We start from the raw sequence: 57,671 nt of genomic DNA on the forward strand, positions 1-57,671 counted from the left end.
GTCTGAAAAACATTATCTTAATGCAACCAAATTCTTCACACTTTTTTGGGGAATTGTTGCTATACTTTTTGCTTGTGTAGGTACTTTATTTGAGAATTTAATTCAGTTGGTTAACATAATTGGTTCTATTTTTTATGGTACGGTTCTGGGAATCTTTTTGGTTGGATTTTATCTGCGAAGCGTTCAGGCAAAACCAATGTTCTATAGTGCAATTATTAGCCAGTTTACTATTTTCGTCATTTATTACTTTATGATATACATTTACCCTAGTGGTGAGGAAAAATTAGGTTACTTATGGTTGAATTTTATTGGTGCAATCCTAACGATCTTATTATCATTATTTATGCAAATTTCTTTTTTTAAAAGAAAAAATAATGAGTTGAGCGAGTTATAGTTCTATTTACTTTTTATAATATCACTGAATATGCTGAATTTTAATTTTACTCCGTTTCCGGTTATAGAAACAGATCGTTTGATTTTAAGACGAATTACAAACGACGATGTAAATGAAGTTTTTGAATTACGTTCTAATCCGGAAACAATGAAATACATTCCCAGACCTTTAGTAAAATCTAGTGAAGACGCGCTCGAACATATTGCAATGATTGAAGAAAAAATAGTAACAAATACCGGCATTAATTGGGGAATTACTTTAAAAACCAACTCTAAACTCCTTGGTATTATTGGTTATTACAGAATGCAGCCTGAAAATTACCGAGCCGAAATAGGTTATATATTACTTCCTGATTTTCACGGAAAAGGAATTATTACAGAGGCAGTACAACGATTAATTACTTTTGGGTTTAACGATTTAAAACTACACTCAATTGAAGCCGTAATTGATCCTGAGAATTTTGCGTCTGAAAAGGTTTTACAAAAATGCAATTTCGTCAAAGAAGCTCATTTTAAAGAATCTGACTTTTATGAAGGAAAATTTCTGGATAAGGTAATTTATTCACTATTGAATAATTAAAATTTCATTAATAATGAATGCTTAAAAAAAATATAATTATCATTATTAAATTCCATTATATTTACAGGCAAAACAAGATAATTTTACTGTTTTCAACTTTTAAGCATGAAAAAAATACTTTTTATAATTGTTTTTATATTTTCTGGTAGCGTACAAAGTCAAACATATGTAAAATTTAATGTTTTTACAGCACTTGCTCTTGTTCCAAATGTAGGAGTAGAAACCAGTATTGGAGAAAAAACTACTTTTAGCTTTGATATAATGGCTTCCTTTTGGGAATCAGTTGATGGCAAAAAACCAATGAAGTTTATTACTTATACACCTGAAATACGGTACCATTTTAAAGAAAAATATAATGGTTTATATGCTGGAGGCCATATGGGATTTGATAGTTATGAACTTCAAAAATGGGATTATTGGAATGATTTCCCAAATCGCTATGAGAAAGGAATGGGCTACAGAATTGGAGCCACAATTGGTTACAATAAAAAACTAAATAATAAATTTTTATTAGATATTTTTATTAGAGGAGGCTGGCATCACGGCTTTTATAAAGGTCATTATAATGATGGAACGCCCGGAAGTTATGAAAACATAAAAAATTGGAATAAAAGTGGTGAATGGCTTCCATACGGAGGGGGAATTATGATTTCCTACAAAATAAATTAATTTTCAGGAAACTTAGATAGTGATTTCACATACAATTCTTCTACCTTTTTTCTAGCCCAATCTGTCTTTCTTAAAAAAGTCAAACTTGATTTTATACTGGGGTTTTCAGTAAAGCATTTTATCGAAATTAATTCACTCAAAGTATCAAACCCATAATAATCAACTAATTTTTCTACTATCGTTTGAAGTGTAATTCCGTGTAAAGGATCTTTTGATTTTTGATTTTCCATTCTGCAAATTTATATCATTTCTACAAAAACAATTGCTCTTTCATATATTTGTTCTTAAATTTGTCATCTATGTTAAAAACTGTCAATATACTGAATAAAAGAGCCAGGTTTGATTATGAAATAATCGACACCTACACTGCCGGAATTGTTTTGGCCGGAACTGAAATTAAATCCATTCGATTAGGAAAGGCAAATATTACCGAAAGCTTTTGTGAATTTAGTAATAATGAGCTTTTTGCCATTAATACCTATATCGAAGAATATGCCTTTGGAAATCAATTCAATCATAAATCAAGAAGTGAGAGAAAATTGCTATTGAACAGGAAAGAGTTAAAAAATCTTCAAAAAAGTGTTCAGGCAAAAGGATTGACTATAGTACCGCTAAAATTATTTACAAATGAAAAAGGACTTGCCAAACTACAAATTGGTCTTTGTAAAGGAAAGAAAAATTACGATAAACGTGAATCCCTGAAAGAACAGGACACGAAACGTGATTTGGACCGAATTAAAAAAGCTTTCAATTAGTCTTTTTTCTATAATAAAGCAATATGATGAGTATTGCTTTTTTTTTTATAAATGACTGGAGGTTAATTTTAATATTCAAGACTCAAAAAAGCTTTTCCAAGATTTTTAATAATATCCGAGGCAATAAAAGATTGATAGCCTGTTTGGGGTAAAGCAATATCAGCCGTCAATCCGTGAAGAAAAACACCCAATTGTGCTGCCTCAAGGGGCTGATAACTTTGAGCAATCAAACTAGTAATAATTCCGGTTAGTACATCTCCGCTTCCCGCCGTTGCCAAAGCAGCATTTCCGGTGGTATTTTGATAGACCGTAGTTTCATTTATAATAAAAGTTGGTGCTCCTTTCATCACTATAATAACGTTATATTGTTCTGAAAAAGCGATTGTTTTTTGAAATTTATGAGATTCGGAGTCCCATTTACCTATTAAACGCTCTAACTCCTTTTGATGTGGCGTTAAAATTGTTTTCTCAGGAATCAGTTCAAGCCAGGACTGGTTTTCTGACAAAATGTTCAAAGCATCAGCGTCAAGAACCAAGGGTAATTTATTCACTCTCAAAAATTCAAACAAACCCTTTTGTGTAGCCAGATCCTTCCCTATTCCGGGTCCGATTCCAATTGCTTGCGGAATAAAAGGCAAATTTATCTGAGTGATGAAATTTGTATTTTCATCAGTGAGAACCATAACTTCAGGATTTGAAATCTGCAGAATTTGATAACCACACTTTGGTATAAAAGTCGTCACAAGTCCACAGCCGGATTTGATACACGATTTCGAAGCCAGAACTGCTGCCCCTATTTTACCATAACTTCCGGCAATGATAACTCCATGTCCCTGAAGTCCTTTGTGTGTTAATGAATTTACAGTTTTGTAAAATTTAAGAATTTCTTCTTTTGTGATTAAATAGGATTTTTTCATTTAGGCAATTTAATATTTAAAGTTACATAAAAACTGAATACAAGTTATTATAAGCATAGAGCCGTAGCCCTGGTAGTAGTGACATCCTTTTTGTTTTTTCTTCAAAACAAAAAGATATAGCGAATAACAGGGCACGAGCTAAAAGCGAACTAAAGAAGTAAACAGCTCCTAATCATTGCGAAATTTATAATTTAGACGCCTTATTTTAGATATTTTTTAAATAAATTTGCATCTCAATTTTTATAAAACAATAAAATGAAAAATACTGCGCTTACGCACATACATGAAGGTTTAGGAGCAAAAATGCTGCCTTTTGCAGGTTACAATATGCCAATTACGTACGAAGGTGTTAATGCTGAACACGAAACGGTTCGTAACAGTGTGGGCGTTTTTGACGTTTCGCACATGGGAGAGTTTTTATTAACAGGCCCGAACGCTTTGGCTCTAATTCAGAAAGTGACTTCAAATGATGCTGCTACACTTACAATTGGGAGAGCACAATACTCCTGTTTACCTAATAATGAAGGCGGAATTGTAGACGATTTGATTGTTTATAAAATGAAAGAAGAACAATACTTATTAGTAGTTAATGCTTCAAATATTGAGAAAGACTGGAACTGGATTTCATCTCATAATGATTTAGGGGTTGACATGAAAAATCTTTCAGATGATTATTCATTATTGGCAATTCAGGGACCAAAAGCGGTAGAAGCTATGCAATCTTTGTCTTCAATAGATTTGTCAGCAATTGAATATTATCATTTTGAAGTGGCTGATTTTGCAGGAATTGAACATGTAATCATATCTGCTACCGGCTACACAGGTTCCGGAGGATTTGAAATTTACTGTAAAAATATTGAAGCTGAACAGGTTTGGAATAAAGTTTTTGAAGCCGGAGCTTCTTTTGGTATCAAACCAATTGGACTTGCTGCCCGTGATACTTTACGTCTTGAAATGGGATTTTGTTTGTACGGAAACGATATTAATGATACAACATCTCCTCTTGAAGCAGGCTTAGGATGGATTACAAAATTCAATAAAGATTTTACAAACTCAGAAAGCCTGAAAAAGCAAAAAGAAGAAGGCGTTTCTAAAAAACTGGTAGCTTTTGAAATGCAGGAACGCGCTGTTCCAAGACATGATTACGAAATTGTAGATGCTACCGGTGCTGTAATTGGTAGTGTTACCTCCGGAACTATGTCACCATCAATGAATAAAGGAATTGGTTTGGGATATGTGACTGTAAATCATAGTGCAATTGACAGCGAGATTTTTATCCGAATCAGAAAAAATGATGTTGCTGCTAAAGTTGTAAAATTACCTTTTTATAAGAAATAATTAAGTCTTATCCATAACTTAAAATGCATTACTTAATTGTAGTGCATTTTTTTGTTTTAAATTTATCTATAAAATGATTTTAGCCTATTTTTGTAAATCCTTTTTTACTAAAATACATAGTTTTGATATTAGGAATATTTAGAAAAAATGTAACAGTTTATAAAAAAATTAAACGTAAATTTAATCTAAGATTCACAAATATGAAAAAAGCATTATCGATATTTCTGCTTACAACGAACATTCTATTTAGTCAAAATAGCGATCAAACGTGCGAAATACTTACCAAAATAAATGCACTAATTCAAAGTGAACACATTAGACCAAAGCCTGTGGATGATAGTTTATCAGTATATGTTTTTGACAATCTAATGGATGAATTAGACCCTTCCAGAAATATTTTTTTGAAATCAGAATATGACGAGCTCTCCAAAAAATACAGATTAAATTTAGATGATTTAGTCTTAAAAGGAGATTGTAATTTTTTATATGATATCAATGCTAAATACACAAATGGACTTTTACGAACGAAAACTGTTTTAGAGAAAATTCAAGCCGTACCAATTGATTACAATAAAAAAGATACTATCCGGTTTTACAAAAAAGCATTTACGTTTTATCTAAAAAAAGAGGATCTGGAAAAAGTCTGGCAAAAAAAACTCCGCTATCAAATTTTGGATAACATCACTGAAACAAGTAATGATCTCGATTCTATCAAATTAAATTTTAAATCGATTGAATTACAATCAAGAACCACTGTTTTATCAAACGAAATTTGCAGAATCAACACTCTCTTAGAAAGAAAAGACACACAACAGGAAAACCTTTATAACTTTTTCTGTACTTATTTTGATCCTCACACTGCCTACTTTAGTGATGATTCAAAATCCAGTTTTGTAGCCTCACTTTCAAAAGAACATTTTTCTTTGGGAATGAGCTTAAAACTGAATGAAAAAAATGAAATCATTATTGAAGAATTGGACCCAAATGGACCGGCTTTTCAAACAGGACAGATTAAAAAGGGAGATCAGATAGTTTCAATTTCCAATCAAAAAGACACTTTACAAATTTCATGTTCCTCATTAGAATCAGTTTCTACTATGATTTCATCTGAATCAAATAAAAATATTACACTTACTTTAAAGCGAAATTCAGGCAAAAGTTTTGAGGTTTATATCGAGAAACAAATCATGAAAGACGAGGATAATTCTGTTTATAGTTTCGTTATAGGCAAAAACAGTAAAATTGGTTATCTTAAAATTCCGAGTTTTTACGCAGATCTGAATCAAAATGAAAGAAAAGGATGTGCTGATGACGTTGCCCGCGAAATTATAAAACTTGAAAGAGATAATATAAAAGGTCTTGTAATCGATTTAATTAATAATGGTGGAGGTTCTATGGAAGAAGCCATAAGATTGTCCGGAATGTTTATTGATTACGGGCCAATTTCAATAGTTATAGATAATAAACAGAACAGATCCGTAATTGATGATCCTTACAAAGGTCTTATATACAAAGGTCCTATCGTAGTTTTAGTAAACAGCAACACAGCCTCTGCCAGCGAATTCTTTGCTTCAATATTGCAGGACTACAACCGCGCTTTATTGTTAGGAAGCAATACACTAGGAAAAGCCACAATGCAAACCATTATTCCACTTGATGAAAATACGACTACAGATTTTTTAAAAATCAGCATTAATAAATTTTACAGGATTACGGGAAAAAGCCATCAAAATATAGGAGTTACACCAGATGTCGTACTTCCGGAATTTTATGAAAATGTTTACCAAAAAGAAAGTAATTTTCCAACTGCAATTAAAAACGACAGTATTATCCCGTCATTAAAATACAGACCGTATGTAAAAAGAGCTTTAATTGATAAAATTGCGAAAAACAGCTCAGCAAGACTGGCCGATAATTTTTATTTTAAACAAATCAAAGAAATCAATTCAAAAATTGACAAAATGATAAATGTTCCAAAATCAGAAGTCCCAATGACACTCGATTCGGTTTTTGAACAAAAAACCATTAGAAATAAATTATGGACAGAAATTAATACTTTTAAGGATGATAACAATCCGTTGGATGTTTATAATTCAACAGTCAATCAGTTTTTATTAGGTGTTTATCCTGCCGAAAAAACAATCAATCAATACCAAATTGACAATCTCAAGACAAATCCTTACTTAAACGAAGCTGTAAATATTATTAATGAATTTAATACTTCAAAATAAATTCAGCCTTCCGCTACAAAACACAATTTTAATCTGTTTTACCATTTAAATAAGAAAAATAACTCAACCCAAACTTTTGGCCTTTTCTTTACGATATAACATAATTTAAAAAAGAATAGAGTTTTGATTTTGGAAAAATAAGGAATAACTGTATTTTTGCATCTCAAAATAAAAAATCAGTAATGGGAAGAGCGTTCGAATTTAGAAAAGGAAGAAAAATGAAACGTTGGTCAGCAATGGCCAAAACATTTACCCGAATTGGTAAAGATATTGTTATGGCTGTTAAAGAAGGTGGTCCAAATCCGGATGCCAACTCCAGATTAAGAGCTGTAATACAAAATGCAAAAGCAGCTAACATGCCTAAGGACAATGTGGAGCGCGCTATAAAAAATGCAAGTAATAAAGATACTGCCAACTATAAAGAAATTTTGTTTGAGGGATATGCGCCTCACGGAATTGCAATTTTAATTGAAACTGCATCTGACAATAACAATAGAACAGTTGCCAACATTCGTAGCTATTTTAACAAATGCAACGGTACAATGGGAACTCAGGGATCGGTTGAATTCATGTTTGATCACACTTGTAATTTCCGTATTGCAAAAGGTGAAATTGATGCCGAAGAATTAGAATTAGAATTAATCGATTTTGGAGCCGAAGAAGTTTTTGAAGATGAAGACGGAATCTTAATATACGCTCCTTTTGGCAGCTTTGGCGCTTTACAAAAAGAATTGGAAAATAGAGGTTTGGAAATATTATCTTCAGGTTTTGAGCGTATCCCACAAATCACAAAAGAATTAACTGAAGCCCAAATTGCTGACGTTGAAAAACTAATTGAAAAAATCGAAGAAGATGATGACGTAATGAACGTTTATCATACTATGAAAGAAGAGTAATATTTTAAAAAGCTCTGGAAATCCAGAGCTTTTTACTATTTATTAAATCCATTCTGAGTCTTCTTTGTAACCATCAGGAAGATAGGTAAGATACTGTACCATTCTTGGCAATGAACCACGATTGGGAGTAGCACAATGAGGGAGGGCTTTATGCCAAATAATAAAATCCCCTGCATTTCCTGTTATAGCAACTGGTTTTAGTGTTTCTTCAGCTACACGTCTTGGATTGTCCGTTGGCCTTAAATCCCCAAGCCACTGCTCTATTTTTCTATGAAATCCAGGTACACAATGAAATGCGCCTTCATTTTCATCACAATCTGTAAGATATAAAAGACCTTGTAATCCAAATGGTATCGGCAGCTTTAAACTAACATCCCAATGAAGCGCACTTCCTAAAAATTTAAAGTGTTTAGATTCAGGAGGGTTAAAACTTACTTTATCAATAGTTTTATAAATATTTGTTGTTTTATAAAGCTGTTCATAAGCCTTTTGTATCCGTAAAGATGATCTGTTTTTATTTAAAGTGGGATGATTAAAAAAATTAAGCATAAGTCCTTTTTGCTCCGGATGCCTTCTATACCATGTTTCTCTGTCCTCAGGATTCATCTGCAGAAAGTTCCAAATGGCTTTTTGAGTTTCCATACAATCAGATATTGGAATTGCTTTCTTTACTATTACATATCCATTTTCATCCCAAAAATCAAGATCTTCTTTTGAAAGAACATCCTCAGAATCAACTAATTTTATATTTTTTATTTCTTTTTTATTTTCTAGTACCCAATTTTTAAAAGACTCAAAATCAGGTTTCCTGAAATACAAATATTGAAGCGTATCTTCCATACTGATACCTAACCTATATAACATTTCTATTTCTTCGTTCCATGTAGAATTGTCAGTGGCAGATTCTGTATCTAATGTACGTTTCCAAAGTGTTTCAAAAAGAGTCCATTCCATAATTTTCGATAAAATTGTTAGAAAGCTAAAATAATAAAATTCAATAACTATTCTTACTAAAAATATCTATTAACTTTTTGAAATTTGAAAAATTATCTATAACTAAATTGCTATACCACTAAAACCCCCAGCACTGATAGAAATGGAAATCATTTTTTGAGAAAACTTATTTTTCTTGTTTTTGCAGAGCGACCAGAGGAAGATCCTACCAGAATTTAGAAAAAAAAAGGTTTAGAGAAAAATATTGTAATGGATAGCAGGAATAGCTTCTTAAAAAAAACATAATTCTTAGACCTTAAATCGTAAATCATAACTACCTTTGCACTGTCAAAAAATTCATATTATGAACATACAACATATTCCACAAATTAAACACACTGAAAGTGGAAACTTCTTTTTGTTGGCAGGTCCCTGCGCTATAGAAGGAGAAGAAATGGCTCTCAGAATTGCCGAAAAATTAGTTGGTATTACCGACAAACTTCAAATTCCTTATGTCTTTAAAGGATCGTTTAAAAAAGCCAATCGTTCCAGAATTGACAGTTTCTCCGGAATTGGTGACGAAAAAGCATTAAAAATTTTACGAAAAGTTTCTGAAACTTTTCATATTCCAACCGTAACAGATATTCATACGAATGAAGACGCTGATATGGCTGCACAATATGTAGATGTTTTGCAGATCCCTGCCTTTTTGGTTCGTCAAACCGATCTTGTTGTCGCTGCAGCAAATACAGGAAAAGTAGTTAACCTTAAAAAAGGACAATTTATGAGTCCTGAAAGCATGAAGCATGCTGTACAAAAGGTACTGGATTGTAATAATGAAAATGTTATGGTTACAGACCGTGGTACTATGTTTGGTTATCAGGATATGATTGTTGATTATAGAGGAATACCTACTATGCAGCAATATGCAACCACAGTTTTGGATGTAACACATTCATTGCAACAGCCAAATCAAACTGCTGGTGTTACGGGAGGCAGACCTGATATGATTGAAACTGTTGCCAAAGCGGGTATTGCTGTGGGTGTTGACGGTATTTTTATCGAAACTCATTTTGATCCTGCAAATGCTAAAAGTGATGGTGCCAATATGCTTCATTTAGACTATTTTGAAGGATTAATGACCAAATTAGTTGCCATTAGAAAAACAGTAAATTCATTTTAAATTTTATACAATAGTTCGTTGAAAAATAATTTTTTATTCTTGCCTTTCTTTTTAATGTGTTTTGCTGTAAATACATTTGCTCAGGATGAAATCGCAATACAAGATAAATACACAGCACATAACAAAGGAAAGTTCTTTTTTTCATGGGGCGGTAACAGAGAAAGTTACTCTAAATCTGATGTAACCTTCAGAGGAAAAGATTATGAATTCACGGTTCATGATATGTCTGCACATGATAAACCAAAAGGATGGCATGTTGATTATGTTAATCCATCCCGAATGACTATCCCTCAAACTAATTTGAGATTGGGTTATTTTTTTAGTGATCATTACAGTGTAACCATTGGAGTTGATCACATGAAATATGTAATGAACCAAAATCAAATAGCAAATGTCACCGGTTATATTAATAATACTGGTTCTCAGTATGACAACACTACTTATAACAACACACCTGTAGACTTTACTGATGAAACGTTCTTAACTTATGAACATACGGATGGTTTGAATTATGTAAACACAGAAGTTTCTAGATTTGATGATATTTCAAAATTGTTTCATCTGCCAAATACAGACAAAGTTCAAATCAATCTAACTGAAGGCCTGGGTGGTGGAATTTTATACCCTAAAACAAATACAATGCTTTTAGGAAAAGAACGTCACGATGATTTTCATGTTTCCGGTTATGGAGTTTCTGCAAAAGCAGGTATTAATATTACCTTTTTCAAACATTTTTATATACAGGGAGAACTTAAAGGCGGTTATATTAATATGCAGGATATCAAAACTACGGCAAGTAATGACGATAGTGCTTTTCAGGACTTTTTCTTCTTTCAGCGAATCATTGCTTTTGGAGGTATATTCAGAATTTAAAAAGGCATAAACAATAATAAAAAAGCAGAATTCAATTAATTTGGATTCTGCTTTTTTTTATTTGTTATTCAGAATACATTTTTAGCAAATTAGTTACTGTATTCCAATTTCTGATTGTTGCCGTTACGTTTAGCTTTTTCTCAATGTATTTTTGGTCAAATCTTGTTTTTCCGGCCCCAACTGCATATTTGATAAATATTCTGTTACCATCAATGCTGGCTTCGTCTGGTTTAAACTGACTTATTTTTAAATCATTTATATTTTCACTTTTTAAAGCAATAGAGACAAATGCAACGTATAGCTTTTTTGTATCAACATCTTTTTCTTTCAAATATGGACTATTTTTAAAACACAGCTCCAAATCTTCTTTGGTAATAACCACCACGGGTACTTCATGTCCAAACACCTTAAAAATTTCCTGTTTGATCATGAATCCTACTTTCGAAGCACTTTCTTCTTCTGTATCAACAAACACATTTCCGGATTGCAGATAAGTTCTAACTTTGGTAAAACCTATATTTTCGAGCATTGTCTTTAATGCTTCCATTTTTATCATATTATGACCTGAAACGTTGATTCCTCGTAAAAGTGCTAAGTGAGTTGTCATTAATTTTATCTTTTTTAATACTTCAAAGATATTGTTTTCTAAAACTTAAATCAGATTTAGAAATTTTAAATTTTTGCATCATTTAGCAGATACATGCTCTTTAGCATATTTTTTCTTTTCTGAACGTGAAAATTCTTGTGTTATAATGGCTTCATTTGCAGAGGTTATATATTCTTTTTTAGATTCAATTGTATTTTCACCATCTTGTGTAACAAAATTAGGCATCAAATATTTATAATTGCTTTTATATCCTTTTAATGTCTGATTTCGGTTTTCTTTCAAAGCGATATCAGATAAATAGTAAATTGAAAAATCAAGTCGGTAGGATTTTAAATCATACTTTTCGGTTATTCCTAATTCTGTTTGTGGATAAATTGTTTCTCCTAACTTTACAAAAATTCCATTCTTTTTAAAGCCCTTATATTCTGCAAAAGTCCCATCTGCATGTTCTACAACTACTGAATTTCTCATGCTGGTATAATGAGCATTGGTCGATGAATTATCATCATATTCATTTTTTACCCGTACTACAATTCCTTTTCTCATACTACAGATCGTATCTGGTTTTTCTGAATGAACTAAATAAGACTTCCAATTTAAAGCTTTCTCCTGTCCCAAATATTTTTCTCCTATATTTCCGGCTTCATAAATTTTTACTTTTTTTCCGTTTTTAAAAGGAAGTGTATAACGAAACAAAGTATCAATCTTCGGATTAAGTTCTCCCATGACAGTATAATATCTCATAGAATATCTAATTCCTCTACTTTTATCGAGTGGTCTTAATCTATACAAGTTACCGGAATAACCCCTAACTTCTGTTTTATAATTGCTTATATCGCAGTTCTCTACATTGGCAAATTCTAAACTTATTGTATATGTCCCAGGTTTGTCTTTTGTATATGATAAGTCAATACTTCTGTCATCGTTTGTTTTAGATGTAATAGACACAATTGGAGTTTGCGCTATCATTTTATAATTTATCCCCATTACTATAAGGAATATAAAAAAAACTGGTTTTGATTTCATTTTCTCTGCAGTTACTAAAATTTGGTTATTTGATAGCTTAATATTTACAGTACAAGATTACTATATATTTTTTTTATAAAAAGAAAATTCTTATTTATTTTTATAAAAATAATTATTGAGTTCAAATCTTCCTGTTTTAAAATTCCTAATTAAAATCTATCTTCGCTTAAGGAAAGAAAAATATATAACACAAAGAAAACTGACAAAATATATCAACTGTTTTCTTCATTCTATCAATTGAAAATTCTAAAATCTAACCGTATAAAAAACAATGTCCAATAATCTCCTTGATACCCCAATCGAATACTTAAAAGGCGTTGGCCCAAGCCGTGGTCAGTTACTTCGTAAGGAATTAGGAATTCATAAATATGGAGATTTAGTTAATTTTTTTCCAAACAGATACATTGACAGGACACGTTATTACAAAATAAATGAGCTTCAAAATACTGGCACTGAAGTTCAGATTATTGGAAAAATCATCAATATAAAAACGGTAGAATTTGCAAAAAACAAAAAACGCCTGGTAGCGACTTTTGTGGATGACACTGGACAAATTGAACTTAATTGGTTTCAGGGACACAAATGGATTAGAGAGAGTTTAAAACTAAATGAAGTGTGTGTTATTTTTGGAAAATGTTCTTTGTATGGAAGCCAGTTTAGCATGGCACATCCGGAAATTGAATTATTTGCTGAGCACGAAAAAAGCCTTCGTTCAGCTATGCAACCGGTTTATCCTTCAACGGAAACCTTGTCAAACCGAGGTATTTCAAACAGGACTATTAACAAACTGATGGAACAGCTTTTCATCGAAACGCAAGTTTTATTTACTGAAACTTTTCCCTCTTACTTAATTGAAGAATTAAAATTAATTTCTAAAAAAGCAGCCTTATTCAATATCCATTTCCCTAAAAGTACAGATGCTTTGGCGAAAGCACAGTTTCGCTTAAAATTTGAGGAATTATTTTTCATCCAGTTACAATTAATAACCAAAAATCTAATTCGGAAGCACAAGATAAAAGGACATCCCTTTACAAAAGTTGGTACTTATTTTAATGAATTTTATCAAAATCATTTACCTTTTGAACTCACAAATGCACAAAAAAGAGTTGTAAAAGAAATTCGTTCCGATATGGGCAGTAATGCTCAAATGAATAGACTTTTACAAGGAGATGTTGGTTCAGGAAAAACTATTGTTGCGTTTATGAGTATGCTTTTGGCAATTGATAATGACTTTCAGGCCTGTTTGATGGCTCCTACTGAAATTCTTGCCAATCAGCATTTCATTGGTTTATCTGAATTAGCTAAAACATTAAACATTAATATTAAAATACTAACCGGCTCAACTAAAACTTCAGCCAGAAAAATTATTCATGAAGAGCTTGAAAATGGCAGTTTACACATTTTAATTGGCACTCATGCTTTGCTGGAAGATAAGGTAAAATTTCACAATTTAGGATTAGCGGTTATTGATGAGCAGCATCGTTTTGGTGTTGAGCAACGATCAAAATTATGGAAGAAAAATGAAATTCCGCCACACGTTTTGGTTATGACTGCCACTCCTATTCCCCGAACTTTAGCGATGAGTCTGTATGGCGACTTAGACATCTCTGTAATTGATGAATTGCCTCCGGGAAGAAAACCAATCCAGACGGTTCATCGATTTGACAGTAACAGATTAAAAGTATGGAAATTTCTTCGTGACGAAATTGCAAAAGGAAGACAAATTTATATCGTGTATCCACTGATTCAGGAATCAGAAAAAATGGATTACAAAGATCTGATGGATGGTTACGAAAGTATTTCACGCGATTTTCCGCTTCCTCAGTATTCAATTTCTATTTTGCACGGTAAAATGAAGCCAGCCGATAAAGATGCCGAAATGAAACGCTTTTCTGAAGGAAAAACCAATATCATGGTAGCAACAACGGTAATAGAAGTTGGTGTAAATGTTCCAAATGCAAGTGTTATGATTATCGAAAGTGCCGAACGCTTTGGATTATCACAACTACACCAATTACGAGGGCGTGTAGGGCGTGGAGCCGAACAAAGTTATTGTATTTTGATGACAAGCCATAAATTAAGTTCCGATAGCAAAACCCGAATGGAAACTATGGTACAAACCAATGATGGATTCGAAATTGCCGAAGTTGATCTTAAACTTCGTGGGCCGGGCGATTTAATGGGAACTCAGCAAAGCGGTGTATTAAATCTTCAAATTGCCGATATTGTTCGCGATCGCGATATTTTGTCATTGGCCAGAAATTATGCAATGAAAATTTTAAAAGAAGATGCTCCGTTACAAAAACCTGAACATGCTACTTTAAAAGCAGTTTTCATTGAACTTACAAAGAAAAAAAGCATCTGGAACTATATTAGTTGATAATCCAGTATTATTAAAGTTGATTAATTTATATAAGAATCCAAAAGCGGACAGTTGTATTTTTTAAAATTTGCCGTATTTGAATAAATTGAATAAAAATCCTCCAGCTCCTGCCCTGCTTCAAAAGGAACAACTTCCTGATCTGAATAAACATGATCAGCATGATAACTATAATAATTACATTCGAAAATCATTAAGCTTACCATTGCCTTTTCATTATTATTTTTAGACATTTTCAAGGCCTTTTCATAATATAGTTTTGCCATTGTCAAATTATAATAATTACCATTTTGGTATTTTTTTTCAACATCAGTATTATCTCCATAAATATAATCAATGTAGGATTCTCCGGAAGTCCAATCATAAGCAGTCATCATCCAGGAATTTCCCAGATAAGAAACGTTAAAATAGGCATGTGCTAATAGCAGATTACTGGCAGCTGTGTTTTGTTTCTTTAAGCGAATAAGTTTTGCTATAAATTCTGCTTTATTGAAACGATAATTAAATTTACGTTCTTCCGTTTTTTGAAGTATTTTAGGCACAAATGGATTTTCATTCAGGTAATTCGTAAATGAATAATTCTTTTCCCAAAAATCTTTCGGCATTCCGGAAAAAGTTTCGTAAGCTAATTCCAAATTATTATTTCTAAAAGCAAGGGTTCCTTTTAAATCTTTATAATAGTTAATATTAGGTGATATCGTCCCTGAACAAATGTATTTCTCAAAAGGCGTTTTATTTTCCTTTTGTTGTAAAGTAATCAGCTTATCGATATCTTCAACTGTCGCATGGCGATCAAAATAACCAATATAGGTATAGAAATAAGGAATGTTATATCTCGAATATTCACCTTCATTTTTAATATCAGATTTCATAAATAATAAACCCGCAATTACTCTGTTTCCTTGCCTGAAAAATTCATTACTGGCAATTCTATATAAACTATACAGATTTTTAAATAAGCCTTTATCACTTTCTATCAGATTTTCTACAGCATTAAAATTCTCAAAAAGCTGGTTCTGAACTTTTTCATTATTAAGGTCATTCTGTTTTAGTGCAATTAAAGCCAGCTGAATATTCTTTTGCATTTGTATTGTAGCATTAGCTCTATCAGAAATCATATTGGTATATTTCTTCCCTAAATCAACTTCGTCATCAATAAAACACAGTTGTGCTATTGCAGTTGTGATATAATCCTTTTGCTCTCCGGATGTATTATCCAGAATACTAATCAAAAAATCTTTCAATTCTCTTAAATATAAAATATCCTTACTGTAATTTTCTTGTTTTGCTTTGGCAAAATCTTCATACCATATTTCACCATTTAACACTACAGAAGGGCTGCCATTGGTAAATTGTGGTGTAAAAATCCAATCTTCTAGTTTATTGATTTCCCTCCCAATTAAAAAACTCAAATACAAACTATTGGGGCTTAATGCATGAACTTCTTTTATAGCTTTTAAATCCGGGGCCGGGTTTCGCAAACTTTCAATAGCCAGAATCACACTTCTTTCTTCATCACTTTTAGCTAAGACTAAAGTTTCTGTGGTCAGTTTCCAATTATAATGTTGTAAAACAGCAAATGATTTTTCTTCACAAGCTGCAAAAACCTTACTCAGTAAATAGTTTTGCAAAGTCAAATCATCAATACATAAAGCTTTATAATATAATGCCCAGGGTGCTAATATTGTTTTTTTATTTTCAGCAAAAAAGGTATCGTACAAACGGATTACCTCTTTTGGTTCCTGAGCGTAAAAACTATATCGTAAAATTAAAAAAGCATAACGCTGTTTTAAAAAAGCATCTTTGGAGGAAGCAATTTTTTGTTCGAAATTCTCTAAATCAGAAGATTTTTTTCCATTACTGTCATAATCAATATTATCCCAGGATTCCCATTTTTCAACTGGACTACTATCATATTCCATTTTTTTTGCGAATAAAATATAATCTAAAAAAGCTTTATTTTGGGGCATCAATAAAGTTTCAATAAAAGTATTCCTTGCAAATACATCTTTTAAAGCCTTGTTCTCATATGCATTTTGAAAAACTTCTGCATCTGTCTGATACAAAACAAAATAGACATCATTTTTATTTATCTGATTACCTAGTTTTTTCTTCCACTCTAAACAATTCAATTCCTGATCTGCATTAGAAATTGTGTTGGTAGAATAATAAGAATCAGCAGAATAATAAAAAGGAGTCAATTTAAAAAAACCTTCACGTTGCGCTTTAAACAATGCCAATCTGCTTGTCTCAGGTGAAACACTCCATCCACAAGCAAAAGAAACCTGAAAACTTAATACTAAAATTAAAATTCTAAAAACGCGCATAGTAATTAGATATTTCTTGAGTTCCATAATCATTTATGTATTTTTTATCGAATGAAAAAAAAGTTATCCGGGTTTGTCCATCAATCTGAATCTTATCTTTAATGACAGAAATCATTTTGTCCAATTCATCATTTGAAATCTTTTCAATTCTGATTTCATCTCCATTTCGTAAATAAGTTTGCCCAACCAACACATCGTCCTGAAGTATAAATTTATTCGATGAAGATTTTTTTAATTTAATTGTGTCATTCAATAATTGATCATAATCGGATAAAATGCCTTTAAAAGCATTACCTCTGAAAAGCACAGCCCAACTGTAAAGCGGTAAAGCTATATCTAACCTGAGTTTGTATTGGTTGTGAGTCATATATTGCTCGAGCTCAGCACTTGTACCAATAGAATTTTCTGTTTTAAAATCATCCGGTTTTGCCAAATTATAACACATTAATAAACCTTTATCAACCGGTGGTATGCCTGATTTTTCAGCATACTTATACTGCCAAAGCCGAATTGTAGCAGCAATTTTAGAAGTTGGAAATCCTTTTTTTATTTTTTGAAGTAAATAGAAATAATTTTCTTTTGATTTTTCTGACCAGTCACAATCTATCAAAATTTCTTTAAAATTAACTTTCAGTTTTGATAGCTCAGCAGATTTTACAGAATCATAATTCAGTGTTTTAAAATCTTTCTTTTTATGATAATTTTCCGGATAAACAATTTTATATGCGATTGATTCAGCCTTGGTTTGATTCATTTTATTACCAACTTGCAGAACTCGCCTGAATATCTGGATTGCAAGACTATCCAGTTGTTTCCTGTCAGATTGGATAACGACTTCATTTGTTATAAAAACACTTGGTGTAATATCCAGATTACTCTCATTCAGTCTAATATCATTAATCGTCGCAACAGGTAAAGGTTCTTTTGAATATGGATTCCACTCAACATCAAAAAAACGAACATACATGTGTTTTACATTCAAATCTTTTATCAAAGAATCATCTTCTTTGTCGAAAGACAAATCGGTTTTCCAATAACAAAATGATCTGATAACTTCGTGTTCTTTCTTACAACTTCCTGAACATAACACCACAAAAAGTAAAACAAAAATAATATTCTTCATATGATTAATCGGCTAAAAACGCTGATCAAAATTAACACTAATATTTGTAAGGATATCGATTATTTATAAACAACTTCTAATTTCGATTATTACCTTTGCAAAAAAAATTATTTATGTCAAATATATATTTAGGATATCATTTTACAATAGAGCCTAAGGAATTAGGATCAGAAATTTTAATAGCTGAATTAGGCGAAAAAGCATTCGAAAGTTTTACAGAAACAGAGAATGGAATATCAGCTTTTGTAAAAAAAGATTTATGGGATGAGAATATTTTAGATGACATTTATATTTTAAAATCTGAAGAGTTTAAAATCGAATATACTGTTGAAGAAATTGATCAGATTAACTGGAATGAAGAATGGGAAAAGAATTTTGAAGCAATCGATGTTGATGGAAAATGTCATGTTCGTGCTCCTTTTCATCAGAAAACCGATGCAGAATTTGATATTGTAATTGAACCAAAAATGAGTTTTGGAACAGGTCATCATGAAACAACACATATGATGATTCAGCATTTACTTGAAATTGATGTTGAAGGTTTAAAAACATTAGACATGGGTTGCGGAACAGCGATCTTAGCTATTTTGGCTGAAATGAAAGGTGCTCAGCCAATTGATGCCATTGATATTGATAACTGGTGTTATTTGAATTCGATAGAGAATGCAGAACGCAATAATTGCACTCACATCACCGTTTACGAAGGTGATGCAGCTTTATTAAAAGGCAAAAAATATGATTTAATAATAGCAAACATCAATCGAAACATTTTGTTAAACGATATGCAGTTTTATGTTGACTGCCTTAACCCCAAAGGCATTATACTTTTGAGCGGTTTTTATGAAGAAGATATTCCTTTTATTGATTCTTCTTGTACCGAAAAGGGTTTAACATATGTAAAAAAGTTTCAAAAAAACAACTGGGTTTCATTAAAATACGTAAATTAATTAATCGAAATTACTAAAGTACAAAACGTAAAAATATGAGTACTAAAGAAAAAGTAAGAGAAAAAAATCGCGAAAAAGAAGCCATAGGTTTCAATAACGAAATTATTGTTTATAATGATGATGTAAACACTTTTGATCATGTGATTGAGACTTTAATGCGTGTTTGCAGCCATACAGCCGAACAAGCTGAACAATGTTCACTGATTGTACATTATAATGGAAAATGTACCGTAAAAACAGGACCTATCGATAAATTAAAACCACAATGTACACAGCTTTTGGAAGCTGGACTTAGTGCCGAAATTGTTTAAAATGAAATAATATAAAAAACATTCTACCACATTCACAGAATTCAGGGTAGAGTGTTTTTTTTTATTCATAATTTTATGGCATAATATCTGATCATAACTGATGTCACAAATTGATTTTAAAAATCAAAATTAAGAATAGATTAATTTCAATAAAATCTAAAATTTAGTTTTAATTCATAAATCTCTGGTGAAAAAATCTTTTACATTTGTATTAAAATAATATTAAGTCCATGAAAAAAATACCCATTCTTATTGTTTTATTAATTGCCGTTACTTCATGCGTAAGTACTAAATCGACATTAAAAAATGTAGATGATAACGCTCCCGATTTAGTTTTAAGCAAAAATAATACGTTTGTCATTAAAGAATTCAGCAAAGACAAAAAGTATGGCTATAACCCGGACTATCCTATTAATATTTTCTACAGAAACACTAAAGATGAGACGCTGAATGAGATTCGTTTTTTAAACGCTTTAGCAGGTCCAAACGGCGAAAAAATAACATATACAAGGTTAGAGACCTGTTGCCCGTTTCCAACCAAACGAAGTGATATGGGAGCTGGATTTTTAAATGTCTACGAGTTAAAGTGGGAAGGACAGAAAAAACCAATTACACTATATCTGAATATTTATGAAAAAGGTATTTTGATGGTTCCAATGGGATTGAGCCTGAAAAAAGAGTAATACAACTTAATTTTAAAGATGTAAAATTATTTGATTGAAAGAAAAAAGCCAAATCTTTAAAAATTAAGATTTGGCTTTTTTAGTTTTTATAATGTATTACGAAATTCTTTCATTCATAATATCTTCAACAACTTCCGGATTTAACAAAGTAGAGGTATCTCCAAAATTAGAAAAATCCCCTTCAGCTATTTTTCGTAAAATTCTACGCATAATTTTACCTGAACGAGTTTTTGGCAATCCTGATACAAACTGTATTTTATCTAATTTAGCAATTGGACCAATATGATCAGCAATATATTGATTAATCTCCTTCGCTAAATTTTCTTTGTTTCTAACTTCACCTGTTTCTTTTAAAATTACATAACCATATAAGGCATTGCCTTTTATTTCATGAGGAAAGCCTACAATTGCAGATTCAGCAACTGCCGGATGCTCATTTATGGCATCTTCAATAGGTGCCGTTCCTAAATTATGCCCTGACACAATTACAACATCGTCTACTCTACCTGTAATTCTATAGTATCCAACTTCGTCTCTTAAAGCACCGTCACCTGTAAAATATTTACCCGGAAAAGCTGAGAAATATGTTTTTTTATAACGGTCGTGATCATTCCAGATTGTTCTGGCTATACCAGGCCATGGAAACTTAATACATAAACTACCTACTACCTGATTACCTTCAATTTCATTACGCTTATCATCCATTAAAACCGGTTGAATACCTGGCAATGGCAAAGTTGCATAAGTTGGTTTGGTTGGTGTTACAAAAGCAATTGGCGAAATCATAATTCCACCTGTTTCTGTTTGCCACCATGTATCAACAACAGGACATCTTTTATCTCCAACGTGGTCATTAAACCAGTGCCAAGCTTCTTCATTAATTGGTTCTCCAACAGAACCGATAACTTTAAGTGATTTTAAAGGATATTTCTGGATATAATCTAAACTTTCCTTAGCTAATGAACGAATTGCAGTTGGTGCTGTATAAAACTGCGTGATTTTATGTTTTTCGATAATATCCCAAAAACGACTAAAGTCAGGATAAGATGGAACTCCTTCAAATATTACGGTTGTACCTCCATTCAATAATGGTCCATATAATATATAAGAATGTCCGGTAATCCAGCCGATATCTGCAGTACACCAGAAAATATCATTTTCTTCATAACTAAAAACATTCTTAAAAGTATAAGCTGTATAAACCATATATCCAGCTGTGGTATGAACCATTCCTTTTGGTTTTCCTGTAGAACCTGATGTATATAAAATAAATAATGGATCTTCTGCATCCATTATTTCTGCTACATTATAATCAAGAGCAGCATCTAATAATGGTTGTAACCAAATATCTCTGCCTTCCTGCATTTTTATTTCAGTTTCTGTTCTTTTCACAACCAAAACTTTAGAAACTGACGGACAGCTTTCTAATGCTTCATCAACAATGCCTTTAAGATCGATTGTTTTATTTCCTCTGTAACCTCCGTCAGAAGTGATTACCATTTTACATTCACAATCATTGATTCTTGCAGAAACTGCTGAAGCAGAAAATCCGGCAAAAATAACCGAATGTATAGCACCTATTCTTGCACAAGCCAACACAGCTACGGCAAGTTCAGGAATCATTGGTAAATAAATACAAACTCTGTCTCCTTTTGCTACTCCTTGCTCACGCAATACATTTGCCATTTTGGAAACCCTTTCATATAGTTCATTATATGTAATATGTATTGCATTCTCAGAAGGATTATTTGGTTCAAAAATAATTGCCGTTTTTTCTCCTCTTTTACTTAAATGTCTGTCAATACAATTTTTTGTAATATTAACTTTGGCCTCAGTAAACCATTTTACCTCTGCATCAGCCATGTTAAAATCAACAACTTTTTCCCATTGCTGGTACCAAGTAAAATTTTCCTCTGCAATTTTACCCCAAAATTTTCTTGGCTCTCTTATTGACTTATTGTAATGTTTAAAATATTGTTCTAAATTTTCTATTTTATAATAACTCATAGTTGTTGTAATTTTTTTATAAATGTATTAAATAACAATGTATTCTTAAAATTATTTAATTTATAAATTTTATCAAAAAAATACTGATCACTAAAAAAAACATTAATTTTATTGTGTTTTCCCTAAATTTTAAACTTTTAATCAAATATTAACAATAAAAAAAGGCATGATATTTCTAAATACCATGCCTTTTTAATTCTAACAATTTCAATAACAATTAATTTTACCAGATCTTACTATTTTCTTTTTACTTTGAAAATAAAAGCAACATTAATCATAACAGAAACTTCTACAGTATATCTATTACAAAATATACCGAAATAATTAGGGATTACTTCACTTAACCTGAATAATTCAAAGTTAAGTGAATGTAAACTGCGCCATATCTTTTATTATCTTAATAAGTGCTTACTAATTCAAAATATTATATAAAACCAAGATACAGTGCAAAATCCCAACACACAACGTGGTGCGTAATATATTATCCTATTTTTTTCATTGCAGTCATAGATTCTCTCAACCAAGCTCCCACTTCTTCGATAGGATGTTGACGAATTTCTTTGTTTACTGCGATCAGAACAGCATTATCTACTCCATTTGAAGTTGAAAATGGTTTACCAATAATATTAGTTTCTACTTTTTTCATGAATTCAGTCAATAAAGGCTTACATGCATGATCAAATAAATAGCAACCATATTCTGCAGTATCAGAAATTACACGGTTCATTTCGAATAGTTTCTTTCTTGCGATAGTATTAGCAATCAAAGGTAATTCGTGTAATGACTCATAATAAGCAGATTCTTCGATAATACCAGCTTCTGTCATAGTTTCGAAAGCTAATTCTACACCTGCTTTAACCATTGCAATCATTAATACTCCATTATCGAAATATTCCTGCTCTGAAATTGGAGCTTCTTGTGGAGCTGTTTTTTCGAAATTAGTTTCACCGGTTGCAGCTCTCCATTTCAATAAGTTAACATCATCATTTGCCCAGTCAATCATCATAGTTCTTGAAAACTCTCCAGAAATAATATCATCCTGATGTTTTTGGAACAACGGACGCATAATATCTTTTAATTCATCTGCAAGCTCATAAGCTTCAATTTTAGCAGGATTAGAAAGACGATCCATCATATTTGTGATACCTCCGTGTTTCAATGCTTCAGTGATAGTTTCCCATCCGTATTGAATTAGTTTAGAAGCATATGTAGCGTCGATTCCTTTTTCAACCATCTTATCAAAACATAAAATAGAACCTGTTTGCAATAATCCACAAAGGATAGTTTGCTCACCCATTAAATCTGATTTTACTTCAGCCACGAATGATGATTTTAGAACTCCTGCTCTGTGTCCTCCGGTAGCAACAGCATAAGCTTTAGCCTGATCTAAACCTAAACCGTTTGGATCGTTTTCAGGGTGAACAGCGATAAGTGTTGGTACACCAAAACCTCTTTTATATTCTTCACGCACTTCAGAACCCGGGCACTTAGGAGCACACATAATTACTGTGATATCTTTACGAATCTGCATTCCTTCTTCTACGATATTAAAACCATGAGAATAAGCCAAAGTCGAACCGTTTTTCATTAATGGCATAATGGCAGTAACTACAGCGGTATGTTGCTTATCCGGAGTTAAGTTACAAACCAAATCAGCAGTTGGAATTAATTCTTCATAAGTACCTACTTTAAAACCATTTTCAGTAGCATTTTTAAAAGAAGCTCTTTTTTCAGCAATTGCATCTGCACGCAAAGCATAAGAAATATCCAGACCTGAATCTCTCATATTTAAACCCTGGTTCAAACCTTGCGCTCCGCAACCTACGATTACGACTTTTTTTCCTGCTAATGCATCTATCCCGTTTGCAAATTCAGATTGATCCATAAATTCGCAAACCCCTAATTGTTCTAATTGTAATCTAAGTGGTAATGTGTTGAAATAATTGGCCATTTTTTTAATATTTAATAAGTATGATGTTTAATTTGAAAATTGATAAACTATTTTAATTCTTCTAATAATAATGATGAAATCTCCATCTTTTCTTTTGATACAGAAATTCTTCCTGAACGCACGAATTGCATAATTCCGTAAGGTTTAAACTTCGCATATAATTCTTCTATTTCTGAGCGTCTTCCTGATTTTGAAATCACAAAGAAATCACGTGAAACAGTTACAATCGTTGACTGACTGTCTTTGATTATATTCTGAATTTGTTTTTCATCAAACAGCAAGCTTGAAGCTATTTTAAATAATGCATTTTCCAGATAAATTGTCTCTTCATCTGTATGATAAAATGCTTTTATAACTTCAATTTGTTTTTCGATTTGTCCAACAATATTCTTAACCCATTTCTCTGTTGTTTCAACTACAATAATAAATCTTGAAACATTTTCTATTTCTGATTCGGAAACGTTTAAACTTAATATATTAATGTGCCGTTTTAAGAATATTCCTGATATTCTATTTAATAAGCCTACGTTATTTTCTGAGTATACCGATATGGTAAATGTTTTTTCTTCCATAATTTTTAACTTAATCTCATATCAGAAACCGAAGCTCCTGTTGGAATCATTGGAAATACGTTATTTTCTTTTTCTACCATAACTTCTAAGAAATAAGAATCTTTTGAAGCCAGCATCTCAGCGACTGCAGCATCTAAATCCTCTCTTTTCGTTACCTTTCTTGATTTGATATAATACCCTTCTGCAATAGCACAAAAATTTGGATTTACCATAACCGTAGAAGCGTATCTGTAATCAAAAAACAATTCCTGCCATTGGCGAACCATTCCTAGAAATTCATTGTTTAGTACTACAATTTTCACAGGAACCTTCGTTTGATGAATGGTACCTAATTCTTGTATATTCATTTGAAAACCTCCGTCTCCAATTATAGCTACAACCTCCCTGTCTGGTCTTCCCATTTTGGCACCAATAGCTGCAGGTAAAGCAAACCCCATAGTTCCCAAACCTCCTGAAGTAACATTACTTTTTGTGGAATTGAATTTAGCATAACGACAGGCAAACATTTGATGCTGTCCTACATCCGATACCATTATTGCGTCACCTTTAGAGTGTTTATTAATCATTTCAATCGTTTCTCCCATCGAAATTCCTTTTCCATTCGTTGGTGTCAACTCTTCATCTATAACTGCTTCTAATTCAATTTTATATTTTTCTTTGAATTTATTATGCCATGAATCATGCGATTTTTTGTCAATTAATGGAATCAAAGCTGTTAATGCTTCTTTTAAATCAGCCAAAACAGCTACTTCTGTTTTTACATTTTTATCGATTTCAGCAGGATCAATTTCGAAGTGGATTACTTTGGCTTGTTTAGCATAAGTCGCTAAATTTCCTGTAACACGGTCATCAAAACGCATTCCCAATGCAATTAAAACATCACATTCATTGGTTAAAAGATTAGGCCCATAATTACCATGCATTCCTACCATACCTACATTTAAAGGATGATCTGTTGGCAAAGCTGAAAGTCCCAGAATTGTCCAGGCCGCAGGAATTCCTGATTTTTCAACTAATCTTTTCAATTGCTCTTCTGCCTGACTTAATATAACACCCTGACCAAAAATAATGTATGGTTTTTTGGCATTATTAATTATATCCGCTGCTGCTTCAACCTTTTTAATATTCAATACTGGTTTTGGATGATAACTTCTGATTCCAGTACATTTTTCATAACTAAAATCAAACTCATCGAATTGAGCATTTTTAGTAATATCAATCAAAACTGGCCCGGGACGCCCTGATCTTGCAATATAAAATGCTTTTGCAATAATTTCCGGAATTTCGTGAGCTTCTGTAATTTGGTAATTCCATTTGGTTACCGGAGTTGAGATTCCAATAATATCTGTTTCCTGAAAAGCATCAGAACCCAATAAATGTTTTCCAACCTGACCTGTAATACACACTAATGGCGTAGAATCGATTTGAGCATCTGCAATTCCTGTAACTAAATTTGTAGCTCCAGGTCCTGAGGTTGCAATTGCTACACCTACTTTACCGGTGGCTCTTGCAAAACCTTGTGCTGCATGTGCTGCACCTTGTTCGTGACGTACCAAAACATGGTGCAATTGATCCTGAAATTTATATAATTCATCGTAAACCGGCATAATGGCACCACCTGGGTAACCATAAACTAAGTCTACTCCTTCTGCTAATAAACATCTAATAACGGCTTCTGCCCCTGATATTTTCATTTTATTTTATTTTTTTCACCTCTCAATCCTTATTTCAGATTTAGACGTAGTTTTTATTAAATTATTTGTCGGTAACACATCCTTCAGAGGCACTGGAGACCGAACGCATATATTTAAGTAAAACTCCTTGTTTAATTCCATTTTCAGGTCTCTTCCAATTAGCTTTTCGTTTTGCCAATTCTTCATCAGAAACTTTCATATTAATGGTATTATTTATTGCATCAATTGTAATAACATCATCATTTTCGATTAATGCAATTCCACCACCTTCATAAGCTTCCGGGGTAACGTGACCTACTACAAAACCGTGCGAACCTCCGGAGAAACGTCCGTCAGTAATCAAAGCAACAGTGCTTCCTAAACCAGCTCCCATAATAGCAGAGGTTGGTTTAAGCATTTCAGACATACCAGGACCTCCTTTTGGACCACAATAACGAATAATTACCACGTTTCCAGGTTTAACTTCACCAGCCTGTATTCCTCTGATTACATCTTTTTCACCTTCAAAAACAACTGCTGTACCTTCAAAAAACTCACCTTCTTTGCCGCTAATTTTAGCTACACAACCTTCTGTTGCTATGTTTCCGTATAAAATCTGAATATTCCCTGTTGATTTTAATGCTTTTGCTATTTCAAAAACTACTTGTTGACCATCATGTAAGTCAGGAACAGAAGCTAAATTCTCTGCTATTGTTTTCCCTGTTACAGTTAAACAATCACCATGTAAGAAACCTTCCTTTAATAAATATTTCATTACTCCCGGAACACCACCAACATTGTGTAAATCTTCCATTAAGTATTTACCACTTGGTTTCAAGTCAGCCAACAACGGTGTTTTATCACTTATATCCTGAAAATCTTTTAAAGTCAATTCGATACCTACAGAATGAGCCATTGCAATTAAGTGCATAACTGCATTTGTAGAACCACCTAAAACAGCTACCATTGTAATTGCATTTTCAAATGCTTTACGAGTCATGATATCTCTTGGTTTGATATCTTTTTCTAATAATATTCTGATAGCTTTACCTGCATCAACACATTCTTGTTTCTTTTCAGGACTTAAAGCAGGATTAGAAGAACTATAAGGTAAACTCATTCCTAACGCTTCAATTGCAGATGACATTGTATTTGCTGTGTACATTCCACCACAAGCACCTGCGCCCGGACAAGCATTTTGAATTACACCTTTGAAATCTTCGGGAGTAATTTTGTTACTTATTTTTTTTCCTAAAGCTTCAAAAGCAGAAACAATATTTAAATCCTCACCTTTCCATTTTCCCGGATGGATTGATCCTCCGTAAACCATAATAGAAGGGCGATTTACTCTACCCATAGCCATTAAAGCTCCCGGCATATTTTTATCACAACCCGGAACAGCAATCATACCATCGTACCATTGTGCACCCATTACAGTTTCAATAGAATCAGCAATAACATCGCGAGAAACTAAAGAAAAACGCATCCCGTCATTACCATTAGAAATACCATCACTAACACCAATAGTATTAAAAATCAAACCGACCAAATCAGCATCCCAGACCCCTTTCTTAATATCTTTAGCCAGGTCATTTAAGTGCATGTTACACGGGTTTCCGTCGTAGCCCATACTCACAATTCCTACCTGCGCTTTTTTAAGATCCTCTTCTGTCAAACCAATTCCGTAGAACATTGCTTGTGAAGCTGGTTGAGTTTCATCTTGCGTGATTGTTTTGCTGTACTTGTTTAATTCCATTGTATTATTTGTATTTCTAATTTTATTCCTAAAAAAAACCTCCCAACTAAGTGGGAGGTTATAATATATATTTTTCAATTATATTTATACCATTCCCGATGCAGATGTGCTATACACATTGACAACAATGACAGAAGTAATAATAATTGAGATTTGCATCATTTATTTTTTTGATGCCACAAAAGTACAAAAACTAATAGGACAAAAAAAAATAAAATCTCAACATTTCAAACACTTCTTGTTAATTATTGCAACATTTAACAAAAAATATTAAACAATCGTAGATTGTCCGATATGAACGTTATCATTATTAAAATAGAGCAAATCATCTTTACTGAAAATAAAGTTTGACACAAACTCCCCTACTTCATTAGTTCCAAATTTTGAATCTGCTTTTAAATCTATTGTAACTACCTTAAATTCAATTGCCTTTTCAACTGCTTTATAAATTACATTTGCTTCTTTAAACAGTCCAAAATGCTCTAACAACATTGCTGCCGACAAAATAGAAGCTATTGGATTGGCAATATTTTTCCCTTTTGCCTGAGGATACGAACCGTGAATTGGCTCAAAAAGCGCATTTTTTTCACCTAAAGAAGCCGAAGCTAACAAACCTATTGATCCTGTAATCACACTTGCTTCATCAGACAAAATATCTCCAAATAAATTTTCTGTCAAAATCACATCAAATTGTTTTGGATTTAAAATCAGTTGCATTACCGCATTATCCACAAACAAAAAGTCCAGTGTAACATCTTTATATTCTTCACCAACTTTCTGAACAACTTTTCTCCACAACCTTGAGGTTTCCAAAACGTTTGCTTTATCCACCATTGTTAACTTTTTACGACGGTTTTGCGCTGCTTTAAAAGCAAGATGTACAATTCTGGCAATTTCTTCTTCCGAATATTCACATAAATCCGAAGCATGTGTTCCTTCTTCATTTAATGTTTTTGCTCCAAAATAAGCACCACCTGTTAATTCTCTGAAAATAGTAAAATCAGCTCCTTCTATAATTTCTCTTTTTAAAGGAGATGCGTCAATTAATGACTTATAAGGTTTAATTGGTCGGATGTTTGCAAACAACCCTAATTCTTTGTGTAGCTTTAACAACCCTTGCTCAGGACGAACTTTAGCATTTGGATTATTATCATATTTTGGATCACCAATAGCTCCAAACAAAACAGCATCAGTATTTAAACAGAGATTCAGTGTTTGTTCAGGAAGCGGTTTTCCTGTTTTATCAATAGCAATTGCTCCCATGAGAGCTTCTTCGAAAACAAATTCATGATTATACACTTCGCCAATTGCATACAACGCTTTTTTGGCTTGTGCAATTACCTCCGGTCCTATTCCGTCTCCTGGTAAAACTGCTATTTTCAAATTCATAATGCCTCGTTCTTTATGTATTTAAAATCTGTTTTTTCTAAATTAACTTCTAATTAAATCTCCCTGAATCTTGGAAGCTTCAATAATCTGATGAATATCTTCGTCTAAAACTTCTTTTTTAATATCTGCAAATTTTAAGAATTCAACATATACGATATCCAATTGCACTTTCGTAAGTTCATAACCTACTTTTTTAGCTCGGTATGCTAAAGCAGCTCTTCCGCTTCTTGCAGTCAAAATAATGGAAGACTCATTAACACCTACATCCAAAGGATCCATAATTTCGTAAGTAGCTCTGTTTTTGATCACACCATCCTGATGAATTCCAGAACTGTGAGCAAAAGCATTTGCCCCCACAATTGCCTTATTTGGCTGTACTATCATTCCCATACTATCAGAAACCAAACGACTCATTTCGTTCAATTCTCTTGTATTGATATTTGTATCTAAATTTAAGTAAGGATGTTGTTTAAAAATCATCACTACCTCTTCAAGTGCTGTATTTCCTGCTCTCTCGCCAATACCATTAATAGTACATTCTATTTGTCGTGCTCCATTTATAGCTCCTGAAATTGAATTTGCAGTAGCCATTCCTAAATCATTATGACAGTGACAGGAAAGAATTACATTTTCTATTCCTTTAACGTTTTCTTTTAAATATTTTATTTTTGCTCCGTATTCTTCAGGCAAACAATATCCTGTTGTATCCGGAATATTTAAAACGGTTGCACCTGATTTTATTACTTCTTCGCACACTTTAGCTAAAAAAGCATTATCAGTTCTACCAGCATCTTCTGCGTAGAATTCAACATCTTCAACATATGATTTTGCGTGTGCTACAGCATACTTTGCTCTGGCAATAATATCTTCCGGAGTAGTATTTAATTTATGGAGGATATGAGATTGTGAAGTTCCGATTCCGGTATGGATTCTAGGTTTCTTAGCATGCTTTAAGGCAGCTGCAGCAACATCAATGTCATTTTTTACGGCTCTTGTTAATCCGCAGACGGTTGCATTTTCTACAATTTTACAAATCTCAGAGACCGATAAAAAATCGCCCGGACTTGACACAGGAAAACCTGCTTCAATGATATCAACTCCCATTTTGTCTAGTCTTTCTGCAATAACCAATTTTTGATTGGTATCTAACTTACATCCTGGAACCTGTTCACCATCACGCAAAGTGGTGTCAAAAATTTGAACTTTCTCTCTATTCATATTCATTTATTTAATGTAATTTCACATCTTGAAACAAATATATATTGTACTTCTTCAGTATGAAATTCATTTTAATGAAATTATACTGTTCATAACGCAATTTATAATGAGTTAAACAATTAAAAATCAATAAGTTACATTATTATATTTTACAATGGCTAACCATCAAAAAGATTTCTTATTTGTACTGATTAAATCCCTTTCTAAATCCGAAAAAAGACAGTTTAAAATTTTTGCAAGCCGTTTAGAAACGAGTTCGAATACTAAATTCATTGAGTTATTTAATATTTTGGATAAGTCTGAAACTTACGATGAAAAGCTTATTCTTAAAAACGGCATTATCAAAAAAGTTCAGTTATCTAATTTAAAATCATACTTATATAAACAGATTTTAGTTAGTATTCGCTTGAATATTCCGAGCCAGAATATTCGTTATCAATTGCGGGAACAAATTGATTTTGCTGTTATTCTATACAATAAAGGATTATACAAACAGAGCTTGAAAATCCTGGATAAAACTAAAATCACTGCACTTGAAAACGATGAAAAATTAATGGCTTATGAAATTGTTGAATTCGAAAAATTAATCGAATCCCAATATATTACACGAAGTATTCAGGGCCGTGCCGATGAATTGGTCATTCAGGCAAAGGAATTGAATTATCGAAATACAATCTCCAGTAAGTTATCTAATTTATCATTACAGCTTTATGGAATTATGTTGAAGACCGGTTATGTAAAAAGCGATGAGGAGTATAAATATATTGATGATTATTTCAATAAGCACATTTCTAAACTTGACGAAAGCAAGTTTGGTTTCCGTGAAAAATATTGGTTTTACAATGCCAATTTATGGAGAAGTTTTCTTGTTCAGGATTTTCTTGCCAGCTATAAATACGCATATAAATGGGTCAGGTTGTTTTATGATAATCCAAATATGATTTACCAAAATCCGGTATTTTTTCTTAAGGGAAATCATTACTTTTTAGAATCGCTTTATATGCTGAAATATAAATCGAATTTTAAGAAATACCTAACGCTTTTAGAAGAGACAATTAATGATGATAAATTTCCTGCAAATGATAACATCGCATCACTATCATTTCTGTATGTATATAATAATAAATTAAACTATCATATTCTTGAAGGTACATTTGCCGAAAGCGAATATTTGATTCCTGAAATTTTAGAGAAAATAAAAATTCACAACGAACATCTTGATGAACATCACGAAATGTTATTTTATTACAAAATTGCATCTATCTATTTTGGAAATGAAAAATACAACGATTCGATTTACTATTTAGATAAAATCATCAATAATAAAAACCTGACAATGCGTGAAGATTTGATGTGTTTTGCAAGACTCCTGTCCTTAATAGCACATTACGAGTTAGGCAAGGATTACTATCTGGAGAATCACCTCAAAAGTACCTATAAGTTTTTACTGAAAATGAATGACCTGCATGAAGTTCAGAAGGAAATTATTAAATTCATGAGAAACCTTAATAATTTCTATCCAGCCGATATTAAAAGGGAATTTATCAAAATGCGGGAACGTTTTATTGAATTAGAAAAAAACACGTATGAAAAAAGAGCTTTTCTGTATTTGGATATAATATCATGGCTGGAAAGCAAAATTGAAAACAGAAAAATTGCTGATATTATTAAAGAAAAGGCAAAACTTAGCAGCCGTTAACAGTTTTAAAAATCTTAACTTATATCCAACAAAGTAATAACAAAACCTTAACAGCAAAGGAAAGATATATGTCGGACATTTGTAATGTAATAAACTGGTTATTTATTATTTTGGTTTTGGTTAGTTAAATGATGCCGGCGTCTTCGAGATGCCGGCATTCTTTTTTTATATCTATATGGTTTATTTTGTTTCAGGTTTCAAGTTTGAGGTTGCTTTACTTTGCACTATTTAACCACAAAGCATGCAAAGCTGTGTGATATAAACTTTGCGCGCTTTGCTGTTAAATTTACACTCCAACAACTTGAAACTTGAAACAAAGAAAAACTTTAAACTAATTTTTCAATCTTTCGTGAAGCAATTTAAAATATGGAAAAGCCTTTAATAACCGGCTTCCGTGCCAGGAAAACATCTCACCATCAACAAAAATAGTTTTGGCATGATGAGTGAAGCGCCCTATTTCAAAAGCATCTTCTTCTTTGAAAGGATATGGTTCTGAGGAAAGAAATACAACATCCGGATCACCTTCCAATCGCATTTTTTTAAGTTCTATTTCGGGATAACGTCCTTTATCTTCGTAGATATTCTTAAAATGATTTAACTTTAATAACTCATTTATATAAGTATCATTACCGGCTACCATATAAGGATCTTTCCAAATAAAATATGCTGCTTTTTTAATAGAAATATCCTGGACATATTTTTTGAAATCCCTTAAAGCAAAAGCCAATTTATCATTCCACTTTTGGGCTTCGGTCCTGCAATTAAAAAGCTGCCCAAAATCTGAAATCATTTGAAAATTATCTTCAACAGAAACAATATTTGTAACCCAAACAGGACATATTTTGCTTAATTGGTTTACAATTTCTTCTGTGTTTTCTTCTTTATTGCAAATGATAATATCTGGCTCTAATAATTTTATTTTCTCCAAATGGATTTTTTTAGTTCCGCCAACGATTTTCTTAGTTGCTTTTAAATGATAGGGATGAACGCAAAATTTAGTTATTCCTGTAATTTTTTCTTCCAAACCTAAATCATACAACAATTCTGTTTGAGATGGTACTAACGAAATAATGCGTTTTGGGGGTGTTTCAAAAGAATGCAACGTACCAATTTGATCTCTGAGTTGTTTCATTTGATTTGTTTCTGATTAGTATTTTTACCACAAAGATTCGCAAAGTTTCTTTAGAGAGATTATCGTATTTAAAGTTGACAAAGCTTTTTATAAAACAATTTTAAAATTATCTTAGTATAACTTTGTGAATCTCTGTGGCAAAATTATGTTCAAAGTGTAGCTGCCAACCTGAACTTTAAACTTGAAACCTGGAACTAAGAATCTCTTCCATTTCTTGTTGAACAGACAATGCTTCTTCCCTCGCCTTTTCAGCAAAATCATTTCCTTTTGAAGCATAAATAATAGCTCTGGCAGAATTTACCAATAACCCTACATTATCATTCATCCCGTATTTGCAAACTTCTGACAAACTTCCACCCTGAGCTCCAATACCCGGAACTAATAAAAAACTGTCGGGAACAATTTTTCTTATTTCTGCAAAGTATTCAGCTTTGGTTGCACCCACAACATACATTAAATTATGACTATTTTTCCATGTTTTAGAAGTTTCCAAAACTTGCTTATATAATTCTTTTCCATTCGCGGTAAGAGTTTGAAAATCAAAAGCACCTTCATTTGAAGTTAAAGCCAACATTATAGTATGTTTATTTTCGAAAGCCAGAAAAGGCTCAACAGAATCTTTTCCCATGTATGGAGCAACAGTTACGCTGTCAAAATTCAAATCTTCAAAAAAAGCTTTTGCATACATGCTGGAAGTATTTCCAATATCGCCACGTTTTGCATCCGCAATAGTAAAAATTTCCGGAAAGTTTTCGTTTATATAATTGATCGTTTTTTGCAACGATATCCAGCCTTTTATACCATAGGCCTCAAAAAAAGCTGTGTTGGGTTTATATCCTACAGTCAAATCATGTGTCGCATCAATTATCGCTTTATTGAACTCAAAAATAGGGTCTTCTGTTTCTAACAAATGTGACGGAATTTTATCCAGATCAGGATCTAATCCAACGCATAAAAATGATTTCTTCTGAAGTATTTGTTCGTGTAGTTGTTGTGTGGTCATTGGTGATTTTTTAGTTCTTCCAATATTAAGAATGATTCTTTTTTGAAAGTATGCAAAAATAAAAAAAGCCACTCAATTAAGAATGGCTTTTGGTATTTATATTCAACTGTTATTAGAAATTACCTAAATAAACAATTTCAGTTCTTCTGTTTGCAGCTCTTCCGGCAGCTGTATTATTAGGTTTAACCGGTTTTGAAGCTCCAAATCCTTGTGAGGTTAAGTTAGCCGGATTTACTCCTTTTTCAATTAAGGCATCCATAATAATTTTTGCTCTTTCTTCAGACAACTTTTGATTTGCCTTAGCATTTCCTACATTATCAGTATGTCCGTAAATAGCAAACTTAGCATTTGGATAATTTTTTAAAATTTCTTTGATAGCATCAAATCTTCCTGAAGTTTCTACTTTTTTAGCATCACTTAATGTAGCTTTACCTGTTGTAAAGAAAATAGATTTTGCTTCAACCTGCAATTGTGCCAAAGTAGCTTTGCTAACTTCAGGACAACCTTTATTTTCTGCCGGTCCCGCTACTAACGGACAACCATCTGCATTATCAGCAACTCCATCTTTATCAGTATCTAAAACCGGGCATCCTTTATTTTCAATTAACCCCGCAACATCCGGACAGGCATCATCCTTATCTAAAATCGTATCACCGTCTTTATCCGGCCATGGACAACCTTTGTTTTCAACCGGACCGGAAACTGTTGGACATGCATCAACATTATCTAATAATGTATCTCCATCGCTATCTTTCCATGGACATCCTTTATTTTCTAAAGGACCTGCAATTTCAGGACAAGTATCATCTTTATCAAAAACTTTATCACCATCTGTATCTGGCCATGGGCATCCATTATTTTCAATTGGTCCCACTATTTTTTTACACCCATCTTCTTTATCTATAACTCCGTCTCCATCCGTATCTTTAAATTTCTTCTCATAAACCGGAAGCTTAAGCCCAACGTAAAAATCAGCTGCTTTCGATTCTTTAGAAACTAAATTAGACACAACAGATCCAGACCCAACGAAGAAAGTCCCTACACGCAATCCTGTACCTATCTGAGTTCCGCTATATTCCATCCAGGTAACAGGTACATAAAAACTAAACCATCTGCTTTCATAACGGGGAGTTAAACTTACTCTGTCAGCAATACTGGTTGCGTTTAATTTTGTGTTTGAAACCATACTGATATCTCCATTAAGATTCAGATAGAATTTATTGTGTATATTCCAGTCAACATCTGTGTGAAGTGCTGTAGGCAAATTTGTTTTTACTCCTTTTGAAGTTGAAGTTTTTGTATAACGATCATTTAACAGATCATATAAATTATCTGTATCATCAATCATTTGCTGCGTAAGAGTACCTGATATATCGTAAATATCCTGTTTTGATTTTTTATAATTTATAGAACCAATATCCGTAACCGATAATCCGAAACGTATTTTATATTTATTTAAATCTCTAAAATTATTATCTGCAGGTTTAGCCTTGCTGAGATCATATTTTTCATAATCCGGCCTCCATTCGTATACAAGTCCAAAATCAAAGCCTACTCCGCTTGAATTTATATCAAATTCATAATCCTCATTAGCTTCCCAATCCTGACTTCCGCCAATTTTTAATTCTCCATTAGTAATTAAAGTACTATTTTCAGGATCTAATGGGTTTTCGATAAATACTGCATTTGCATTTTTTCCCTGAATATAACCATTTGCAACACCCTGCAAATATTTAGCAGTTAAACCTCCTTTTAAGAAATGCTGATTTTTTTGAAAAAGAACCGCTGCATAGGAAATTCCTAATTCTCCCCAGGCATGTGATGCTCCGTTTGGACTACCAACATTAAAACTAAAACTGTTTGACTGATCTAATCCATCTTTAACCTGATCAACAAGATTACCATTAACATCTCTAAGATTTGTAACAGATCTTGCTCTGGTAAAAAGTGCCAATGTATGTTTTGGAGCAATGTTAAACATAAATGACGGCCCCATAATATCCAAATTGATAAGAGCATTGTTTGCGTTTGACGAGGTCATTTTTGATTGACTGTCAAAATCATAACCGTCTTTAAAAACATCAAAAAGTTTTACACCATACAAATCATTACTAACAGCCGTGCTGACAGAAAACAAATTGATATCGGTCTTAAAACGGGAATCAGCAATTGACGCAGGATTAAAAAGTACACTTTGTACACCGGCATAATTATCATGAAAATAACCTGAATAAGATTGCGCTTTACTCGCAAAGGATGTCATTAAAATTAATAGAATAAGTAATTGTTTTTTCATTAAATCGGGGTTTTAAGTTTAATTGACGGCAAAACTACAACATTACATTTAAATTGGTATTACCAAAACATTGATTTGATGTAACATCTTATACTTATTATGTAGAATAATCCTGTCCTTTTAAAAAACCCAAAACGCACTCTGTACAAAAGAAAAAATGTGAATTATGAAATAGTTTTAATAATTTATATAACACAAACCAAGAGCGAAATTTTGAATTTTATACTATATAAACTTTAAAATTATAAAAGCAATGAATACAACAGAAATAAAAGGAAACTGGAACGAGTTCAAAGGAAGATTAAAACAAAAATATGCCGATTTGACTGATGATGATTTGTTATATGAAGAAGGAAAAGAAGATGAAATATACGGTAAAATCCAGCAAAAATTAGGTAAAACAAAAGAAGAATGGGATAAAATTGTATCAGATTTATAAATCATCTCAAAATATGCAATATACCGCCTAACTTAAATTAGGCGGTATTTTTTTGATTTTCAAACTTTAAAGTTTTACATTTCCTAAAAGCTCGAATTAACTCAAAAAACCAAATAAATTAGTTATCTTTAAACATATTTTTTTACAAAATGAAATTATTTATAAAATTTGATATTAATACAATTTGCACACTTTTTCTCAAAGAAAAACTGGAGGAGCAAAATTTAAATTTTTCTACCTTAGGTTTTGGAGAAATTGAACTTGAAGAGAATCTTAGTACAGAAGCATTAGATGCCCTTAAAAACGATTTAAGTCCTTTTGGTTTTGAAGTAGTAGAAAATCAAAAAAGTGTACTGGTTCAAAAAATAAAAGATGCAATTATTGAATTAGTTTATACTGATGACAATAATAACTTTAAAAGTTCTGCTTATTTGGCTGACAAATTAAATCATAGTTATGGTTATTTATCAAATGTATTTTCTGAAGTAACCTATTCATCTATTGAAAATTTTATAATCATTCAAAAAATTGAAAGAGCTAAACAGTTAATGATTGTAAATGAAATGAGTTTAACCGAAATTGCTTTTTTACTGAATTATTCAAGTGTTGCACATTTAAGTACTCAATTTAAAAACACAACCGGAATAACCCCTTCGGCATTTCTGAGAATTATTAAAAAACGAAGAGAAAATTTAAAATAAAACCCAAATACCTTTAATCAATGCAAAAAAACGCATTACACATTTTACTCGCTGATGACGACGAAGACGATAGACTTTTCTTTAAAGATGCTTTTGAAGAGGTAAAAGTACAAACCAATGTCGAATTTGTTTTCGATGGCTTACAGTTAATGGAACATCTAATGAACCCGGACACTAAATTGCCTGATATTTTATTTCTGGATTTAAACATGCCTAAAAAAACAGGTAAAGAATGTTTGATCGAAATAAAAAAAACAGAACACCTTAAAAACCTTATAATTGCAATTTACTCAACATCATCTTCTGATGAGGATATTGAAGATACATTTATTGAAGGAGCAAATATTTACATAAAAAAACCAAGTGACTTTAATGCACTTAAAAAAATTATTAACGAAGTTATAACGCTAAATTGGCATTATCATACATCAGGATTAAATCGTGATAATTTCTTATTAAGTCTTAAATAATTGCAATAATAATGAAATGGATACCTAAGTTTAATTCCTCAAACTATTTGAGAGTTATTTTTATAATAGCTATTTTCATTTTACTCTTTCTTTCTTCAATAGCTTACAAACACAACCGCGATTTAAACGAATCCAGCAAGCTGCTCATGCACACCTATGAAATAAACATAGAGCTTGAGCGGCTGATGTCGGCTATAAAAGATGCAGAGACCGGTCAGCGTGGTTTTATGATTACAAGCAATCACAGATTTCTTACTCCATATCTTTATTCCCGCGACAAGGTAAACACATCTTTTATTGCCTTAAAGAAACTTACTGCTGACAATCCAACACAAAAACAAAACCTCAATAAATTATTCAAATTAATTATTCAGCGCTATGTTTCATTTGAGAATTGTTTAAAATACAGTGCTCCGGAAACTTATGATAAAAGAAAATTAGACAATCATATGTTCGGAGGCCGTATTTTAATGGAGAACATTCGTTTTAAGGTGGATGAAATGAATGATATAGAAAAATCATTTTTACAAAAAAGCTTAAAAAAATACGACGAAGAAATTTCTCTCGGTCCTATTCTTTCAATTTCATTGTTTTTAGTCGCTTTAAGTTTTATTTTATTAGCTTACCGACAAATTAGCAAAGACTTAGAACGCTTAAAAATATACAACAAAAAGCTTTTAATCTCATCCGGTTTAATAGCTGAATCTGAAGTTATTGGTAAATTTAGTACCTGGCAGTGGGATTTAGACACTGACAAAATAGATTATTCTGATAATCAATTTCGTCTTTTAGGATTTCGTCCAAACGCTTTCGTACCCAACAAAGATAGTTTTCTAAATTTTGTACATCCTGAAGATCAGGAAGCAATTGCAGCCTCAATGGAAGGGATAATTAACAATAAGGAACTCCCTTTTATATATTACAAAATTATTCAACCAAATGATGAAATCAGATATTTTAAATCTACGGGGAAATTACTTGAAGACCAGCATGGCAGTAAGATTCTATTGGGTATAAATTTTGACATCACTGATGAACATTTACTAAATATTGAACTTCAGGAACGTAATAATGAACTTGAAAAAAGCAACAAAGAATTAGCATCATTTAATCATGTTGCAAGTCATGATTTACAGGAACCATTACGCAAAATTCAAACTTTTATTTCGAGAATTTCCGATGCAGACAAAGCGGCTATGTCTGACAGTGCCAAGGAATATATACTAAAGATTGAAACATCCGCTAAAAGAATGCGAGTTTTAATTGATGATTTATTATTGTTCTCGAAAACAAATACAACAAAAAAAGAGTTCATTAAATCTGATCTGAATGAGTTACTGGAAAATGCCAAATCAGAGTTAGCTGTAATAATTGACGAAAAAAAGGGAAACATTAAAGTTGACAAACTTCCTAAACTCCAAGTCATTCCTTATCAGATAGAACAACTCTTCATTAACCTAATTGGTAATTCCTTAAAATACAGCCAGCCAGGAACAGCACCACAAATCAATATTAACTGCGATAAGATTTTATCAAATGAGTATCCTGAATTGATCGATTTGCCCTTTAAAAAATTCTATAAAATTACATTTACAGATAATGGACTGGGCTTTGACCCACAATTTAAAGACAATATTTTTGTACTGTTTCAACGTCTTCATTCCAAAACAGATTATCCTGGAACCGGAATCGGATTAGCGATTTGCAAAAAAATTGTTGAAAATCACAAAGGATACATTACTGCCGACAGTGAACTGGGTAAAGGCTCAGTATTCACAGTATTTCTTCCGGAATAACCTCCCAAAAAAGACTTTCTTAAAACGTTATATTTTTTCCATAATGGGAATTATATAACGTTTCTTTTTTATGCTGTAAAGCAAACCTTACTATTGTTTAGCATCTTTGTAATGTAATAATGAAGTAATAATTTAACAGATGTGCTTATCAAAACCATCATTTTTAAAAACAGCTTTTATAGTAATTGCAACAATAACTATTTCATCCTGTAATGAAAATGAAAATCTGAAAAAAGTAGACAACAAATACGTTCTTACAAAAAATCCGGAAGAAATTAAAACTTATTTTTTTACTGCAACTGCAGAGATAACAAAATCAATTATTTCTAAAACTCAGTTGGCACAAAATAAAAGTTTAAATAACGCAATAAAAAGTGTCAGTATTAAAATAGAAAACAGTCAAAATCTGTTACTGCAGGATATTAGCAAAACAGCTGTTGAAAAACTCATTATAATCAATGAAATAAACACAAGAGTTGCAAATAAAGATTTGTATCAGCTTACTGCAAAAAAAGAAATGGATTTTGATTATGCTTACATTAATTCTATCATAAAATCCTTATCAGGAATGATAAAATTATTTGAATCTATCGCGCGAGAAACAAGTGATGTAGCAGTATTGAAGTTGATTACTCATTATTTACCAAAACAATACGAATTTTTAAGAGAAACAGAGAAGATTAAAAAAGAAATCAACTCAAAATCAAATCACAATTATTAACTAATTTTTTTAACATGAAAAAGCAATCATTTTATTTATACGCCTTGACACTTTTTATGACAGCATCATTTGGTATGCTTCAGGCTCAGGAAAATGTAACTACTGAATTTGGTATAAAAGGAGGTCTTAACATGTCTAATTTATACACAGATGACGCAGACGACGAAAATGTTTTATTTGGTTTTAATGCCGGTGTTTATGCTACACTGCCAGTATCCGATTTTGTAGCAATTCAACCTGAATTATTGTTCACTACAAGAGGTTCAAAATTAGAGTATAACAATGCTCTAATAGAAGGAAATGCAAAATTCAAATTAAATTATATTGAGGTTCCTTTATTAGTAAGAGTAAACCTTACCAAAAACTTTAACATACATGCAGGTGGATATGCTTCTTACCTTGTTAGTTCTAAAGTTACAGGCGAGGGATCCTTCAATTTTGAAGAAGAATTTGATACTGATAATTTTAACAAGTTTGATGCCGGTATTGCCGCTGGTGTTGGATTAGATTTTAGCCCAATAAGTATCGGAGTACGTTACAACTACGGATTGACAACTATCGTTAAAGATGGAGATGATTCATCAGATTTAAAAAACAGCAACTTAAGTTTATACTTATCATATAAATTAAATTAAAAGCTTAATTAATCCTTAAATAAATAAACCATGTCAAATCTATTATATACAATCGCAGTAATTCTTGTCATACTTTGGGCCTTAGGGTTCTTTGTATACAGCGCAGGAAGTATTATTCACATATTATTGGTAATTGCCATTATAGCAATACTATTCAGACTTATTAAAGGTCGCGAAATTTAAAAATCAAACAATATTAAACATTTTATATTAATCTTTTAAATCAAATATTATGAAAACTAGTAGCACAATTTTAGGAATTTTAGGAGCCGCAGCGGCAGGAGCATTTTTAGGAGTATTATTTGCACCGGATAAAGGTTCAGAAACCAGAAAAAAAATCAAAGACAAATCAAAAGATTACGGAGATAACCTTAAAGGTAAAGTAGATGGCATTTTAAGCACATTAAGTACAAACGGTAAAGATATTATCGAAGAAGGAAAAGCAAAATTCAATCAGGTAAAAGACGACTTCAATTCGATTAAAGATGAAGCAAAAACCGTGAAAACCAACTACTAAAAGTGACTTTTTTAAACCATAAAAACACCCAATATCATGGAAACTAATGCAACAACAAACGAAAACCTGAATATGTATGAAAAAGCAGAAAACTATACCAAAACGAGTTTGGAATTAATTAAACTCAAAACGGTATCAGCAACTGCAGATGTTTTATCAACATTAACATCACGGATAGCGGTTGGCGCTGTTGTTGCATTTTTTACTTTGTTTCTTAATATTGGACTTAGTTTATGGATTGGAAAAGAACTTGGTGAATATTATTATGGTTTTTTTGCACTTGCAGTGTTTTACTTACTAGTTGCTGTGATTCTACATAAAACACAACATAAACTGATTAAAACACCTATTGGAAACATGATTGTTTCGAATATTTTAAAAGAATCTAAAAATTGATTAAATGATTAATAAATAAAAAAGACTGTTATGGAAACTATTTACACCATTGATTCATTAAATCAAAAAATTAAATTTTTAGAAGCTCAGCAAGACAAGGAATGGTGTGAAATTAAGGATGAAATAGATGAAATTAAAGAGAATTTAAAACCTCTTAACCTAATTCGAAACACAGTTGAAGAAATTAATGAAACTATTGGTTTTAAAAGCGATATTGCTCAGTCAGCCATAAGCATAGGTATAGGTTATCTGGCAAAAAAACTGGTAATAGGAAAAACAGATTCGACATTCAAAAATATTTTCGGATCTATAGTACAGCTGGCTGTCACGACTTTGGTATCAAAACCACAGCATCAAAATGTAAGTACAAAAGAATCCTCACAATACGAAACATCCGAAGATTAATTGTTTAAACTTAAATATATGTATTATGGAAAAGATAAACGAAATAATAATCAAAAATGGTGTTTACATTTACTCAAATTTTTATAAATGTTTTGAATACACAAGAGTTTTTTTAGGTATCTAACTCGCTTTATACGTTTCTGCTATAAAAAACGGTTAAACAGTTAATACATTATTATATATTTAAGGTTCTGAGATTACCCCAGGCTTTATTTTTAAGCCATAATTGTTTTATCTCAACCGAAAAAGAGACTATTTCACAAAGTTGAAAGAGTCTCTTTTTTTTGTACAATTAATTTCTAAAAAATAAGGCCGAACAAAAGTTCGGCCTACTATATATTACGTAAAAAACTTTATAAACTTAGTCTCTCAGCATTCAGATCCTCAAAATTAATAAATCTCTGAAGCTTCCTTCAGTTTTTCCATATTGTTCACCAACTGAAGTTCAGCCACAATTTTCTGAATATCACCATTCATGATATTTCCTAAATCGTAAAGTGTCAAACCAACTCTGTGATCTGTTACACGTCCCTGAGCGTAATTGTAGGTACGAATCTTAGCAGAACGGTCACCTGAGCTTACCTGAGAAGTACGTTTTGTAGCATCCTCAGCCTCTTTCTTCGCCAATTCCTGTTCGTATAAACGGGAACGTAAAACGTTCAAGGCTTTATCTTTATTTTTATGCTGCGATTTCTGATCCTGACATTGCGCCACTAATCCGGTTGGAATGTGCGTTAAACGAACAGCCGATTTCGTAGTATTTACCGATTGTCCTCCAGGTCCTGATGAACAGAAAAAATCTACACGAACATCATTCATATCAATCTGAACATCAAATTCCTCTGCTTCCGGCAAAACCATAACCGTTGCAGCCGATGTATGTACACGACCCTGAGTTTCAGTTTGCGGAACACGCTGTACACGGTGAACACCTGCTTCAAACTTCAGAGTTCCGTACACATCTTCTCCGGAAACTTCAAAGATAACCTCTTTAAAACCTCCTGAGGTTCCTTCGTTCATATCTACGACAGAAGTTCTCCACCCCTGCGATTCGCAATATTTAGTGTACATTCTGAATAAGTCACCTGCAAAAATACTCGCTTCATCCCCACCCGTTCCGGCGCGGATCTCGACCATAACGTTTTTAGCATCTTCAGGATCTTTAGGAATCAACATAAATTTGATTTCTTCCTCAAGCTGTGGCAAACGCTCCTTTGCTTCATCCAATTGCATTTTGGCCATTTCAACCATATCTGCATCGCTTCCGTCAGCAATAATTTCGTTTGCTTCGTCAATATTGGCCAAAACAAGAATATATTCTTCTCTCTTTTCAACCAAAGCCTTAATGCTTTTATATTCCTGATTAAGCTGTACATAACGTTTTTGATCAGCAATAACATCCGGCTGAATAATCAAATCCGAAATCTCATCAAAACGCTGCTTTACATATTGAAGTCTATCTAACATTTTCTAATTCCTTTTATTGGACTGCAAAATTACAAAATTTTTGTGGAAAATTCTATCTTTAACTTTTTGTGTTTTTTGATGAGAAATTTAATAATAAGTTTAATGATTTTCAGGAGCTGGTTCCTGCTATCCGCTATATCTTTTTAGGCAGAATATTTTCGGTTTAATTAAGTATTATCGTTTGCCTAAAAAGGATGCCACTGCTATCAGGGCTAGGAACACCAGGTCTTGTAAGAACATTAGAAGCATCACTAATTAAAAGTCCCCATATGAGTTATGCTAATTTATTTATACATTCGTAAATTAAATATTACCTATGTTTATCAACCATATAAACAAGTTACAAGCCATTTCACAACAAATCCTATGAAAAGAATCCTCATTACTTTGATTTTATCTTTATCATTAATCAATTGCAAAAAAGATAATTCCTTGCAGAGAGAAAACGAACCTACAATTTATATGGTTGAAGAAGTCGATTCAGAAATAAATACTGAAATTGAAAAAGCCAAACAAACTTTACCACATTTCTATAAAGCTCTAGAATCTAAAAATCCAAATTATAATGGGTTTGGTATAAAAATGACTTTTCCTTATGATAAAGGAAATGAGCACATTTGGGTAAACAGCATATTCAAAAAAAAGAATGAATATTTTGGAATCATTGACAATCTTCCGGAATTTACCTCTGAAGTTAGGCAAGGCGACACCGTAAAAATTGAATCTGATCGCATTAGTGATTGGATGTATCTTGAGAATTCAGAATTAGAAGGCGGATATACAATCAAATTATTGCGTCTTAGAATGACCGACAAGGAAAGAGAAGAGTTTGATAAAGTAAGTGGAATGATAATTAAATAAGAAACGGCTTGTAACAGCCGTTGTGTGATATTGTTAAAAAAAGAAGTAAAAATGAACTTTAAACAGATCGATATTCAAAAATTTGATTCAACTGGTAATTATGTTTTGAATGAAGAATATGTACTTTCCTATATTTATTCCGATGGATGGACTGAACGATTATTTAGAATTGCATTTTTTATAGATATATATTTTGACTGCAAAATTGATTTAAGTTTTTATTTAAGAAATAATAAAAAAAAGAATGATACTTCATATAGTCAAAAGATTGAAAAGCAAATTGAATCACAAATCCCTATAGAAATTAAAAACTTAATTGTGTCATTAATTAATCTAAAAGAGTTAAAATTGAAGTATTTATATGCTGACACATTTATGGAAGATTCAAAAGATGAGCATTTTGTTATTAATCATAATGAAAAATCACATAATGTTGGAATAGGTATCTTTCTTAAAAAAGTAAAACCTGAAAATGAATCTGAAAATTTATTTTTCCAACTGCATACAGAATTTGAAAAATGGAAAGAAGATATATATAAGAAATATTATAATGTAAAATTACAAAATCACACAACAGGCGTTATAGAGCATTTTAAATAACATTATTGTGAAAAACAGAAAAAATATAATTCGTTTTTTAGCAAGCTTAAGTATGCTGATTTTCTTCTCACCTTTTTTCCAGATGTGTTCTGACAAGCACATTAAAGAAAGTTCTAGCTTTATTAAATCATGTCATAAAGCTGAAACAGCGAAAGAAAAAGAAATAGCTTTCGAAAGAGCAAAAAAGGACTTTTCTTTGGCACCAATACCTGCTCTGGTAATTATTCATTCTAAGTGTTGCGCAAACTCTGGCTTTGCGCTTTTTTATACCTAAAAATCACAACTGAAGCTTATGCAATTCATCCAATAACTCCATTTCATCTTCCGGCAAGAGCTGCAAGGCAATTTCAAGTAAAGTCATTACATTAATATCTGTGTTTACGGTATGAATTGGCAAACTTGGCGAATCATGATGAAGCAAAAGAATACTTGCTTTTAGCAAATCTGAAACCATTAAGTTTAATTGGTTGTAACCGGATACTTTTAGTGTTACGTCAAACGAATTACCAATTTTATTGTCTGATTTTAATTTTTTGAAATACTTCTTTTTATCTATTAATTCTAATAATTGTGCCGCTCTTTCTTTATTTTGTATTTCCATGATTTTGATTTTATTCAAAACGAAATTAGAAATAATAGATTACTCTTAAGTGATTGTATACAATCGAGTGTATACAACCGATATCTGAGTCAGGGAATTAAAAACTTTTTTTGTGTTTATTAGACCTATAAAATATTAGACGAAAGATCTTATATTTGTTATGTATATAAAACATTTCTTGTTGTTTTTATCACTAGTTTTTCATAGATGACAAGATATATTTCACAATTCGTCTAAAAAAAAGTAAAACTTAATATTTAAATTTATGGAAACAAAATTTGAAGCAGGAATTAATACTGCAATAAAGCTTCCTAAACACAAATATGAGGAAACAGTAGCTTTTTACCGCGACATTCTAAAATTAGAAGTTAAAGAAGTGGCTATAGATAACCCGACAGTTTCTAAAACACATTCGGTGCAATTTGGAAATAATATTATTTGGTTAGATTGCGTAGATAATTATACCCATTCTGAAACCTGGTTACAATTAACGGTACCTGATGTTGAAGAAGCTACACATTATTTAAAACAAAACGGTGTAGAAATCTGTGATGATATTGAGAAAATCCCTAAAGACATGCATTGGATTATGGGTCCTTCAGGTACCGTTTTTAATTTGCAAAAAAGAGCTAACATAAATAAATACTAGTCCCTATCCGGATTGATTTGATAAAACCAACATAATTACGTACTAAATTTAAACCCAATATAATATGAAAATCGTTTATACATTGTTTTCTTTCTTTATTTTACAAACAATCATTTCACAGACAACTGTTAAATCTAAAACTTATGGAAACTTAGATTTTAAAGAGCTCGATTATGGACAAGCAAATGTTAAAGGCAGAAAAACCGAAGAACTTAAGAACTCTCCAACAGGAACCCGTGGCTGGTTACAAGATTTTGAGATCATAAAAAAAACAGATTCAATTGAGGCTGTTAAAAAAGCAAATTTTGGAGTTGTTTACATGGTTACTGCCAAAGATACTGTTGACATTAACATCGATATTGAATGGATTTATCCTGAAAAAATAACAAACGATAAAGGCGAAAAATTTAAAAGCATAAGATACACAACAAAAAGACCAACCAATATCCCTTCAGCCTCATCTTACAGTTTAGATGAGCCTTATGAATTGATTAAAGGCAATTGGCAAATGAATATTTTTATAGAAAATAAACGCGTTTATAGTAAGACATTTGTTTTGTATTAAAACTGCTCTTTGAAGCTTTCTTCTTAAAAGTCGTAATTACCATATCTGCGAAGTGTTTCTGCTGAAGTACAACGCTTTGTCAGCTATTTAATACCATTTAAATGAAAACAAAATCCTTTTATATCTACGGAGCATTCTTTATGATTTTTGTTGCTGCATGTTTTTTATGGATGCTTAGAAATAATACATTCGCAGAAAAAGCTACTCATATTGATTATCGTGATAAAGATATTGAGAAAAGATTGGGATTTACATTAGAAGAATATGTAAAAACAAAATCAATAATTAATTTGCAACTTAACGGAAATGGAAAATATAATGATAGTATCCTGAATCTGTTTCAGCTTGAAATTCAAAAAATAATGAAAGCTGAAGATGCAAATAAGGGGATTCATTTAAAATTTAGTAGAAAAACTACTTATGAAAATGTGATTCGCTCCTTTCAGATTTGCAAAATAGAAGATTGTTCTACCTATATTCCTGATCATTATGACCTTTGGGTTTTTCCATACTATAAATAAAAAATCTAATCCATGAAACTACTACAGATCACTACCCTACTCTTAATTTTCACCTTCAACTCGTTCGCACAATCAAATCAATTCGTTGGTAATTACGAGCGTTCACTGGTTGACACTGATGGAAAACATGTATTTGAATATAAACTGACCTTAAATCAAGACGGAACATTCGTTTTTCATTATTATTCAAATATCAAACAAGGAATTCCACCTGAAGTAAATAAATACGGAAAAGGAAAATGGAGTGCAAAAGACAATCTGGTTACATTTTTTTCGAATAAACAAGAAGACTTTGATGCAAAATATACGTTGGATTTTAATAATTCTACAGCGAGATTTGTTACTAAAAATCCGAGAGATAAAAGTGATAAAATAGTCCAAACAAAACTTACGTTTTTGGAATCAGAAATCTCGTGGATGCGAAGAATTGATATTTTTAAACTATAAATCTGCCTTATAAACCCAATAGCGCAGATTTTTTTAATTATAAATACCATAAACCTTTGACAAACAAAGACTCATACAATAAAATTATTGAAAGCTGGATCAACGCCAGAAATAATACTATTGTAAACAAACCCATCATAGACTTTGCTGACTATATAAATTCAAAAGGAACTATTTTAGACATTGGTTGCGGAACAGGAATGCCAATAGCAAAATATCTTTCTGACCGTAATTTTTCCATAACAGGAATTGACCTATCGGCTAAAATGATAGAAGCAGCCAAATCTATCGGTATTAATAACGTAGTCTTTTGTACTTGCGATTTTTTTGATTTTGAATCAGATGAAAAGTTTAACGGAGTTATTGCCTGGGACTCGCTTTTCCATTTCCCAAAAGAACGCCAGATAGAAATTTACAACAAAGTATATCACCTGTTAGCTCCCGGAGGTTATTTTCTTTTTACCCACGGAAAAAAAGAAGACGAACATATTGACAAAATGTTTGGAGAGCAATTTTATTACAGCTGCCTGTCAAAAGATTTTGTTCTCAGCTTAATGAAAGATCTAGGTTTTGATATCGTATATTCAATTGAAAATTTTGTCGAAGAAAAAGACCAGCGGGACTGGGTTGTGCTGGCAAGAAAAAAGTAAAAATAAATACTCCGCTCTTGCCAAAAAATAAGCAGCTACAATATTCTATTGAGTCGTATTCGTAAACTGCCTCTGCTAAGATATTAGAACTATCGTACCTTATGCTATTTTACTTATACCCATTTTTCTTGTCTTTGTACCTAAATCCTGAAGGCTTAATACATTTTTTCAGCAGTCAGTTTCTTAATTGTTTAGTTTCAGGTCTCCAAAAGATATAACTACAAAAATTAACTAAAGAAAACCATTATGAAAACGACAAAAAAGGTATTACTTTTAATTACGCTAATCTCACTCTGCGCCTGTAAAAAGGATTCAAAAGGAGACAAAGATGATTATACAACTGCACAAAACAGTACCGCAGCTACTGAGTGCCTGGCTCCTTCCGATTGGTTTACGATGGTAAACAACACCCGACAAACTCCTGCGCCAAATGAAGGCCCAACAAGCGTATTTGCCAACAATGCAACGGTAACCAATTGTGACTTTCACCAGTGGTCCTGGCAAAAATTTCTTTGGCTGACCAATGAGGTCAATGGAGTACCATCATTTATGACATCGCTGATCCAGGTGAGTGCAACAGGTCAGCGATTAGATCCTGCTAACGGAATTGTTTTAACGGATACTGCTCAGGCAAGTTCTTCTACTGATATTTTAAAAACACCTAATTATACATCTGGTGTTCCAAAATCTACTACGGTTTATTATTCGATATTCATGGATAAAAAGATGCACGATACAATGTTAAAATATGGTCCAATAGCAAAAAATGACCCTACTAGCTTAAAAGACATCACTTTTGCTGTAGGTTCATTAGAACTTAAAACCTCCTGGATTGATGCGAGTGTTCTTAAAGATCCTTCTTCTTATTTTATTACGCAGGGAGTAATTAATGGAGTAAAAACCAAAGTTGCACTTTTAGGAATGCATGTCGTAGGAGTTGTAGAGAACCATCCGGAGTTTGTATGGGCTACTTTTGAGCATGAAAACCTTGCTCCTGCTTATGACTGGTCAAAAGCAACACCAACGACTGATGCACCTGTTACCAGTACTGTAGATTATCCCTTTTTTAATAAAAGCAGTACTTCAACAATTACAAATATAACGTCTGGAAACGGGATTTATACTGATGTGTTTTCGGTTTATAAACATGGTGTTCCGGTTGAAAAGGCAATGAAAGGTTCTCATGATGTTCAGCTTTTCATGAAAACAAGTCAAAATGGCTCGGAGAACTTTAATAATATTCGTACCATTAATCAAAGTGTTAAGAAACAGTTGAAAGGTATTTGGAATAATTATTTTTACAATGGTTCAATATGGATCAATACAGAAGGATACAATACGACTCAGCAACAAGCTGCTTTATTAGACTCGCTAAGTGGTACTCTTTCAGAATCTACACCCGGAAAATTGACCAGAGGTTCTGTTGCAGCCTACAATATTACGATGGAAACCTATGTTCAGGTAGGATTTGGCCCGAAATCAATACATCAGGTTACAGTCGATAGTCTGGTTAATTGCTTCTCATGTCATAATGCCTCTCACAGATCGAAACTTTCTCCCCTTTATATTAGCCATGTTTTTAATGGGTATGTAGGAAGCCTGAAAGGCCTAACCAGAAAGCAAATTAAACAGGAAAGTGTTAAGGAAATCATGGACGATTATAATTTGCGACAAAAATTAAGATAACTAAATGGATGATCACTTTAGTTATTAAAGCAAATCTAAAATTTAAATATAAAAAAACCACAAGCGAAAGTTTGTGGTTTTTATGTTGAAATTGATTATTTAAAACTAAATAACCACACACTCAGTTTTTTTTTCTTCAATTATTTTCAAATTCATTATTTTTTGAGCAACATCTCCCCTTTCGAATAAACGAATGAACTTGAAAACAGCACTTACAAAATATCCTGGATTTGAAACCAATCTGGCGATTTCGGCAATTCTTTTATCTCTTTTCTGTGTAGAGGCTTCTCTTTGGTCTTCCGAAGTAGTCACAAATTCATTTGCAAATTTCCAGGCACCATCCCTAGCAGTTTTCATACTAAAATCTATAAAAAAGTTATCAATTTTGCCTGATAATTTTAGTATAATTGCGAGTGTTGGCCAAATTTTGATTAAGCATTTTTCGACATGCTCTACCAGATTACTAAGAATGATATTGATTTGATTAAAATCAGATTCTAAATCTTTTATGTTTTCAATCGTACTAACTTCAGCCGAGGCTATTCCTAAATCCAGATTTACATGTGCATTAATTCCCAACAGTAAATGCTGAACAACTATTGGCCAAAAACTTTCTGCCTGCTTAAAGGAGAATTCCCAACAGTCTGATGTTTTTTCTTTCGCTTTATACTGGTAATACGCCTTTAGATATCGATTAGCAAAAATTACATCCAGTTTTTCCATCCGCTCTCCATTCTGAAAAGAACCATCAGCAATCCCTTCTTTGATTCTTACAGTAACTTCACGATATAGCATAGTAAACAAACCTATAGAACTTTGTTCCAGTTTTGATGTTTCAATTATTTCATCCAATAACTGAATGACTTCATTTATTGTAGTAGCTTGTTTTATATTCATTTATAGCTGGTTAAGATTAAATTAGCATAAGCGAATATAATTATTTTAATCTTTCAAAAAAGTTTATTTGAAGTAAATATCTTGTTATTTTTAATACTCACCTTAGAATATTGTTTTATTGGAAATCTTATGATTACCGGGTTAAACTATTATACCGCAACGATCTATAATGCATCAGGGGAGCTAATCGTTCCTTCCTTTTACAACAAGAATTTGCAAAAAAGCTACAGGTTCAGATTCTTTTGGCTTTTTTATTTTGCAAACAACCTTCAATATTTTATAATAAATTTGACTTTGTTACAACAATTTACATACAAACATCAAATATGAACAATGACTTTTACTACAAAGGTATAGAACCAGACTACTCACTTCTTGACTTTGTAGAAAATATTGGAATGTTTCATAACCCGTCAAACAAAGACATGGAGGTTGTTTTAATGCCCGACGGAAGAATTGATTTATTTTTTATGCAATCCCACTCGGAGGCATTTCAAATTACACTTATTGGTCTTGAAAATGTGCCTGAACAACAAGTTATTCCGTCCAATACACTGGCTTTTAAAATTAGTTTTAAACCTCTGGGAGCCGAATATCTTTTGCAGACTTCTATTGCCGATATTTTGAATAGTGCGAAAGTTTTACCAAAAGATTTTTGGGATATTACCAACGACGATTTAAAAGATTTTGAAGCATTTTATACCAAAACAGCAAAAAAACTAAAAGAACTTTTACCTAAAGAAATTGACGAAAGAAAACGTAAACTTTTTAAACTGGTTTACGCATCAAATGGTGAAATAAAAGTACAGGAACTTTCAGAAAAAATAGCCTGGAGCAGCCGGGAAATCAATCGTTATTTCAATAAGCAATTTGGTCTTTCATTAAATGCTTTCTGTAAAATATTGCGTTTCAAAGCATCATTAGAACATATTGCAAAAGGCAGACTTTTTCCAGAGTTAAACTTCACAGATCAAACGCATTTCATCAAAGAAATAAAAAAATTCTCCGGCGTTGTACCCAGTGAATTGCTGAAAAATAAAGATGACCGATTTATACTATTATCCGTTCTGAAACAACCATAATTTTGTCCTGACATAATGCAGAAAAGCCAATCGGGATAAAATTAATTTAAATTTAAACAGAATGTTACTAGAAAATAAACAAGTTGCCATAATCGGTGGCGGTCCCGGCGGACTTACCTTAGCCAGACTTTTACAATTGCAAAACGTAAATGTAAAAATATACGAAAGAGATTTAAATAAAGATGCACGAGTTCAGGGATCTCCTCTTGATTTACACGACGGATCAGGATTGGCAGCAATTCACAAAGCCGAGTTGTTTGAAGAATTCAAAAATAATTTTCTGCCCGGCGCAGATAAATCATTAATCTTAAACGAAAAAGCAGAAATATTTTTCAGCGACCATGAAACAAATATTGATCAAGATTTTGGTAATGAATATTTTCGCCCGGAAATAGATCGCGGTGCTTTACGAAAAATATTATTGGAATCCTTACCGCCTGAAACCGTAATTTGGAACAGTCATTTTGTTTCGATGGAAGCCGAAAATGAAGGCTGGTTAATGCATTTTAAAGATGGAAATTCAGTTTATGCAGATATTGTCATTGCTTCTGATGGTGCCAATTCGAAAATCCGACCTTATATCACAGATATCAAACCATTTTATTCTGGTATAGTAATGCTTGAAGGTAATATTTATGAATCTAAAAAAAATGCTCCTAACATTTCTTCATTAATAAATGGGGGAAAGATAATGGCATTTGGAGACACGCAAAATATCTTACTCGGACAAAAAGGCGGTGGCGATCTTGGCTTTTATATTAGTTTTAAAGCTGATGAAAACTGGATAAAAGCAAATGGTCTTGATTATACTGATAAAACACAAATGTTAAAATGGTTTAAAAATGAATACCCTGCCTGGAGTCCTTTTTGGTATGAACTATTCGAAAATGTGTCTGCGCCTTTTATTCCGCGTCCAATTTATTGTATGCCTTTAAATCAAAACTGGGACGCTTTATCAAACTTAACAATGATTGGTGATGCAGCGCATGTAATGCCTCCTTTTGCAGGAGAAGGAGCTAACATGGCCATGCTCGATGCGCTGGAACTAAGCGAATGCCTGATATCTGATAAATTTAAAACAGTTCAGCAAGCTATTTCCGGGTATGAAAGTATCATGCGTGAAAGAGCTTCAGTAGCAGCAAAGGAATCACTTGAAAATAGTGAAAAAATGCACTCAAAAGATGCCCTGAAAACAATGCTGAATTTCTTTGCAGGGTGATAAAGACGCTAAGTCACTAAGCTTCTAAGTCGCTAAGAAAAAACTTTGCGTCTTAATACCAAACCTGATTGCTAAACCGTAAAAAATTTCAATACCAATTTCTAAATCCTTAATTTCGCTTTCAAATAAAAAGAGAAAATGAAGGTCTGTATTGCCGAAAAACCAAGTGTAGCACGAGAAATCGCATCCGTTTTGGGTGCCAATGCCAAACATGACGGTTACTATGAAGGCAATGGTTATGCCGTGACCTACACTTTTGGGCATTTATGTACTTTAAAAGAACCCAATGATTACAAGCCGCATTGGAAAAGTTGGGATTTGAACAACCTTCCTATGCTTCCTGAAAAATTTGAAACCAAAGTAGTTCAAAATTCGGGTATCGAAAAACAGTTTAGAATCATAAAAAGTTTATTTGACAAAGCCACAGTCGTAATAAATTGCGGGGATGCCGGACAGGAAGGAGAACTTATTCAGCGTTGGGTGATGAACGAAGCCCATTACAAAGGCGAAGTACAGCGCTTATGGATTTCTTCGCTAACCACCGAAGCGATAAAAGAAGGTTTTGAAAATTTAAAACCAGCTGCTAACTACGATAATTTATTTTACGCCGGTTTTTCCAGAGCTATTGGTGACTGGTTATTAGGTATGAATGCTACACGTTTATATACCGTAAAACACGGCGGGTATAAACAAGTCCTGTCTATTGGCCGGGTTCAGACACCAACTTTGGCAATGGTGGTTGACCGATTTAAAGAAATAGAAAATTTCAAGCCCCAACCCTATTGGGAATTACAGACTTTATACAGGGAAACACTTTTTAGTTATGAAGAAGGTCGTTTTTTGAATAAGGAAGATGGGGAAATTTTGGCGAATAAAGTCAAAGAAAGTGATTTTGAAATTGTCTCGATTGATAAAAAAAACGGAAATGAATTTGCACCAAAACTGTTTGATTTAACAGGTTTACAGGTGTATTGCAACCAAAAATTCGGATTTTCGGCAGAGGAAACACTAAAAATTGCTCAAACACTTTACGAGCAAAAAGTAATTACATATCCAAGAGTAGATACGACATTTTTACCCAATGATATTTATCCAAAAGTACCTGGGATTCTGCAAAAATTAACCAGTTACACAGAACTGACGCAGCCCATTTTAGCGAAAAAAATCAAAAAATCGCCTAAGGTTTTCAATGATAAAAAAGTAACTGACCACCACGCTATTATTCCGACCGGAGTTCAAAACAATCTGCAATATAATCAACAGCAGGTTTATGATATTATAACAAAACGCTTTATTGCCGTTTTTTATGATGATTGTCTGGTTGCCAACACAACCGTAATAGGAAAAGCTGCTGAAGTTATGTTTAAAGCTACCGGAAAAGAGATCTTAAAAAAAGGGTTTCGTGTTGTTTTTGAAGATCCGGGTGCAAAAGAAAAAGAAGCAGATTTACTGCCAAATTTTGTGGTTGGTGAAAAAGGACCGCACGAACCATCATTCCTTCAAAAAGAAACCAAACCACCGAATCAGTTTACTGAAGCGACTTTATTGCGTGCCATGGAAACTGCAGGAAAACAAGTTGATGACGAAGATTTACGCGAATTGATGAAAGAAAATGGTATAGGGCGTCCGTCTACGCGCGCTAATATTATTGAAACGCTTTTTAAACGTCAGTATATTGTACGAAATAAAAAACAGGTCTTGCCTACTCCAACAGGCATTCAATTGATTGATACGATTCAGAATGAATTGATAAAATCAGCAGAACTTACCGGTTCCTGGGAAAAACAACTGAAAGACATTGAAAAAGGTACTTTTACTGCAGGTGCCTTTATCAAGAACATGAAACGCATGGTCGAAGCTTTGGTTACTGAAGTACGAAGTGAAACCAGACACGCAAACATTTCTCATGCAGCAATGATTCAGAAACCAGTTGTAAAACCTGAAAAAGAAAAAAAGAAATCCTCAGGAATTTCGGCAGAAACATGTCCAAAATGCCAAAAAGGAAATCTCATAAAAGGTAAATCAGCTTATGGATGCAGTGCGTACAAGTTGGGTTGTGATTTTGTGCTTCCTTTTGTTTTTCATGATAAAAAGATTACTGAGAACCAATATTTACGCCTGATTCAAAAAGGTTCAACTGTCAATATAAAAGGCTTTAAAACTGATGAGGGCACTGTTGAAGGTTTAATTCGGTTTGAAGAAAACTATAAACTAAAGTTAGAACCAAAGAAAAGTGATAAAAAAACTGACTCAAAAGAAAATTCAGATTCATTAATCTGTCCAAAGTGCAAAAAAGGGACAATACTAAAAGGCAAAAACGCTTACGGCTGCAGTGAATATAAATCGGGTTGTGATTTTAAAGTGACTTTTGATGATGTAAGAGCAAAATTAAAAAATCAAAAACCAACTAAGGAATTGGTGTATTCGATTTTAACAGCTAGTATTTGAGTTTTTCTGCCCCAGATTAAAAGATGAAAATATTTTTTGCTTCACTCAGATTCTGCAGATTTAAGCAGATTTTTTTAATTTAAATTTTATAAATCTTTTTTAAATCTGCGTAAACAAAATTTAATAACAAAAATTAATATAATTGCTTCTTTATCTTAGTCATTCGGGATATGGCAAATAATTTTTATCTATTTTAGCTGTACTATTAAAACTAATACTTCCAAATATGTTTCAGAAAATTACGCTTACAGCACTTATTATAGCTTTCGTTTCCTGTCAGAAAAAAGAAACCGTTGAAAAAGACAAAATCAAAAAAGCAGACTGGCTAATTGGAAACTGGGAAAATACTTCACCGGATGGGATTTTAACCGAAAACTGGAAAAAAGTAAACGACAGTACTTTTAACGCTGCTTCTTATTTTATCAAAGGTAAAGATACTTTGCATTTTGAAAACATTATTTTGGCTCAATTAGGTGAAACGCTTACTTACAAAGCGACTGTAAAAGGTCAAAATGATGACAAACCCGTTTCCTTCCCTTCTACTTCAGAATCAGACAAACAATTGGTTTTCGAAAACCCTAAACACGATTATCCACAAAAAATCACTTATACAAAAGGAGCTAATAATACTTTGACAGCTGAGATTTCAGGAAAGTTGAATGGGAAGCCGACTACGGAAAGGTTTATTATGAAGAAGAAGTAATCTTTTCTTAGAATCATGGAAAATAGAACATTACAATTTGTTATAAAATCAATGTCATTTCATATTTTATTTTTAGTTCTTTTTATATCATGCAATAATTCTGAATTAAGATCCAAAAATATTAAATCAGGTTTTTTATATGATGCAGGAATCTACAATATCCCGGGCAAAAACAGAAATATTTTAATTAAAGAATTAAAAGATGGTTCAAAAATATTTGCCATTCGAGATCGTAATAATAAAATATTATTTCAGCAAAGTCTAAACGAAACTTTTAGCGCCAATCATTATTGGCTTTTATATATTGATAAAGATACCAATGTATGG

General features: G+C 32.3%; 58 protein-coding genes (2 of these 58 running past the window's edge). 38 read left to right on the forward strand and 20 right to left on the reverse strand.

Annotated features, from left to right (window positions below; all coding sequences use genetic code 11):
* From FLACHUCJ7_RS16100 to FLACHUCJ7_RS16110, 3 genes are all read left to right on the forward strand, one after another.
* Window positions 1-394, forward strand: the 3' portion of a protein-coding gene (locus FLACHUCJ7_RS16100) for a sodium:solute symporter (RefSeq protein ID WP_078228239.1). 1,337 nt of this gene lie to the left of the window's left edge; the window shows 394 of its 1,731 coding nt (coding positions 1,338-1,731); the start codon falls outside the window, past its left edge; its stop codon occupies window positions 392-394.
* A gap of 30 nt (window positions 395-424) precedes the next feature.
* A complete protein-coding gene (locus FLACHUCJ7_RS16105; protein ID WP_180909590.1) occupies window positions 425-973 on the forward strand; it encodes a GNAT family N-acetyltransferase in 549 nt (182 codons plus the stop codon).
* 105 nt (window positions 974-1,078) lie between these two features.
* A complete protein-coding gene (locus FLACHUCJ7_RS16110; RefSeq protein ID WP_180909591.1) occupies window positions 1,079-1,642 on the forward strand; it encodes a DUF3575 domain-containing protein in 564 nt (187 codons plus the stop codon).
* Here FLACHUCJ7_RS16110 and FLACHUCJ7_RS16115 read toward each other — a convergent pair.
* Window positions 1,639-1,872 (reverse strand): VF530 family protein, encoded by a 234-nt coding sequence (locus FLACHUCJ7_RS16115; RefSeq protein WP_078228242.1) that lies wholly within the window; start codon window positions 1,870-1,872, stop codon window positions 1,639-1,641. The two genes, FLACHUCJ7_RS16110 and FLACHUCJ7_RS16115, sit on opposite strands and share 4 nt — an antisense overlap.
* A 69-nt stretch (window positions 1,873-1,941) precedes the next feature.
* Here FLACHUCJ7_RS16115 and smpB point away from each other — a divergent pair, with 69 nt between their 5' ends.
* Window positions 1,942-2,397: an SsrA-binding protein SmpB gene (smpB, locus tag FLACHUCJ7_RS16120; protein ID WP_031453465.1), complete on the forward strand. Its 456-nt coding sequence runs from the start codon at window positions 1,942-1,944 to the stop codon at window positions 2,395-2,397.
* Window positions 2,398-2,465: 68 nt separating this feature from the next.
* Here smpB and FLACHUCJ7_RS16125 read toward each other — a convergent pair whose 3' ends face one another.
* On the reverse strand, window positions 2,466-3,314 hold the full coding sequence (locus FLACHUCJ7_RS16125) for an NAD(P)H-hydrate dehydratase (RefSeq protein ID WP_180909592.1): 849 nt from the start codon (window positions 3,312-3,314) through the stop codon (window positions 2,466-2,468).
* Between the two features lie 255 nt (window positions 3,315-3,569).
* On the opposite strand from FLACHUCJ7_RS16125, the gene gcvT reads away from it, so the two are divergent.
* The 3 genes from gcvT (at window position 3,570) to FLACHUCJ7_RS16140 (ending at window position 7,779) form a co-directional block, all read left to right on the forward strand.
* The gene (gcvT, locus tag FLACHUCJ7_RS16130; RefSeq protein WP_078228244.1) at window positions 3,570-4,652 is read left to right on the forward strand and encodes a glycine cleavage system aminomethyltransferase GcvT; all 1,083 of its coding nucleotides are present in this window, start codon (window positions 3,570-3,572) and stop codon (window positions 4,650-4,652) included.
* A gap of 200 nt (window positions 4,653-4,852) precedes the next feature.
* Window positions 4,853-6,883, forward strand: coding sequence for a S41 family peptidase (locus FLACHUCJ7_RS16135; protein ID WP_180909593.1), 2,031 nt, complete (start codon window positions 4,853-4,855; stop codon window positions 6,881-6,883).
* A 182-nt stretch (window positions 6,884-7,065) separates the two neighbouring features.
* Window positions 7,066-7,779: a YebC/PmpR family DNA-binding transcriptional regulator gene (locus FLACHUCJ7_RS16140; RefSeq protein ID WP_180909594.1), complete on the forward strand. Its 714-nt coding sequence runs from the start codon at window positions 7,066-7,068 to the stop codon at window positions 7,777-7,779.
* A 42-nt stretch (window positions 7,780-7,821) separates the two neighbouring features.
* On the opposite strand, the gene FLACHUCJ7_RS16145 is transcribed toward FLACHUCJ7_RS16140, so the two are convergent.
* Entirely contained in the window at window positions 7,822-8,733 is a 912-nt protein-coding gene (locus tag FLACHUCJ7_RS16145) for a phytanoyl-CoA dioxygenase family protein (RefSeq protein WP_180909595.1), read from the reverse strand.
* Window positions 8,734-9,076: 343 nt separating this feature from the next.
* On the opposite strand from FLACHUCJ7_RS16145, the gene kdsA reads away from it, so the two are divergent.
* A complete protein-coding gene (kdsA, locus tag FLACHUCJ7_RS16150) occupies window positions 9,077-9,895 on the forward strand; it encodes a 3-deoxy-8-phosphooctulonate synthase (RefSeq protein WP_078228247.1) in 819 nt (272 codons plus the stop codon).
* An 18-nt stretch (window positions 9,896-9,913) separates the two neighbouring features.
* Window positions 9,914-10,768: a hypothetical protein gene (locus tag FLACHUCJ7_RS16155; protein WP_180909596.1), complete on the forward strand. Its 855-nt coding sequence runs from the start codon at window positions 9,914-9,916 to the stop codon at window positions 10,766-10,768.
* 64 nt (window positions 10,769-10,832) lie between these two features.
* On the opposite strand, the gene FLACHUCJ7_RS16160 is transcribed toward FLACHUCJ7_RS16155, so the two are convergent.
* On the reverse strand, window positions 10,833-11,375 hold the full coding sequence (locus FLACHUCJ7_RS16160) for a DUF1697 domain-containing protein (RefSeq protein ID WP_180909597.1): 543 nt from the start codon (window positions 11,373-11,375) through the stop codon (window positions 10,833-10,835).
* A gap of 78 nt (window positions 11,376-11,453) precedes the next feature.
* Window positions 11,454-12,344, reverse strand: a complete 891-nt coding sequence (locus tag FLACHUCJ7_RS16165) for a hypothetical protein (RefSeq protein WP_180909598.1) — start codon at window positions 12,342-12,344, stop codon at window positions 11,454-11,456.
* Window positions 12,345-12,672: 328 nt separating this feature from the next.
* Between FLACHUCJ7_RS16165 and recG the strand changes: the two genes are divergently transcribed.
* Window positions 12,673-14,781, forward strand: coding sequence for an ATP-dependent DNA helicase RecG (gene recG / locus FLACHUCJ7_RS16170; protein WP_180909599.1), 2,109 nt, complete (start codon window positions 12,673-12,675; stop codon window positions 14,779-14,781).
* 23 nt (window positions 14,782-14,804) lie between these two features.
* Here the strand turns inward: recG and FLACHUCJ7_RS16175 are convergent, their stop codons facing one another.
* Together FLACHUCJ7_RS16175 and FLACHUCJ7_RS16180 are read right to left on the reverse strand one after the other, a co-directional pair.
* Window positions 14,805-17,135 (reverse strand): hypothetical protein, encoded by a 2,331-nt coding sequence (locus FLACHUCJ7_RS16175; RefSeq protein WP_180909600.1) that lies wholly within the window; start codon window positions 17,133-17,135, stop codon window positions 14,805-14,807.
* Complete coding sequence (locus tag FLACHUCJ7_RS16180) at window positions 17,095-18,231, reverse strand: hypothetical protein (RefSeq protein WP_180909601.1); 1,137 nt, start codon at window positions 18,229-18,231, stop codon at window positions 17,095-17,097. The genes FLACHUCJ7_RS16175 and FLACHUCJ7_RS16180 overlap by 41 nt, the downstream gene beginning before the upstream one ends.
* Before the next feature lie 113 nt (window positions 18,232-18,344).
* Here FLACHUCJ7_RS16180 and prmA point away from each other — a divergent pair, with 113 nt between their 5' ends.
* The 3 genes from prmA to FLACHUCJ7_RS16195 all read left to right on the forward strand — a co-directional run bounded on the left by prmA (window position 18,345) and on the right by FLACHUCJ7_RS16195 (window position 20,172).
* Window positions 18,345-19,178: a 50S ribosomal protein L11 methyltransferase gene (prmA, locus tag FLACHUCJ7_RS16185; RefSeq protein ID WP_078228253.1), complete on the forward strand. Its 834-nt coding sequence runs from the start codon at window positions 18,345-18,347 to the stop codon at window positions 19,176-19,178.
* Between the two features lie 35 nt (window positions 19,179-19,213).
* A complete protein-coding gene (locus FLACHUCJ7_RS16190) occupies window positions 19,214-19,489 on the forward strand; it encodes an ATP-dependent Clp protease adaptor ClpS (RefSeq protein ID WP_180909602.1) in 276 nt (91 codons plus the stop codon).
* 230 nt (window positions 19,490-19,719) lie between these two features.
* Complete coding sequence (locus FLACHUCJ7_RS16195; RefSeq protein WP_180909603.1) at window positions 19,720-20,172, forward strand: 2-dehydro-3-deoxyphosphooctonate aldolase; 453 nt, start codon at window positions 19,720-19,722, stop codon at window positions 20,170-20,172.
* A 96-nt stretch (window positions 20,173-20,268) separates the two neighbouring features.
* Here FLACHUCJ7_RS16195 and acs read toward each other — a convergent pair whose 3' ends face one another.
* The 7 genes from acs to FLACHUCJ7_RS16230 all read right to left on the reverse strand — a co-directional run bounded on the left by acs (window position 20,269) and on the right by FLACHUCJ7_RS16230 (window position 30,738).
* On the reverse strand, window positions 20,269-22,179 hold the full coding sequence (gene acs, locus FLACHUCJ7_RS16200) for an acetate--CoA ligase (RefSeq protein WP_078228259.1): 1,911 nt from the start codon (window positions 22,177-22,179) through the stop codon (window positions 20,269-20,271).
* Window positions 22,180-22,660: 481 nt separating this feature from the next.
* Window positions 22,661-24,130 (reverse strand): ketol-acid reductoisomerase, encoded by a 1,470-nt coding sequence (gene ilvC / locus FLACHUCJ7_RS16205; protein ID WP_180909604.1) that lies wholly within the window; start codon window positions 24,128-24,130, stop codon window positions 22,661-22,663.
* Window positions 24,131-24,177: 47 nt separating this feature from the next.
* Window positions 24,178-24,702 carry an acetolactate synthase small subunit gene (ilvN, locus tag FLACHUCJ7_RS16210; protein ID WP_031453446.1) on the reverse strand — a complete coding sequence of 175 codons (525 nt, stop codon included), beginning with the start codon at window positions 24,700-24,702 and terminating at the stop codon, window positions 24,178-24,180.
* Window positions 24,703-24,707: 5 nt separating this feature from the next.
* The gene (ilvB, locus tag FLACHUCJ7_RS16215) at window positions 24,708-26,396 is read right to left on the reverse strand and encodes a biosynthetic-type acetolactate synthase large subunit (RefSeq protein ID WP_180909605.1); all 1,689 of its coding nucleotides are present in this window, start codon (window positions 26,394-26,396) and stop codon (window positions 24,708-24,710) included.
* A gap of 61 nt (window positions 26,397-26,457) precedes the next feature.
* Window positions 26,458-28,131: a dihydroxy-acid dehydratase gene (gene ilvD / locus FLACHUCJ7_RS16220; RefSeq protein WP_180909606.1), complete on the reverse strand. Its 1,674-nt coding sequence runs from the start codon at window positions 28,129-28,131 to the stop codon at window positions 26,458-26,460.
* 270 nt (window positions 28,132-28,401) lie between these two features.
* Window positions 28,402-29,520: a 3-isopropylmalate dehydrogenase gene (gene leuB / locus FLACHUCJ7_RS16225; protein WP_078228266.1), complete on the reverse strand. Its 1,119-nt coding sequence runs from the start codon at window positions 29,518-29,520 to the stop codon at window positions 28,402-28,404.
* 42 nt (window positions 29,521-29,562) lie between these two features.
* Complete coding sequence (locus FLACHUCJ7_RS16230; protein WP_078228854.1) at window positions 29,563-30,738, reverse strand: 2-isopropylmalate synthase; 1,176 nt, start codon at window positions 30,736-30,738, stop codon at window positions 29,563-29,565.
* 154 nt (window positions 30,739-30,892) lie between these two features.
* On the opposite strand from FLACHUCJ7_RS16230, the gene FLACHUCJ7_RS16235 reads away from it, so the two are divergent.
* Window positions 30,893-32,437 carry a hypothetical protein gene (locus FLACHUCJ7_RS16235; protein WP_078228269.1) on the forward strand — a complete coding sequence of 515 codons (1,545 nt, stop codon included), beginning with the start codon at window positions 30,893-30,895 and terminating at the stop codon, window positions 32,435-32,437.
* 331 nt (window positions 32,438-32,768) lie between these two features.
* On the opposite strand, the gene FLACHUCJ7_RS16240 is transcribed toward FLACHUCJ7_RS16235, so the two are convergent.
* The 3 genes from FLACHUCJ7_RS16240 to FLACHUCJ7_RS16250 all read right to left on the reverse strand — a co-directional run bounded on the left by FLACHUCJ7_RS16240 (window position 32,769) and on the right by FLACHUCJ7_RS16250 (window position 36,868).
* Window positions 32,769-33,569 carry an ABC transporter substrate-binding protein gene (locus tag FLACHUCJ7_RS16240; RefSeq protein ID WP_078228270.1) on the reverse strand — a complete coding sequence of 267 codons (801 nt, stop codon included), beginning with the start codon at window positions 33,567-33,569 and terminating at the stop codon, window positions 32,769-32,771.
* Between the two features lie 175 nt (window positions 33,570-33,744).
* Window positions 33,745-34,572: an orotidine-5'-phosphate decarboxylase gene (gene pyrF / locus FLACHUCJ7_RS16245; RefSeq protein WP_078228855.1), complete on the reverse strand. Its 828-nt coding sequence runs from the start codon at window positions 34,570-34,572 to the stop codon at window positions 33,745-33,747.
* A 112-nt stretch (window positions 34,573-34,684) separates the two neighbouring features.
* Window positions 34,685-36,868 (reverse strand): DUF5723 family protein, encoded by a 2,184-nt coding sequence (locus FLACHUCJ7_RS16250; protein ID WP_180909607.1) that lies wholly within the window; start codon window positions 36,866-36,868, stop codon window positions 34,685-34,687.
* Window positions 36,869-37,121: 253 nt separating this feature from the next.
* Here FLACHUCJ7_RS16250 and FLACHUCJ7_RS16255 point away from each other — a divergent pair, with 253 nt between their 5' ends.
* The 10 genes from FLACHUCJ7_RS16255 (at window position 37,122) to FLACHUCJ7_RS16300 (ending at window position 42,948) form a co-directional block, all read left to right on the forward strand.
* Window positions 37,122-37,307 carry a CsbD family protein gene (locus FLACHUCJ7_RS16255; protein ID WP_180909609.1) on the forward strand — a complete coding sequence of 62 codons (186 nt, stop codon included), beginning with the start codon at window positions 37,122-37,124 and terminating at the stop codon, window positions 37,305-37,307.
* A 149-nt stretch (window positions 37,308-37,456) separates the two neighbouring features.
* Complete coding sequence (locus FLACHUCJ7_RS16260) at window positions 37,457-38,008, forward strand: helix-turn-helix domain-containing protein (protein WP_031453434.1); 552 nt, start codon at window positions 37,457-37,459, stop codon at window positions 38,006-38,008.
* A 20-nt stretch (window positions 38,009-38,028) separates the two neighbouring features.
* Window positions 38,029-38,478 (forward strand): response regulator, encoded by a 450-nt coding sequence (locus FLACHUCJ7_RS16265; RefSeq protein WP_078228279.1) that lies wholly within the window; start codon window positions 38,029-38,031, stop codon window positions 38,476-38,478.
* Between the two features lie 11 nt (window positions 38,479-38,489).
* Window positions 38,490-40,274 carry a sensor histidine kinase gene (locus FLACHUCJ7_RS16270; protein WP_180909611.1) on the forward strand — a complete coding sequence of 595 codons (1,785 nt, stop codon included), beginning with the start codon at window positions 38,490-38,492 and terminating at the stop codon, window positions 40,272-40,274.
* Window positions 40,275-40,413: 139 nt separating this feature from the next.
* Window positions 40,414-40,995 (forward strand): DUF4142 domain-containing protein, encoded by a 582-nt coding sequence (locus tag FLACHUCJ7_RS16275; RefSeq protein ID WP_180909613.1) that lies wholly within the window; start codon window positions 40,414-40,416, stop codon window positions 40,993-40,995.
* A 14-nt stretch (window positions 40,996-41,009) separates the two neighbouring features.
* On the forward strand, window positions 41,010-41,630 hold the full coding sequence (locus FLACHUCJ7_RS16280; RefSeq protein WP_180909614.1) for a porin family protein: 621 nt from the start codon (window positions 41,010-41,012) through the stop codon (window positions 41,628-41,630).
* 30 nt (window positions 41,631-41,660) lie between these two features.
* Window positions 41,661-41,813, forward strand: a complete 153-nt coding sequence (locus FLACHUCJ7_RS16285; protein ID WP_007811479.1) for a lmo0937 family membrane protein — start codon at window positions 41,661-41,663, stop codon at window positions 41,811-41,813.
* 49 nt (window positions 41,814-41,862) lie between these two features.
* Window positions 41,863-42,147 carry a YtxH domain-containing protein gene (locus FLACHUCJ7_RS16290; RefSeq protein ID WP_031453429.1) on the forward strand — a complete coding sequence of 95 codons (285 nt, stop codon included), beginning with the start codon at window positions 41,863-41,865 and terminating at the stop codon, window positions 42,145-42,147.
* Window positions 42,148-42,183: 36 nt separating this feature from the next.
* Complete coding sequence (locus tag FLACHUCJ7_RS16295) at window positions 42,184-42,543, forward strand: hypothetical protein (RefSeq protein WP_180909616.1); 360 nt, start codon at window positions 42,184-42,186, stop codon at window positions 42,541-42,543.
* A gap of 30 nt (window positions 42,544-42,573) precedes the next feature.
* The gene (locus FLACHUCJ7_RS16300; RefSeq protein ID WP_180909618.1) at window positions 42,574-42,948 is read left to right on the forward strand and encodes a hypothetical protein; all 375 of its coding nucleotides are present in this window, start codon (window positions 42,574-42,576) and stop codon (window positions 42,946-42,948) included.
* Between the two features lie 390 nt (window positions 42,949-43,338).
* On the opposite strand, the gene prfA is transcribed toward FLACHUCJ7_RS16300, so the two are convergent.
* Window positions 43,339-44,415, reverse strand: coding sequence for a peptide chain release factor 1 (prfA, locus tag FLACHUCJ7_RS16305; RefSeq protein ID WP_180909620.1), 1,077 nt, complete (start codon window positions 44,413-44,415; stop codon window positions 43,339-43,341).
* Between the two features lie 366 nt (window positions 44,416-44,781).
* Here prfA and FLACHUCJ7_RS16310 point away from each other — a divergent pair, with 366 nt between their 5' ends.
* Genes FLACHUCJ7_RS16310 through FLACHUCJ7_RS16320 form a run of 3 tightly spaced genes read left to right on the forward strand, consistent with a single transcriptional unit; the run spans window position 44,782 to window position 46,150 of the window.
* The gene (locus FLACHUCJ7_RS16310; RefSeq protein WP_180909622.1) at window positions 44,782-45,276 is read left to right on the forward strand and encodes a DUF2314 domain-containing protein; all 495 of its coding nucleotides are present in this window, start codon (window positions 44,782-44,784) and stop codon (window positions 45,274-45,276) included.
* Window positions 45,277-45,327: 51 nt separating this feature from the next.
* Entirely contained in the window at window positions 45,328-45,876 is a 549-nt protein-coding gene (locus FLACHUCJ7_RS16315; RefSeq protein WP_180909624.1) for a hypothetical protein, read from the forward strand.
* A 7-nt stretch (window positions 45,877-45,883) separates the two neighbouring features.
* Window positions 45,884-46,150 (forward strand): hypothetical protein, encoded by a 267-nt coding sequence (locus FLACHUCJ7_RS16320; RefSeq protein ID WP_180909625.1) that lies wholly within the window; start codon window positions 45,884-45,886, stop codon window positions 46,148-46,150.
* Between the two features lie 3 nt (window positions 46,151-46,153).
* On the opposite strand, the gene FLACHUCJ7_RS16325 is transcribed toward FLACHUCJ7_RS16320, so the two are convergent.
* Window positions 46,154-46,477 carry a hypothetical protein gene (locus FLACHUCJ7_RS16325; protein ID WP_180909626.1) on the reverse strand — a complete coding sequence of 108 codons (324 nt, stop codon included), beginning with the start codon at window positions 46,475-46,477 and terminating at the stop codon, window positions 46,154-46,156.
* 265 nt (window positions 46,478-46,742) lie between these two features.
* Here FLACHUCJ7_RS16325 and FLACHUCJ7_RS16330 point away from each other — a divergent pair, with 265 nt between their 5' ends.
* The 6 genes from FLACHUCJ7_RS16330 (at window position 46,743) to FLACHUCJ7_RS16355 (ending at window position 50,995) form a co-directional block, all read left to right on the forward strand.
* Window positions 46,743-47,126 (forward strand): VOC family protein, encoded by a 384-nt coding sequence (locus FLACHUCJ7_RS16330; protein ID WP_180909628.1) that lies wholly within the window; start codon window positions 46,743-46,745, stop codon window positions 47,124-47,126.
* 64 nt (window positions 47,127-47,190) lie between these two features.
* Window positions 47,191-47,691, forward strand: coding sequence for a DUF3859 domain-containing protein (locus tag FLACHUCJ7_RS16335; RefSeq protein ID WP_180909630.1), 501 nt, complete (start codon window positions 47,191-47,193; stop codon window positions 47,689-47,691).
* Window positions 47,692-47,792: 101 nt separating this feature from the next.
* Window positions 47,793-48,212, forward strand: coding sequence for a hypothetical protein (locus FLACHUCJ7_RS16340; RefSeq protein ID WP_180909631.1), 420 nt, complete (start codon window positions 47,793-47,795; stop codon window positions 48,210-48,212).
* Between the two features lie 12 nt (window positions 48,213-48,224).
* Window positions 48,225-48,659, forward strand: a complete 435-nt coding sequence (locus FLACHUCJ7_RS16345; RefSeq protein WP_180909632.1) for a hypothetical protein — start codon at window positions 48,225-48,227, stop codon at window positions 48,657-48,659.
* Between the two features lie 56 nt (window positions 48,660-48,715).
* Window positions 48,716-49,309, forward strand: coding sequence for a class I SAM-dependent DNA methyltransferase (locus tag FLACHUCJ7_RS16350; RefSeq protein ID WP_180909634.1), 594 nt, complete (start codon window positions 48,716-48,718; stop codon window positions 49,307-49,309).
* Window positions 49,310-49,555: 246 nt separating this feature from the next.
* On the forward strand, window positions 49,556-50,995 hold the full coding sequence (locus FLACHUCJ7_RS16355; protein ID WP_180909636.1) for a hypothetical protein: 1,440 nt from the start codon (window positions 49,556-49,558) through the stop codon (window positions 50,993-50,995).
* Between the two features lie 105 nt (window positions 50,996-51,100).
* Here FLACHUCJ7_RS16355 and FLACHUCJ7_RS16360 read toward each other — a convergent pair whose 3' ends face one another.
* On the reverse strand, window positions 51,101-51,892 hold the full coding sequence (locus FLACHUCJ7_RS16360) for a DUF5995 family protein (protein ID WP_180909637.1): 792 nt from the start codon (window positions 51,890-51,892) through the stop codon (window positions 51,101-51,103).
* Between the two features lie 326 nt (window positions 51,893-52,218).
* On the opposite strand from FLACHUCJ7_RS16360, the gene FLACHUCJ7_RS16365 reads away from it, so the two are divergent.
* The 5 genes from FLACHUCJ7_RS16365 to FLACHUCJ7_RS16385 form a co-directional block, all read left to right on the forward strand.
* A complete protein-coding gene (locus tag FLACHUCJ7_RS16365; RefSeq protein WP_180909638.1) occupies window positions 52,219-52,974 on the forward strand; it encodes a helix-turn-helix domain-containing protein in 756 nt (251 codons plus the stop codon).
* Between the two features lie 61 nt (window positions 52,975-53,035).
* Window positions 53,036-54,193 (forward strand): FAD-dependent oxidoreductase, encoded by a 1,158-nt coding sequence (locus tag FLACHUCJ7_RS16370; RefSeq protein WP_180909639.1) that lies wholly within the window; start codon window positions 53,036-53,038, stop codon window positions 54,191-54,193.
* A gap of 138 nt (window positions 54,194-54,331) precedes the next feature.
* A complete protein-coding gene (locus FLACHUCJ7_RS16375; RefSeq protein ID WP_180909640.1) occupies window positions 54,332-56,641 on the forward strand; it encodes a DNA topoisomerase 3 in 2,310 nt (769 codons plus the stop codon).
* A 226-nt stretch (window positions 56,642-56,867) separates the two neighbouring features.
* Window positions 56,868-57,344: a DUF6265 family protein gene (locus FLACHUCJ7_RS16380; protein WP_180909641.1), complete on the forward strand. Its 477-nt coding sequence runs from the start codon at window positions 56,868-56,870 to the stop codon at window positions 57,342-57,344.
* A 51-nt stretch (window positions 57,345-57,395) separates the two neighbouring features.
* On the forward strand, window positions 57,396-57,671 hold the 5' portion of the coding sequence (locus tag FLACHUCJ7_RS16385; RefSeq protein ID WP_219634120.1) for a hypothetical protein. Its footprint extends 156 nt past the window's final position; the window shows 276 of its 432 coding nt (coding positions 1-276); its start codon is at window positions 57,396-57,398; its stop codon lies beyond the right edge, outside the window.

The sequence above is a fragment of the Flavobacterium salmonis genome (assembly GCF_903819435.1).
Lineage (GTDB): Bacteria > Bacteroidota > Bacteroidia > Flavobacteriales > Flavobacteriaceae > Flavobacterium > Flavobacterium chungangense.

What these genes read in the sequence shown, in the direction of transcription:
- FLACHUCJ7_RS16105 (WP_180909590.1), top strand. Translation starts at nt 425, where the DNA reads ATGCTGAATTTTAATTTTACTCCGTTTCCGGTTATAGAAACAGATCGT.
- FLACHUCJ7_RS16110 (WP_180909591.1), top strand. Translation starts at nt 1,079, where the DNA reads ATGAAAAAAATACTTTTTATAATTGTTTTTATATTTTCTGGTAGCGTA.
- FLACHUCJ7_RS16115 (WP_078228242.1), bottom strand. Translation starts at nt 1,872, where the DNA reads ATGGAAAATCAAAAATCAAAAGATCCTTTACACGGAATTACACTTCAA.
- smpB (WP_031453465.1), top strand. Translation starts at nt 1,942, where the DNA reads ATGTTAAAAACTGTCAATATACTGAATAAAAGAGCCAGGTTTGATTAT.
- FLACHUCJ7_RS16125 (WP_180909592.1), bottom strand. Translation starts at nt 3,314, where the DNA reads ATGAAAAAATCCTATTTAATCACAAAAGAAGAAATTCTTAAATTTTAC.
- gcvT (WP_078228244.1), top strand. Translation starts at nt 3,570, where the DNA reads ATGAAAAATACTGCGCTTACGCACATACATGAAGGTTTAGGAGCAAAA.
- FLACHUCJ7_RS16135 (WP_180909593.1), top strand. Translation starts at nt 4,853, where the DNA reads ATGAAAAAAGCATTATCGATATTTCTGCTTACAACGAACATTCTATTT.
- FLACHUCJ7_RS16140 (WP_180909594.1), top strand. Translation starts at nt 7,066, where the DNA reads ATGGGAAGAGCGTTCGAATTTAGAAAAGGAAGAAAAATGAAACGTTGG.
- FLACHUCJ7_RS16145 (WP_180909595.1), bottom strand. Translation starts at nt 8,733, where the DNA reads ATGGAATGGACTCTTTTTGAAACACTTTGGAAACGTACATTAGATACA.
- kdsA (WP_078228247.1), top strand. Translation starts at nt 9,077, where the DNA reads ATGAACATACAACATATTCCACAAATTAAACACACTGAAAGTGGAAAC.
- FLACHUCJ7_RS16160 (WP_180909597.1), bottom strand. Translation starts at nt 11,375, where the DNA reads ATGACAACTCACTTAGCACTTTTACGAGGAATCAACGTTTCAGGTCAT.
- FLACHUCJ7_RS16165 (WP_180909598.1), bottom strand. Translation starts at nt 12,344, where the DNA reads ATGATAGCGCAAACTCCAATTGTGTCTATTACATCTAAAACAAACGAT.
- recG (WP_180909599.1), top strand. Translation starts at nt 12,673, where the DNA reads ATGTCCAATAATCTCCTTGATACCCCAATCGAATACTTAAAAGGCGTT.
- FLACHUCJ7_RS16175 (WP_180909600.1), bottom strand. Translation starts at nt 17,135, where the DNA reads ATGGAACTCAAGAAATATCTAATTACTATGCGCGTTTTTAGAATTTTA.
- FLACHUCJ7_RS16180 (WP_180909601.1), bottom strand. Translation starts at nt 18,231, where the DNA reads ATGAAGAATATTATTTTTGTTTTACTTTTTGTGGTGTTATGTTCAGGA.
- prmA (WP_078228253.1), top strand. Translation starts at nt 18,345, where the DNA reads ATGTCAAATATATATTTAGGATATCATTTTACAATAGAGCCTAAGGAA.
- FLACHUCJ7_RS16190 (WP_180909602.1), top strand. Translation starts at nt 19,214, where the DNA reads ATGAGTACTAAAGAAAAAGTAAGAGAAAAAAATCGCGAAAAAGAAGCC.
- FLACHUCJ7_RS16195 (WP_180909603.1), top strand. Translation starts at nt 19,720, where the DNA reads ATGAAAAAAATACCCATTCTTATTGTTTTATTAATTGCCGTTACTTCA.
- acs (WP_078228259.1), bottom strand. Translation starts at nt 22,179, where the DNA reads ATGAGTTATTATAAAATAGAAAATTTAGAACAATATTTTAAACATTAC.
- ilvC (WP_180909604.1), bottom strand. Translation starts at nt 24,130, where the DNA reads ATGGCCAATTATTTCAACACATTACCACTTAGATTACAATTAGAACAA.
- ilvN (WP_031453446.1), bottom strand. Translation starts at nt 24,702, where the DNA reads ATGGAAGAAAAAACATTTACCATATCGGTATACTCAGAAAATAACGTA.
- ilvB (WP_180909605.1), bottom strand. Translation starts at nt 26,396, where the DNA reads ATGAAAATATCAGGGGCAGAAGCCGTTATTAGATGTTTATTAGCAGAA.
- ilvD (WP_180909606.1), bottom strand. Translation starts at nt 28,131, where the DNA reads ATGGAATTAAACAAGTACAGCAAAACAATCACGCAAGATGAAACTCAA.
- leuB (WP_078228266.1), bottom strand. Translation starts at nt 29,520, where the DNA reads ATGAATTTGAAAATAGCAGTTTTACCAGGAGACGGAATAGGACCGGAG.
- FLACHUCJ7_RS16230 (WP_078228854.1), bottom strand. Translation starts at nt 30,738, where the DNA reads ATGAATAGAGAGAAAGTTCAAATTTTTGACACCACTTTGCGTGATGGT.
- FLACHUCJ7_RS16235 (WP_078228269.1), top strand. Translation starts at nt 30,893, where the DNA reads ATGGCTAACCATCAAAAAGATTTCTTATTTGTACTGATTAAATCCCTT.
- FLACHUCJ7_RS16240 (WP_078228270.1), bottom strand. Translation starts at nt 33,569, where the DNA reads ATGAAACAACTCAGAGATCAAATTGGTACGTTGCATTCTTTTGAAACA.
- pyrF (WP_078228855.1), bottom strand. Translation starts at nt 34,572, where the DNA reads ATGACCACACAACAACTACACGAACAAATACTTCAGAAGAAATCATTT.
- FLACHUCJ7_RS16250 (WP_180909607.1), bottom strand. Translation starts at nt 36,868, where the DNA reads ATGAAAAAACAATTACTTATTCTATTAATTTTAATGACATCCTTTGCG.
- FLACHUCJ7_RS16255 (WP_180909609.1), top strand. Translation starts at nt 37,122, where the DNA reads ATGAATACAACAGAAATAAAAGGAAACTGGAACGAGTTCAAAGGAAGA.
- FLACHUCJ7_RS16260 (WP_031453434.1), top strand. Translation starts at nt 37,457, where the DNA reads ATGAAATTATTTATAAAATTTGATATTAATACAATTTGCACACTTTTT.
- FLACHUCJ7_RS16265 (WP_078228279.1), top strand. Translation starts at nt 38,029, where the DNA reads ATGCAAAAAAACGCATTACACATTTTACTCGCTGATGACGACGAAGAC.
- FLACHUCJ7_RS16270 (WP_180909611.1), top strand. Translation starts at nt 38,490, where the DNA reads ATGAAATGGATACCTAAGTTTAATTCCTCAAACTATTTGAGAGTTATT.
- FLACHUCJ7_RS16275 (WP_180909613.1), top strand. Translation starts at nt 40,414, where the DNA reads ATGTGCTTATCAAAACCATCATTTTTAAAAACAGCTTTTATAGTAATT.
- FLACHUCJ7_RS16280 (WP_180909614.1), top strand. Translation starts at nt 41,010, where the DNA reads ATGAAAAAGCAATCATTTTATTTATACGCCTTGACACTTTTTATGACA.
- FLACHUCJ7_RS16285 (WP_007811479.1), top strand. Translation starts at nt 41,661, where the DNA reads ATGTCAAATCTATTATATACAATCGCAGTAATTCTTGTCATACTTTGG.
- FLACHUCJ7_RS16290 (WP_031453429.1), top strand. Translation starts at nt 41,863, where the DNA reads ATGAAAACTAGTAGCACAATTTTAGGAATTTTAGGAGCCGCAGCGGCA.
- FLACHUCJ7_RS16295 (WP_180909616.1), top strand. Translation starts at nt 42,184, where the DNA reads ATGGAAACTAATGCAACAACAAACGAAAACCTGAATATGTATGAAAAA.
- FLACHUCJ7_RS16300 (WP_180909618.1), top strand. Translation starts at nt 42,574, where the DNA reads ATGGAAACTATTTACACCATTGATTCATTAAATCAAAAAATTAAATTT.
- prfA (WP_180909620.1), bottom strand. Translation starts at nt 44,415, where the DNA reads ATGTTAGATAGACTTCAATATGTAAAGCAGCGTTTTGATGAGATTTCG.
- FLACHUCJ7_RS16310 (WP_180909622.1), top strand. Translation starts at nt 44,782, where the DNA reads ATGAAAAGAATCCTCATTACTTTGATTTTATCTTTATCATTAATCAAT.
- FLACHUCJ7_RS16315 (WP_180909624.1), top strand. Translation starts at nt 45,328, where the DNA reads ATGAACTTTAAACAGATCGATATTCAAAAATTTGATTCAACTGGTAAT.
- FLACHUCJ7_RS16325 (WP_180909626.1), bottom strand. Translation starts at nt 46,477, where the DNA reads ATGGAAATACAAAATAAAGAAAGAGCGGCACAATTATTAGAATTAATA.
- FLACHUCJ7_RS16330 (WP_180909628.1), top strand. Translation starts at nt 46,743, where the DNA reads ATGGAAACAAAATTTGAAGCAGGAATTAATACTGCAATAAAGCTTCCT.
- FLACHUCJ7_RS16335 (WP_180909630.1), top strand. Translation starts at nt 47,191, where the DNA reads ATGAAAATCGTTTATACATTGTTTTCTTTCTTTATTTTACAAACAATC.
- FLACHUCJ7_RS16340 (WP_180909631.1), top strand. Translation starts at nt 47,793, where the DNA reads ATGAAAACAAAATCCTTTTATATCTACGGAGCATTCTTTATGATTTTT.
- FLACHUCJ7_RS16345 (WP_180909632.1), top strand. Translation starts at nt 48,225, where the DNA reads ATGAAACTACTACAGATCACTACCCTACTCTTAATTTTCACCTTCAAC.
- FLACHUCJ7_RS16355 (WP_180909636.1), top strand. Translation starts at nt 49,556, where the DNA reads ATGAAAACGACAAAAAAGGTATTACTTTTAATTACGCTAATCTCACTC.
- FLACHUCJ7_RS16360 (WP_180909637.1), bottom strand. Translation starts at nt 51,892, where the DNA reads ATGAATATAAAACAAGCTACTACAATAAATGAAGTCATTCAGTTATTG.
- FLACHUCJ7_RS16365 (WP_180909638.1), top strand. Translation starts at nt 52,219, where the DNA reads ATGAACAATGACTTTTACTACAAAGGTATAGAACCAGACTACTCACTT.
- FLACHUCJ7_RS16370 (WP_180909639.1), top strand. Translation starts at nt 53,036, where the DNA reads ATGTTACTAGAAAATAAACAAGTTGCCATAATCGGTGGCGGTCCCGGC.
- FLACHUCJ7_RS16375 (WP_180909640.1), top strand. Translation starts at nt 54,332, where the DNA reads ATGAAGGTCTGTATTGCCGAAAAACCAAGTGTAGCACGAGAAATCGCA.
- FLACHUCJ7_RS16380 (WP_180909641.1), top strand. Translation starts at nt 56,868, where the DNA reads ATGTTTCAGAAAATTACGCTTACAGCACTTATTATAGCTTTCGTTTCC.